This window comes from Pseudomonas tumuqii (assembly GCF_013184545.1).
Taxonomy (GTDB): domain Bacteria; phylum Pseudomonadota; class Gammaproteobacteria; order Pseudomonadales; family Pseudomonadaceae; genus Aquipseudomonas; species Aquipseudomonas tumuqii.
In genome coordinates this window covers 1-41630 of sequence record NZ_JAAOJA010000024.1, presented here as the reverse complement: position 1 = coordinate 41630, position 41630 = coordinate 1, and the positions used below count along the sequence as shown (strand labels likewise).

The 41630-nt window shown below is 64.2% G+C and carries 37 protein-coding genes; 6 read left to right on the top strand and 31 right to left on the bottom strand.

Features of this window, described 5'->3' with window-relative positions:
* Positions 1–163: 163 nt before the first annotated feature.
* From cobA to G9C89_RS23835, 6 genes are all read right to left on the bottom strand, one after another.
* On the bottom strand, positions 164–901 hold the full coding sequence (cobA, locus tag G9C89_RS23860) for a uroporphyrinogen-III C-methyltransferase (protein WP_172153006.1): 738 nt from the start codon (positions 899–901) through the stop codon (positions 164–166).
* Between the two features lie 86 nt (positions 902–987).
* The gene (locus G9C89_RS23855) at positions 988–3705 is read right to left on the bottom strand and encodes a nitrate reductase (RefSeq protein WP_172153004.1); all 2718 of its coding nucleotides are present in this window, start codon (positions 3703–3705) and stop codon (positions 988–990) included.
* Between the two features lie 62 nt (positions 3706–3767).
* Positions 3768–4097 (bottom strand): nitrite reductase small subunit NirD, encoded by a 330-nt coding sequence (gene nirD / locus G9C89_RS23850; protein WP_172153002.1) that lies wholly within the window; start codon positions 4095–4097, stop codon positions 3768–3770.
* Positions 4094–6547: a nitrite reductase large subunit NirB gene (gene nirB / locus G9C89_RS23845; protein WP_172153000.1), complete on the bottom strand. Its 2454-nt coding sequence runs from the start codon at positions 6545–6547 to the stop codon at positions 4094–4096. The genes nirD and nirB overlap by 4 nt, the downstream gene beginning before the upstream one ends.
* Before the next feature lie 273 nt (positions 6548–6820).
* Positions 6821–8488: a bifunctional protein-serine/threonine kinase/phosphatase gene (locus tag G9C89_RS23840; RefSeq protein WP_172152998.1), complete on the bottom strand. Its 1668-nt coding sequence runs from the start codon at positions 8486–8488 to the stop codon at positions 6821–6823.
* A 221-nt stretch (positions 8489–8709) separates the two neighbouring features.
* A complete protein-coding gene (locus tag G9C89_RS23835) occupies positions 8710–9921 on the bottom strand; it encodes a nitrate/nitrite transporter (protein WP_172152996.1) in 1212 nt (403 codons plus the stop codon).
* A 728-nt stretch (positions 9922–10649) separates the two neighbouring features.
* Between G9C89_RS23835 and G9C89_RS23830 the strand changes: the two genes are divergently transcribed.
* Positions 10650–11204 carry a magnesium transporter gene (locus tag G9C89_RS23830; protein WP_172152994.1) on the top strand — a complete coding sequence of 185 codons (555 nt, stop codon included), beginning with the start codon at positions 10650–10652 and terminating at the stop codon, positions 11202–11204.
* 32 nt (positions 11205–11236) lie between these two features.
* On the opposite strand, the gene G9C89_RS23825 is transcribed toward G9C89_RS23830, so the two are convergent.
* The 5 genes from G9C89_RS23825 to G9C89_RS23805 are packed head-to-tail and all read right to left on the bottom strand — an operon-like array spanning position 11237 to position 16288.
* The gene (locus tag G9C89_RS23825) at positions 11237–11572 is read right to left on the bottom strand and encodes a cytochrome C oxidase subunit IV family protein (protein ID WP_172152992.1); all 336 of its coding nucleotides are present in this window, start codon (positions 11570–11572) and stop codon (positions 11237–11239) included.
* 37 nt (positions 11573–11609) lie between these two features.
* Entirely contained in the window at positions 11610–12317 is a 708-nt protein-coding gene (locus tag G9C89_RS23820; protein ID WP_172152990.1) for a heme-copper oxidase subunit III family protein, read from the bottom strand.
* Positions 12318–12321: 4 nt separating this feature from the next.
* Positions 12322–13011, bottom strand: a complete 690-nt coding sequence (locus G9C89_RS23815; protein ID WP_172152988.1) for a cytochrome c oxidase subunit 3 — start codon at positions 13009–13011, stop codon at positions 12322–12324.
* A complete protein-coding gene (gene ctaD / locus G9C89_RS23810) occupies positions 13008–14783 on the bottom strand; it encodes a cytochrome c oxidase subunit I (RefSeq protein WP_172152986.1) in 1776 nt (591 codons plus the stop codon). The genes G9C89_RS23815 and ctaD overlap by 4 nt, the downstream gene beginning before the upstream one ends.
* Positions 14784–14824: 41 nt before the next feature.
* Positions 14825–16288, bottom strand: coding sequence for a c-type cytochrome (locus G9C89_RS23805; RefSeq protein ID WP_172152984.1), 1464 nt, complete (start codon positions 16286–16288; stop codon positions 14825–14827).
* A 306-nt stretch (positions 16289–16594) separates the two neighbouring features.
* On the opposite strand from G9C89_RS23805, the gene G9C89_RS23800 reads away from it, so the two are divergent.
* From G9C89_RS23800 to G9C89_RS23790, 3 genes are all read left to right on the top strand, one after another.
* Positions 16595–17959: a pyridoxal-phosphate dependent enzyme gene (locus tag G9C89_RS23800; RefSeq protein ID WP_218575970.1), complete on the top strand. Its 1365-nt coding sequence runs from the start codon at positions 16595–16597 to the stop codon at positions 17957–17959.
* A 232-nt stretch (positions 17960–18191) separates the two neighbouring features.
* Positions 18192–19349, top strand: a complete 1158-nt coding sequence (locus G9C89_RS23795) for a trans-sulfuration enzyme family protein (RefSeq protein WP_172152982.1) — start codon at positions 18192–18194, stop codon at positions 19347–19349.
* A gap of 126 nt (positions 19350–19475) precedes the next feature.
* Complete coding sequence (locus tag G9C89_RS23790) at positions 19476–19961, top strand: YbhB/YbcL family Raf kinase inhibitor-like protein (RefSeq protein ID WP_218575969.1); 486 nt, start codon at positions 19476–19478, stop codon at positions 19959–19961.
* Positions 19962–20119: 158 nt separating this feature from the next.
* Here the strand turns inward: G9C89_RS23790 and G9C89_RS23785 are convergent, their stop codons facing one another.
* The 8 genes from G9C89_RS23785 to G9C89_RS23750 form a co-directional block, all read right to left on the bottom strand.
* Entirely contained in the window at positions 20120–22123 is a 2004-nt protein-coding gene (locus tag G9C89_RS23785; protein WP_172152980.1) for a thioredoxin domain-containing protein, read from the bottom strand.
* A 38-nt stretch (positions 22124–22161) separates the two neighbouring features.
* The gene (sufT, locus tag G9C89_RS23780) at positions 22162–22992 is read right to left on the bottom strand and encodes a putative Fe-S cluster assembly protein SufT (RefSeq protein ID WP_172152978.1); all 831 of its coding nucleotides are present in this window, start codon (positions 22990–22992) and stop codon (positions 22162–22164) included.
* 3 nt (positions 22993–22995) lie between these two features.
* On the bottom strand, positions 22996–23451 hold the full coding sequence (gene sufU / locus G9C89_RS23775) for a Fe-S cluster assembly sulfur transfer protein SufU (RefSeq protein WP_172152976.1): 456 nt from the start codon (positions 23449–23451) through the stop codon (positions 22996–22998).
* Positions 23448–24713 carry a cysteine desulfurase gene (locus tag G9C89_RS23770; RefSeq protein ID WP_172152974.1) on the bottom strand — a complete coding sequence of 422 codons (1266 nt, stop codon included), beginning with the start codon at positions 24711–24713 and terminating at the stop codon, positions 23448–23450. The genes sufU and G9C89_RS23770 overlap by 4 nt, the downstream gene beginning before the upstream one ends.
* Positions 24710–26029 (bottom strand): Fe-S cluster assembly protein SufD, encoded by a 1320-nt coding sequence (sufD, locus tag G9C89_RS23765; protein ID WP_172152972.1) that lies wholly within the window; start codon positions 26027–26029, stop codon positions 24710–24712. Before sufD ends, G9C89_RS23770 begins: the two co-directional genes overlap by 4 nt.
* On the bottom strand, positions 26026–26787 hold the full coding sequence (gene sufC, locus G9C89_RS23760) for a Fe-S cluster assembly ATPase SufC (RefSeq protein WP_172152970.1): 762 nt from the start codon (positions 26785–26787) through the stop codon (positions 26026–26028). The genes sufD and sufC overlap by 4 nt, the downstream gene beginning before the upstream one ends.
* Positions 26788–26802: 15 nt before the next feature.
* Positions 26803–28251, bottom strand: a complete 1449-nt coding sequence (gene sufB / locus G9C89_RS23755; RefSeq protein WP_172152968.1) for a Fe-S cluster assembly protein SufB — start codon at positions 28249–28251, stop codon at positions 26803–26805.
* A gap of 134 nt (positions 28252–28385) precedes the next feature.
* The gene (locus G9C89_RS23750) at positions 28386–28700 is read right to left on the bottom strand and encodes a Rieske (2Fe-2S) protein (protein ID WP_172152966.1); all 315 of its coding nucleotides are present in this window, start codon (positions 28698–28700) and stop codon (positions 28386–28388) included.
* 126 nt (positions 28701–28826) lie between these two features.
* On the opposite strand from G9C89_RS23750, the gene G9C89_RS23745 reads away from it, so the two are divergent.
* The gene (locus G9C89_RS23745; RefSeq protein WP_172152955.1) at positions 28827–29498 is read left to right on the top strand and encodes a helix-turn-helix transcriptional regulator; all 672 of its coding nucleotides are present in this window, start codon (positions 28827–28829) and stop codon (positions 29496–29498) included.
* Between the two features lie 281 nt (positions 29499–29779).
* Here G9C89_RS23745 and G9C89_RS23740 read toward each other — a convergent pair whose 3' ends face one another.
* The 6 genes from G9C89_RS23740 to G9C89_RS23715 form a co-directional block, all read right to left on the bottom strand.
* A complete protein-coding gene (locus tag G9C89_RS23740; RefSeq protein WP_172152953.1) occupies positions 29780–30235 on the bottom strand; it encodes a thioesterase family protein in 456 nt (151 codons plus the stop codon).
* Positions 30236–30349: 114 nt separating this feature from the next.
* On the bottom strand, positions 30350–31039 hold the full coding sequence (locus G9C89_RS23735) for a polysaccharide lyase family 7 protein (RefSeq protein ID WP_172152951.1): 690 nt from the start codon (positions 31037–31039) through the stop codon (positions 30350–30352).
* A 230-nt stretch (positions 31040–31269) separates the two neighbouring features.
* Entirely contained in the window at positions 31270–32064 is a 795-nt protein-coding gene (locus G9C89_RS23730; RefSeq protein WP_172152949.1) for an ABC transporter ATP-binding protein, read from the bottom strand.
* A 22-nt stretch (positions 32065–32086) separates the two neighbouring features.
* Positions 32087–33076, bottom strand: a complete 990-nt coding sequence (locus G9C89_RS23725; RefSeq protein WP_172152947.1) for an ABC transporter permease — start codon at positions 33074–33076, stop codon at positions 32087–32089.
* A 60-nt stretch (positions 33077–33136) separates the two neighbouring features.
* On the bottom strand, positions 33137–34525 hold the full coding sequence (locus G9C89_RS23720; RefSeq protein WP_172152945.1) for a CmpA/NrtA family ABC transporter substrate-binding protein: 1389 nt from the start codon (positions 34523–34525) through the stop codon (positions 33137–33139).
* 692 nt (positions 34526–35217) lie between these two features.
* On the bottom strand, positions 35218–35583 hold the full coding sequence (locus tag G9C89_RS23715; RefSeq protein WP_172152943.1) for a transcriptional regulator: 366 nt from the start codon (positions 35581–35583) through the stop codon (positions 35218–35220).
* Between the two features lie 213 nt (positions 35584–35796).
* On the opposite strand from G9C89_RS23715, the gene G9C89_RS23710 reads away from it, so the two are divergent.
* Positions 35797–36189: a hypothetical protein gene (locus tag G9C89_RS23710; protein WP_172152941.1), complete on the top strand. Its 393-nt coding sequence runs from the start codon at positions 35797–35799 to the stop codon at positions 36187–36189.
* Positions 36190–36263: 74 nt separating this feature from the next.
* Here the strand turns inward: G9C89_RS23710 and alaC are convergent, their stop codons facing one another.
* The 6 genes from alaC to G9C89_RS23680 form a co-directional block, all read right to left on the bottom strand.
* Positions 36264–37505 carry an alanine transaminase gene (gene alaC, locus G9C89_RS23705; protein ID WP_172152939.1) on the bottom strand — a complete coding sequence of 414 codons (1242 nt, stop codon included), beginning with the start codon at positions 37503–37505 and terminating at the stop codon, positions 36264–36266.
* Positions 37506–37642: 137 nt separating this feature from the next.
* Positions 37643–38743 carry a polysaccharide lyase family 7 protein gene (locus G9C89_RS23700; protein ID WP_172152937.1) on the bottom strand — a complete coding sequence of 367 codons (1101 nt, stop codon included), beginning with the start codon at positions 38741–38743 and terminating at the stop codon, positions 37643–37645.
* Positions 38744–38997: 254 nt separating this feature from the next.
* Positions 38998–39576 (bottom strand): ANTAR domain-containing response regulator, encoded by a 579-nt coding sequence (locus G9C89_RS23695; protein WP_172152935.1) that lies wholly within the window; start codon positions 39574–39576, stop codon positions 38998–39000.
* A 20-nt stretch (positions 39577–39596) separates the two neighbouring features.
* Positions 39597–40808 (bottom strand): CmpA/NrtA family ABC transporter substrate-binding protein, encoded by a 1212-nt coding sequence (locus tag G9C89_RS23690; protein WP_172152934.1) that lies wholly within the window; start codon positions 40806–40808, stop codon positions 39597–39599.
* A gap of 297 nt (positions 40809–41105) precedes the next feature.
* Positions 41106–41315: a YgdI/YgdR family lipoprotein gene (locus G9C89_RS23685; RefSeq protein WP_172152932.1), complete on the bottom strand. Its 210-nt coding sequence runs from the start codon at positions 41313–41315 to the stop codon at positions 41106–41108.
* Positions 41316–41450: 135 nt separating this feature from the next.
* On the bottom strand, positions 41451–41630 hold a 180-nt coding region (locus tag G9C89_RS23680; protein WP_172151224.1), incomplete at its 5' end, for a hypothetical protein.

Here is a 41630-nt window from a genome sequence, read left to right as displayed (position 1 = left end):
GTCTCGATACTGGATACGATAAACCGGCTTAGCTGCATAACCTGAACCGCCGTATACGGAACCGTACGTACGGTGGTGTGAGAGGACGGCGGCTGTGAAGCCGTCTCCTACTCGATTCCAGAAAAAAGCCCGGCGCAGGCCGGGCAAGAAAAACTCGCAGGGCTCAGGCAATCGCGGCGATGGCTTGTGCTTGGTGTCCGCCGGCGACTTCACCAATCACCAGGATGGCCGGGCTTTTCAGCTGAAAGGCCAGGGCATCGTGTTGCATCGCCGCCAGTGAACTGCGGCATTCGCGCTGGTGCGGCAGCGAGGCGTTCTCGATCATCGCCACCGGCATGTCGGCGCACATGCCGCCGGCCAGCAGGCTATCGCGGATGTCCGCCAGCTTGGCCACTCCCATATACACCACAAGGGTGGTGCCCCCCTGAGCCAGGGCTTGCCAGTTGAGCGTGCTGTCGTCCTGGGTGTGGGCGGTGACCAGGGTCACGCCACGGGCAACGCCGCGCAGGGTCAGGGGGATGCCGCAGTTGGTGGCGCCGGCCAGGCCCGCGGTGATGCCATTGACCATCTCCACTTCGATACCGTGCTGCTGCAGCCAGTCGACCTCTTCGCTGCCACGGCCGAAAATGCACGGATCGCCGCCCTTCAGGCGTACCACGCACTTGCCCTGGCGCGCATAGCGCAACATCAGGCGATGGATAAAGGCCTGCGGTGTCGAGCGGCAGCCACCGCGCTTGCCCACCGGGACTATGCGTGCGGTTGGGCAGTGTTCCAGCACCGCCGGGTTGACCAGGTCGTCGATCATCACGATCTCCGCCTGACGCAACGCTTTTACCGCCTTGAGCGTCAACAGCTCCGGGTCACCCGGGCCGGCGCCTACCAGCCAGACTTTTGCGCTCATATCAGATTCCTCGTCGTAGGGTGCGTCGTGCGCACCGGTGTTTCAGGTTGGTGCGCATGGCCTGGACGGCCCCACGCACCCTACGCTTATGCGTTTAGCACTACGGGCGGGTTGGCCAGCAGTCGTCTGATTTCCGGTACGCAAGAACCACAGCTGGTGCCGCATTTCAGCTCCTGCTTCAGTCCATCGAGGTCGAGGCCCCGGCTAATGCCGCTGCACACGGCTTCTTCGCTGACGTTCAGGCAGTTGCACAGGGTCTTGCCGGGCTTCTTGCCCGCGGCAGCACCCGGTGGGGTGGACAGTGGCGCCAGGAGCCAGCGGCGCAGGTCGGCATCGGCCTGGCCTTCGCTCCACAGACTCTTCAGCCAGTCGCGGGCCGCGGTCTCGCCGGCCAGGCGGATGGCGGTGATGCGGCCGTCCTCGATGCGTACCCGTTTGCCAACCGCCCGGCGTGGGTCGTCGTAGGCCAGTACTGGCCCTTCGTGCAGGCCCAGCAATTGATCGATCTGTGCCAGCAGTTCGGCCTCGGGCGCTACCGCGCTTGCCGCACGGATGACCAGGGCCGGGCGCTCACGGCCAGTGAGGCTGAGGTTGGCGTAGGCGAAGGACTCGAACAGCGGGCGCAATGCCTCGAAACGCTTCTGCACGTCGCCTTCGACCAGGGCGAACAACTGCCAGGGCAGATCGACCTTTTCCACCTGGATGCCGGCGTGCTTGAGCTCGGGCTGCTTGGACAGCGGGTCGAAGGCCGGCAGGGTCAGCACGTTGGTGCCCAGGCCCTTGAGAAAGCGGTTGCCCCAGTGCATGGGCAGATAGGCCTGACCGGAGCGAATCGCCTCGTCGGCCTGTACCTGCACAATCAGGCTACCGCGGCGGCTGCGCACCTTGACCAGGTCGCCGGCTTGCAGGCGCAGGCGCCGCAGTTCGTCCGGGTGCAGGCTGAGCGCTGCCTCTTCGACATGGCCGAACAGGCGAGCGGCGGTGCCGGTGCGGCTCATGCCGTGCCACTGATCGCGCAGGCGGCCGGTATTGAGGGTCAGGGTAAAGCGGGCGTCGCGTTTTTCCTTGGGTGCCCGATAGGGGTCGGCATGAAACCGCGCGCGGCCGTTCTCGGTGGGGAACCGGCTGTCGCCATACAGGCGTTCGGTGCCCTGGGTAGCGCCGGCCGGGAACGGCCATTGCTGGGGACCTTGGTTGTCCAGAATCGCGTAGCTGAGCCCCGAGAGATCGAGGTCGCGCTTGGCGGTCAGGTGTTTGTACTCTTCGAACAGTGCTTGCGGGTTGTCGAAGTCGAACAGGCTGGGCAGGCCGGGGCGCAGCAGTTTTTCCAGGCGACGGGCGAAATCACTGGTGATCGCCCAATCCGGCCGCGCCTCTGCGGGTGCTGGCACGGCGCGGCGCACATGGCTGACGCGACGCTCGGAGTTGGTCACCGTACCTTCCTTCTCGCCCCAGCTGGCGGCGGGCAGCAGCAGGTCGGCGTAGTGGCAGGTCTCGGTGGTGAAGAAGGCTTCCTGCACCACCACGAACGGGCAGGTGGCCAGCGCTTCATGCACCTTGTTCTGGTCGGGCAGCGATTGCGCCGGGTTGGTGCAGGCGATCCACAGGGCCTTGATCTTGCCGACCCGCACCGCTTCGAACAGCTCGATGGCGGTCAGGCCGGTGCTGTCCGGCAGGGCGTCGACGCCCCAGTGCCGGGCGACTTCGGCACGGTGCTGCGGGTTGGCGGCATCGCGATGGCCCGGCAGCAGGTTGGATAGACTGCCGGTTTCGCGACCGCCCATGGCATTCGGTTGGCCGGTCAGGGAGAAGGGGCCTGCGCCCGGCTTGCCGATCTGCCCGGTGGCCAGGTGCAGGTTGATCAGCGCGCTGTTCTTGGCGCTGCCGCTGCTCGACTGGTTGAGGCCCATGCACCAGAGCGAGAGGAAGCTCGGCGCGCTGCCGATCATTCGCGCGCACTGCTGCAGGCTGTCCTGGCTGATGCCGCACAACTCGCTGACCATCTGCGGGCTGTAGTCGCGCACCAGGGTTTTCAAGGCATCGAAGCCCTGGGTGTGGGCGTCGATATAGGCGCGGTCGATCCAGCCTTCCCACATCAGGATATGCAGGATGCCATGGAACAGCGCGACATCGCTGCCCGGAATTATCGGCAGGTGCAGGTCGGCCAGGTCGCAGGTGTCGGTGCGTCGCGGGTCGATGACGATGATCTGCATGTCCGGGCGCTTGGCCTTGGCTTCTTCCAGGCGGCGGAACAGCACCGGGTGGGCGAAGGCCATGTTGCTGCCGGCGATCAGTACGCAGTCACTCTGCTCGATGTCCTCGTAGTTGCACGGCGGCGCATCAGCGCCGAGGCTGCGCTTGTAGCCGACCACGGCCGACGACATGCACAGGCGCGAGTTGCTGTCGATATTGTTGGTGCCGACCAGGGCGCGGGCCAGCTTGTTGAAGGCGTAGTAGTCCTCGGTCAGCAGCTGGCCGGAGATGTAGAAGGCGACGCTGTCCGGGCCATGTTCGCGGATGGTCTCGGCGAAGACGTTGGCGGCGTGATCCAGGGCGCTGTCCCAGTCCGTGCGCGAACGCGCCAGGCCTTTGCCCAGGCGCAGCTCGGGGTAGAGCGCGCGGGCGTCGAGATCGCCGGTCAGGTGCAGGGTCGAACCCTTGCTGCACAGCTTGCCGAAATTGGCCGGGTGCTCGGGATCGCCCTGGACGCCGAGGATCTTCTCGTCATCGTGTTCGATCAGCACGCCACAGCCCACGCCGCAATAGCAGCAGGTGGAGGCGGTGATCTGATGGGATTGGGTCATGGCGTCATCTCTCTGCGGTAATCCTGTAGGCCGCACCGTGCGGGGCGCGGCCTACCAATGACCTATCGGGCACATTCGGTGGCGGTATTCAGGGTCAGCAGCACGCGGCCGTTCTCGACCTTGGCTTCATGCCGGTGCGCGCAACCGACGTCCGGCGCCACCGCTTGGCCGGAATCGAGCTCGATCTGCCAGTTATGCAGCGGGCAGGCCACGCGCTTGCCATAGACCAGGCCTTGGGATAGCGGCCCACCCTTGTGCGGGCAGCGGTCGTCGAGGGCGAACACCTCATCGGTCGAGGTGCGGAAGATCGCGATGTCGCCCTTGGGCCCGGCGACTATGCGCGAACCCAGCGGGTTGATTTCTTCCAGGGCGCAGATATCCAGCCAGCTCATGCTTGCACCTCCAGATCGCGCAGGGCGATGCGGTCGAATTCTTTCTTCAGTTGCGGTTTGGCCAGCTGTTCTTTCCACGGGTCCTGCTCGAAGGACAGCGAGAACAACAGGCGAGCGTGCAGTGCCTTGCGCTTCTCGGCATTTTCCAGCACGGCTTTCTTGATGTGCTCCATGCCCACGCGCTGCATGTAGTGCACGGTGCGTTCGAGGTAGAAGGCTTCCTCGCGGTAGAGCTGGAGGAAGGCCAGGCTGTATTCCATGACCTCTTCGGCGCTCTTGAGCTTGACGAAGAACTCGCCGGCCTCGGTCTTGATCCCGCCGTTGCCGCCGATATAGAGCTCCCAGCCGGAGTCGACGCCGATGATGCCGACGTCCTTGATCCCGGATTCGGCACAGTTGCGCGGGCACCCGGAGACCGCCAGCTTGACCTTGTGCGGCGACCACATGTTGAACAGCGCGTGTTCCAGGTCGATGCCCATCTGCGTCGAGTTCTGCGTGCCGAAGCGGCAGAACTCGCTGCCGACGCAGGTCTTCACGGTACGGATGGATTTGCCGTAGGCATGGCCGGACGGCATGTCGAGGTCCTTCCACACGCCCGGCAGGTCGTCCTTCTTGATCCCCAGCAGGTCGATGCGCTGGCCGCCGGTGACCTTGACCATCGGCACCTTGTACTTGTCGGCGACATCGGCGATGCGACGCAGCTCGGCGGCGTTGGTCACGCCGCCCCACATCCGCGGAATAACGGAGTAGGTGCCGTCCTTCTGGATGTTGGCGTGGGCGCGCTCGTTGATGAAGCGCGACTGCGGGTCGTCCTTGGCTTCACCCGGCCAGGTGGAAATCAGGTAGTAATTCAGGGCCGGACGGCAGGTGGCGCAGCCGTTCGGTGTGCTCCAGTTGAGGAAGGTCATGGTCGCCGGGATGCTGGTCAGGTGCTCTTCGCGGATGGCCTTGCGGATCTGCCCATGGTTGAGGTCGCTGCATCCGCAGATGGCTTTCTCGCTCTTCGGCTTCACATCTGCCGCGCCGCCCACGGTGTTGATCAGAATCTGCTCGACCAGGCCGGCGCAGGAGCCGCAGGAGCTGGCGGCTTTGGTGTGTTTCTTCACGTCGTCGACGCTGAACAGGCCGTTCTCCTGGATGGCTTTGACGATGGTGCCCTTGCACACGCCGTTGCAGCCGCACACTTCCATGTCGTCGGGCATGCTGGCGGCGCTGCTCTGGCCCTGGTGGCCGGCGTCGCCAATGGCATTTTCGCCGAACATCAGGTGATCGCGGATCTCGCTGACGTTGTGGTTCTCGCGGATCTGCCGGAAGTACCAGCCGCCGTCGGCGGTGTCGCCATACAGGCAGGCGCCGACCAGCACGTCATCCTTGATCACCAGCTTCTTGTACACGCCGCCGATGGGGTCGGACAGGGTGATGGTCTCGGTGCCTTCGGCGCCCATGAATTCGCCGGCGGAGAACAGGTCGATGCCGGTGACCTTCAGTTTGGTCGAGGTCACCGAGCCCTGGTAGCGGGCGAAGCCGAGCTGGGCCAGGTGGTTGGCACAGACCTTGGCCTGTTCGAACAGCGGCGCCACCAGGCCGTAGGCGATACCGCGGTGGCTGGCGCATTCGCCGATCGCGTAGACCCGCGGGTCGAAGGTCTGCATGGTGTCGTTGACCAGGATGCCGCGGTTGCAGGCGATCCCGGACTGTTCCGCCAGGTCGCTGTTGGGGCGGATGCCGGCGGCCATCACCACCAGGTCGGCGGGAATCACCTCGCCGTCCTTGAACTTCACCGCGCAGACCCGGCCTTCGCCGTTGTCCAGCAGCTCGGCGGTGTGCTTGGGCAGGAGGAACTTCAGGCCGCGGTCTTCCAGGGACTTCTGCAGCAGGCGGCCGGCGGTGACATCGAGCTGACGCTCGAGCAACCAGTCGCCGATGTGCACCACGGTCACGTCCATGCCGCGCAGCTTGAGGCCGTTGGCCGCCTCCAGGCCGAGCAGGCCGCCACCGATGACCACCGCATGCTTATGGGTCTTGGCGGTGTCCATCATCATCTGGGTGTCGGCGATATCGCGGTAGCCGATCACGCCCTGCAGGTCCTTTCCCGGAATCGGCAGGATAAAGGGGTTGGAGCCGGTGGCGATGAGCAGGCGATCATATTCGGCCTCGCTGCCGTCATCGGCCACGACTACGCGGGCCTTGCGGTCGATCTTGACCACTTTGCGGCCGAGCAGCAGCTTGATGCCGTTGTCGACGTACCAGTTGAGGTCGTTGAGCACGATCTCTTCGAAGGTCTGCTCGCCGGCCAATACCGGGGAAAGCAGGATGCGGTTGTAGTTCGGGTGCGGTTCGGCGCCGAATACCGTGATGTCGTAGAGATCGGGAGCGAGCTTGATCAGCTCTTCGAGGGTACGCACTCCGGCCATGCCATTACCGATCATTACCAGCTTGAGTTTTTTCATGGTTCCTCACCGTCACGCATAACCGGAAAACAAAAAAGGCGTCCCGCTAGTCACCTAGCGAGGACGCCTTTGTCCAAGTCCCGTTCTCTCGGGAAGTGCCGCCTTCAACGTTGAAGGCCGCACTTTATTTAAATGTGCAAATATCAATGCAGGGCTTATGCCAACTTGGAAAATGCCTGAATATTCGCGGGTTAGAGTCATTTCTCGCTGCCGTGCCGGTGTTGCATTGCACCTGTATAAGGCGTGTTGCGCTGTTCTGGTGCGCTGGCACGGTCACTTCAGCAGTAGTACCAGCAGAGCCAGGTTCACGAGCAGGGACACCAGGGCCACGGTGCGCCAGACTTTCACCGGCTCGCGCTCGAGCAATGGACGCGGCCTGCTGCTCAGTGACTGGCGTTCGCCCTGTTCCAGGGCCAGCAACCACTCCTCGGTGGTCTCGTAGCGATGCTTGGGGTCGGCGCTGACGGCGCGACTGAGGCTCTCGTCGATCCAGTTCGGCAAGTCGGGGCGATAGCGGCTGGCCGGCGTCGGGTTACCGAAACGTGGATGCTGGAAGGCCTCGATCTCGCCATAGGGATAGTGGCCGGTGAGCAGGTGATAGAGCGTCACGCCCGCGGCATAGAGATCTTGTTGGGCGCTGGGCGCGACGCCGGCAAACGCCTCCGGGGCAATGTAGCTGGGGGTGCCAGGCAGGTCATTGGCTTCATCGCGGGACAGGCCGGGGCAGTAGGCCAGACCGAAATCCAGCACGCGCAGTTCGCCGTCGTCACCCCACAACAGGTTTTCCGGCTTGATATCGCGGTGCAGGATGTTGCGTCGGTGCAGCATGCCCAGGGCTCTGACCAGGCGCGGGGCGAGATCCAGCCACTCGGGCAGGCCAAGGGGGCCGGACAGGCGAAACTGTTCGGCCAGGGTCTGCCCGGCGTATTCGCGCTGCACGTAGTACAGGTGCTGGCGTTGCGGCAGGGGATGGACTTCGGCGAAGTAGCGCCCGGCCACTCGGCGCAGGAACCATTCCTCGAGCAGCAGGGCAGGGCCGGCTTGCGGTTCGTCGGCGCGGTTGGCGGGCAGGGTCTTCAATAGCCAGCGGCGCGCCTGGCCATCACGTACGCGGTAGATCAGCGACTGGCGCGACTCGGCCAGCAAGCGCTCGACCTGCCAGCCTTCGAAGTCCTGATCTTCGCGCAGCTTGGGCGGCAAGGGCCAATGCGCAAGTTGCGCCAGGGTATCGGCCAGGGCACTTTTCGGCAGGCCTTCGATCTGCACCAGCAAGGCGCTGGCATTGTCCTGACTGCCGGCCAGGTGGGCGGCACTGACCAGTGCGCGGGCGGCGGCAGCGGGGTCGGGCTCATCGTGCAGGATGCGCTGGATGCCCGGGTCGCCGAGTGTAGCCCAGACGCCATCGCTGACCATCAGGAAACTCTCGCCCTCGCGCAACTCACCGTCCTGGTAGTCGACTACCAGGTGCTGATCCAGGCCCATGGCGCGTTTGAGCACATGCTGCATGCCCTGTTGTTCCCACACGTGGTCTTCGCTGATGCGCTCGAGTTGGCCGCCGTGCCAGCGGTAGGCGCGGCAGTCGCCGACATGCGCCAGGGTGAAGCGTCGGCCGCGCAGGACCAGGGCGGTGAGGGTGGTCAGCAGCGGCTGGCCGCCCCCATTGGCTTGCAGCCAGCGGTTGTGTGCGACCAGCAGGCGATCCAGCGATTGCGCCACCGCCCAGGTTTCCGGGGTGGAGTAGTAGTCCAGGGCCAGCGCTTGCAGGGTCGCCCGAGCGGCCAGGCCGCCGTCGGCACATTGGCTGACACCGTCGGCCAGGGCGAACAGATAGCCTTTGCTCGCTGCCAGGGACGGGGTCGGGGTCACCACGCGAATGGCGTCCTGGTTCTCTGGGCGCGGGCCGATGGCGCTGGCTTCGCCGAAGGTGAGTTGCAGGGCCATGGCGGCATTTCCTGAAAGGATGGGTTGAGGCAAAGGCGGGGCCGGGGCATGGCTGCAGGGTTGGCCGTTGCCGGTTTCACCCATCGTTCCTGACCAGTGCGATTCAACTCTGCCAGTCAGCCCCGCCTTTGCCTCAACCCTCCGTTGATTGGTGGTGCGCGGATAAGCGACAGCTGGCTGGCGATCAGGTCGCCAGCCAGCTGTCGCTTATGCAGTCTCCATCAAACGCGGGCGGCGGTCACTGCGGCCGAGCCCCAGGTGGTGCGCCAGCGACGTTTGACGCTATACAGGCCGAACCAGGCCAGTACGCCGAGGCTGGCAAAAAACCACAGTGCCAACTGGTAGTCGCCGGTCTGTTGCTTGATCGCCCCCAGGCCTGCGGCCAGGAGGAAGCCGCCGATACCGCCGGCCATGCCGATCAAGCCGGTCATCACGCCAATCTCCCGACGAAAGCGCTGCGGCACCAACTGGAACACCGCGCCATTGCCCGCACCCAGGCCGAGCATGGCGGTGACGAACAGGGCCAGTGCAGCGGTGGAGCTGGACAGGTTGAAGCCGACGGCGGCGATGCTCAGCGAGGCGAGGGTGTACATCACCAGCAACGAGCGGATGCCGCCGATGCGGTCGGCCAGGGCGCCACCCAGTGGGCGCATCAGGCTGCCGGCGCAGACGCAGGCGGCCGTGTAGTAGCCGGCGGTCACCGGGTTGAGGCCGTACTGATCGCTGAAATAGCCGGGCAGCGCACTGGCCAGGCCGATAAAACCGCCGAAGGTGACACTGTAGAAGAACATGAACCACCAGCTGTCGCGGTCACCCAGCGCTCGCAGGTAGTCGGCCGCGGCTTTCGGCTTGGGACGCTCGGGGGAGTTCTTGGCCATGAAGGCGAAGATCAGCAGGGTGAGCAGCAGCGGGATCAGGGCCCAGCCGAACACGTTCTGCCAGCCGAACAAGGCTGCCAGGCCGGGGGCGAACAGGGCGGCCAATACGGTGCCGGAGTTGCCCGCACCGGCAATGCCCATGGCCTTGCCCTGGTGCTGCGGCGGGTACCACTGCGAGGCCAGCGGCAGGGCCACGGCAAAGGCGGCGCCGGCAAAGCCGAGGAACAGGCCGAACAACAAGGCTTGTTCGTAGCTTTGAATGCCGATCTGCCAGGCGCAGAACAGCGCCACTATGACTATCACCTGGCCAATCAGGCCGGCGGCTTTGGGTGACAGCCGGTCGGCCAGAAAGCCCATCAGCAGGCGCAGTACGGCGCCTGCCAGAATCGGCGTGGCGACCATCAGGCCGCGCTGTTGGGCGGTCAGGTCGAGATCGGTGGCGATCTGCACGGCCAAGGGGCCGAGGAGGTACCAGACCATGAAACTCAAGTCGAAATAGAGGAAGGCGGCAAACAACGTCGGTGTATGGCCGGCTTTCCAGAAACTGTTATTCATCGAACACCTCGTCAGCAAAAAAGGGTCCCGGTCAGTTGCGATTCGTCGTGGTCGTGGACACGGCGAGCGCAACCGACCGGGGAGGCGATGCACTTGTGGTGCAAGGCCCTGCGGCCGAGGCCACAGCTGGGTTGAGAGAGTGACAAGCAGAACCTCTGGATCGCAGAGGAGCCACCATCCCCAGGCGTTGGGGGCAGAAACTAAAAAACGCCGCGTCACCGTTCGCTTTTGGGCGAGGGTGAGGCGACGTCTTTGTCGTTCATGAGGGCAGCCGCCATTGGCTGCCTATGGCAATGCCAAAGCAAGAGCTGAGCCAACACCGTGGTTTGGCGGTTTTCGGCGGATGTACAGCGATTGCATCGACCTTTTTGTGATGCAAAACGGGGCGCAGTACCTGTTTGTGCGCCGAGATGGGGCGAGTTGGTGGGGCGCAGCGGGGCGGCGGAATGCGCGCTCAGTTCTTGGGAAACGCCAGCGTGGGACCATCGGTCAGGAAGTCCGTTCGCCGCGGTAATGGCCTGAATCGCTGGCGCGGGCTCTACACAGAGTGTTGGTGACTTATTTTTGAATTTCAGGCTTGACTTTTGCTGATTCGCTGAATTTTCACGGTGCTATACTTCAATTTGATCGAAAAACAGGGGCCGTTCACAGAGGCAGGGTTCCTCCTGTAACTGTCGGCTAATAGCAGCAGGTGGTGGACTGCAGCTAAGTGAGATGGGAGGTACGTCATGAATCGGCACTACTACACCAGTGACAATCTCGACGATCTTGAAACCGTTGAGCAGGAGTTGGAGGCGAAGGGCATCAGCACCGAGCAGATTCATGTGCTCAGCGAAAAGGATGCCGATGTTGAGCGACATCATCTGCATGACGTGCCCTCGTTCATGAAGCAGGATGTCGTCCACTCTGGGGAGATTGGTGCCGCCGTCGGTGTGGTACTTGCCATACTGGTGCTCGGTGGCGCCTATCTGCTGGGCTGGACCGCAACCGCTGCGGGATGGGTGCCCTTTATCTTCCTGGCGATAGTGCTGCTGGGTTTCTGTACCTGGGAAGGTGGCTTTTTCGGTATCCAGGTGCCGAATGCCCACTTCCGCCGCTTCAGGAAGAATCTACAAGAAGGCAAGCACGTCTTTTTCGTCGATGTCGAGCCGGAGCAGGAAGTCGTGCTGGAGCAGGTGGTCAACCATCATCCGACACTGAAGGTTGCCGGAACGGGAGAGGCCGCCCCGCACTGGATCGTGGCCTGGCTGCACAGATGGCATCAGTTCAAACGAACGATCTAGCAACGAGTGCACAGATCGCTACTGCGGGATCATCAAGGTGATTCCGCGGTTATGCCCTGGCCAAAGAAGATCACCCGGCTGAGGAAAATGTAGTCCGCCTCGCTGACCATGAGCCCCACCAGCACCAGCAGGCACAAGGGTGGCACCAGAATGGCGTAGACCATGGCCAGGCGCTCCCAGGCCATGTGCATGAAGATGGCAACGATCAAGCCGGCTTTCAGCAGCATGAAGGTGATGATCAGCGACCACCTGAGATAACCGGCGAAGTGGAAGTAGTCGACCAGGTAGGACAGGGTGCTGAGGACGAATAGCAGCCCCCAGATCTTCAGGTACAGGCTGATCGGATGCTGTTGTCCGGTGTGCGTCATGGCCAGTGCTCCTCTGCAGCGCTAACAGGGTCAAGCGTTACCACAGATAGAAGAAAGCGAAGATAAACACCCACACCAGGTCGACGAAGTGCCAGTACAGCCCGGCTATCTCGACGTTCTGGTAGTTGCCGGAGCGCTCGAAGTCCCCGCGCAAGACTTTCCACGCGACGATGCACAGGTAGAGCACGCCGATCGACACGTGCAGGCCGTGGAACCCGGTGATCATGAAAAAGCTCGCGCCAAATTGCGCGGCGCCCATGGGGTTGCCCCAGGGGCGCACGCCTTCGGCGATCAGCTTGCTCCATTCGAACGCCTGCATGCTGACGAAGGCCGCGCCGCAAAAGGCGGTGGCCAGCATCAGGGCGGCAGTCCTGCCGCGGTTGCGGCGGTAGGCGTAGTTGACCGCCATGGCCATGGTGCCGCTGCTGCTGATCAGCACGAAGGTCATGATGGCGATCAGGATCAGCGGGATGTGGTTGCCGGCGATGGTCAGGGCGAAGACTTCGCTGGTGTTCGGCCAGGGCTCGGTGGCGCTGATGCGCACCGCCATATAGCCGGTCAGGAAGCAGGTGAAGATAAAGGTGTCGCTGAGCAGGAATATCCACATCATCGCCTTGCCCCATGGCACCTGCTTGAACGCATCCTTGTCCGACGACCAGTCGCGGGCGATGCCCTGCCAGCCTGCGGCCGACGCATCGGGTGCAAGCGCCGGGCGATCTGCGGGTGTTGCTGAGTGCGCTGCCATGGCTTCACCTCAGGCCGCAGAATGCGGCGATGGCCTCATAGGTTTGCGGTGTACTGGTCAGCAGGGCGAAGAGCAGCAGCCAAAGTCCCAGCAGGTAATGCCAGTAGATGGCGCAGAGTTCGACGCTGCTGGCGAGCCGTGCCAGGGGCGCGTGCCGCAGGAACTTGCCCAGGGTTCTGCCCCAGGCCAGCAGGCCGCCCAGCAGATGCAGGCCGTGCAGGCCGGTGAGCAGGTAGAAGAAGCTGTTGGCCGGGTTGCTGGAGACGAAATAGCCCCAAGCGGCGAACCGCTGCCAGACCCAGAGTTGGCCGAGCAGGAAGACGATCGCCAGCACCCCTCCCAGGGCGAAGCCGGCCAGCGTCGCCTGCGCGTTACCTCGGCGGGCGGCCATGCGGGCCCACTGCAGGGCGATGCTGGCGCCTATCAGCGCGGTGGTATTCAGCCAGAGCGCGCCGGTGTGGGCCAGGGGCGCCAGCGGCTCGGTCAGCGGCTGCCAGTCGGGCACCTGGGCGCGGATGATGAAGGCGATCAGGAACAGCAGGAAGAGCGAACTGACCACCACGAGAAACAGGCGCAGGCCGACTTTCGCGGTGTGCGCCCTGTCCATTCCGGCGGGGCTGGGGATACCCGCGGCGGGATGCCAGCTGCCACTGGGGTCGATGCTGTCGGTGTTTCTCAAGAGCAGCCGGTTCATGGTTGTTCACCCATCGGTGCGGTCTCGGCGCCGCCTCGCCTCATCCGCTCAAGGTCCTCGGCGGACACTGTCTGCGGGACAAAATCCTGCTCGATCCCCGGCACGCTGTAGTCATAGGCCCAGCGGTGCACCACCGGCAGCTTGGCGCCCCAGTTGCCATGTACCGGCGGGGTCTGCGGCGTCTGCCATTCCAGGCTGGTGGCTTTCCAGGGATTGCCGCCGGCGGGTTTGCCGTTGAAGGCGCTCCAGAACAGGTTGAACAGGAACAGCAACTGGGCCACGCCGACCGTCAGGGCGGCCACGGTGATGAAGGCGTTGAGGTCCTGCGCCGACTGCGGAATGAAGGCGTAGTCCTCGTAGGCGTAGTAGCGCCGCGGCATGCCGAGGAAGCCCAGGTAGTGCATGGGGAAGTAGATGGCGTAGGTGCCGAGGAAGGTGATCCAGAAGTGCAGCTTGCCCAGGCGTTCATTCATCATCCGCCCGGTTATTTTCGGGTACCAATGGTAGATGGCGCCGAACACCACCAGGATCGGCGCGACGCCCATGACCATGTGGAAGTGGGCGACGACGAAATAGGTGTCCGACAGCGGGATGTCGACGATCACGTTGCCGAGGAACAGTCCGGTCAGGCCGCCGACCAGGAAGGTGAGGATAAAGGCCAGGGCGAACAGCATGGGCACGGTCAGGTGGATGTCGCCCTGCCACAGGGTCAGCACCCAGTTGTAGACCTTCAGCGCGGTCGGCACCGCGATGATCAGGGTGGTGGTGGCGAAGAAGAAGCCGAAGTAGGGGTTCATGCCGCTGACGTACATGTGGTGCGCCCAGACCACGAAACTGAGCACGCCGATGGCGACGATCGCCCAGACCATCATGCGGTAGCCGAAGATATTCTTCCGTGCATGGGTGCTGATCAGGTCGGAGACCAGGCCGAAGGCGGGCAGGGCGACGATATAGACCTCCGGGTGGCCGAAGAACCAGAACAGGTGCTGGAACAGGATCGGGCTGCCGCCCTGGTGCTCCAGCGACTGGCCCATCGAGATGATCGCCGGCATGAAGAAGCTGGTGCCCAGCAGCTTGTCGAACAGCATCATCACCGCGCTGACGAACAACGCCGGGAAGGCCAGCAGGGCCAGGATCGAGGCCATGAAGATGCCCCAGACCGACAGCGGCATGCGCATCAGGGTCATGCCGTGGGTGCGTGCCTGCAGCACCGTGGTCACGTAGTTCAAGCCGCCCATGGTGGCGGCGACGATGAACACCGCCAGGGACACCAGCATCAGCACGATGCCCCATTCGGTGCCCGGGGTGCCCTGGGTGATCGACTGCGGTGGGTAGAGCGTCCAGCCCGCGCCTGTGGGACCGCCGGGGGCGAAGAAGCTGGCGAGCAGGATCACCACCGAGAGCAGGTAGAACCAGTAGCTGAGCATGTTGACGTAGGGGAAGACCATATCGCGCGACCCCACCATCAGCGGGATCAGGTAGTTGCCGAAGCCGCCGAGGAACAGGGCGGTCAGCAGGTAGATGACCATGATCATGCCGTGCATGGTCATCGCCTGATAATAGGCGCCGGCGTCCATGAACTCGATGCTGCCGGGGAAACCCAGCTGCATGCGCATCAGGCCGGACAAGACCAGGGCGATCAGGCCGACGAAGATAGCCGTCAAGGAATACTGAATGGCTATGACCTTGTGGTCCTGGCTCCAGATATAACGGGTCAGGAAGCTCTTGGGTTCATGTAGAGCCTCTGTTTCGACCTGTTCCGCGTAGGCCATCACGTCATCCTCCGGGTGAGGGTTGAGTGCATATTGACGGCTTAGGGTGCTGCTCCCGGTGTGCTGTCGCCTTCGCCGGCGGTCGACCTGATCAACGCGACCAAGGCGTCGAGTTCGTCATCCGTCAGCTCGAAGGCCGGCATGACCGGGGTAAACCCCTGGGCGATCACCGCGCCGGGATCGCGAATGGACTCCTTGAGATAGGCCTCATCGACCTCCCGCGGGGTGCCGTCGGCCCCGCTTTGGGTCTTGCCATACAGGCCCAGCCAAGTCGGCCCGACGCCCGGCTTGCCATCGAGGCTGTGGCAGGTCAGGCAACCGAGGGAGCTGGCCAGTTGCCGGCCCTGCGCCGCCAGGTCACCGGAGGTTGCCGCCGCGCCGGCCGGAGCCTGTTCGTCTGGCGGCGCGCCACTGAGCGACTTGATCAGGGTGAGCAGCGCATCCAGCTCTTCCTGATTGAAAGTGTAGGGCACCATGACCGGCGGGTAGCCTTGCACCAGCTTGGCCTTGGGCTCGCGGATCGATTCGATCAGGTAGGCCTCGTCGACCTGTACGCTGCTGCCGTCGGCAAGCTGCTCGGTGCGGCCATATAGATCCTTCCAGCTCGGGCCGAGGCTGGCACTGCCATCCAGGCTGTGGCAGGCCAGGCAGCCGGAGTTCTGTGCCAACTGGCGGCCGTGCTCCAGCACGCTTTCACGGCTGGGTTTGGCGGCGCTATGCAGGGTCTGGGCAAAGGTCGGCTGGCTGTTCAGCCACTGCTCGAAGGCCGCGGGTTCCTCGACGATCATGTTGCCGCGCATATTGTAATGGGCCAGGCCGCAGTACTCGGCGCACAGCACGTCATAGCTGCCGAGCTTGGTCGGGGTGAACCAGAAGTAGGAGACCATGCCGGGCACCATGTCCATCTTGCTGCGGATCTGCGGGACATAGAAATTGTGCAGCACGTCCTTGGAGCGCAGCAGCACCTTCACCGGTTGATCGAGCGGCAGATGCACTTGATTGTTGCGGATCAGCACATCGTCCTGCCCAGATGGGTCGTTGGGGTCGAGGCCGAGGGGGTTGGCGTTGCTGATCCATTTCACATCCGACTTGCCCAGCTTGCGATCCTGGCCGGGAAAGCGAAAGGCCCACTGCCACTGCTGGGCGACCACTTCCAGTTCGTGGGCGTCTGCCGGCACCCGGACGAAGTCGTGGTAAACCACCAGGCCTGGGGCCAGCAGGCCGATGATGCCGACACTGGTGATACCGATCAGCCACCATTCCAGCTTCTTGTTTTCGGGCTGATAGGCCGCCCGGCGTCCTTCTTTATGGCGGTAACGAATGATCGCCAGCACCATGAACAGGCTGACGGCGACGAAGAAGATGCCGGTGATGAGCAGGGTGATAAACAGTGCGGCGTCTATCGAACCCCAGTTGGAGGCTGCCGCCGTTGCCTGCCAAGGGCTCAGTACATGGAACAGTACCGATGCCACAACGATTAGCACCAAGACAATTGCAAATACCATGTGTTTTGCATCCTGTTCCTGTCGCGCACTGGCCACACAAACATCCTGCCAAACAGCAAGGTCGAATAGATCGTCAATTCGGCCAGCAATTCATCCCGCATCGCGCCTGGCCCTGTTAGCAGGCCGGCGCGAAACGCTGGAGGAAGTATAGGGGAGGAAAACTGTCGCTGCCCGAGTCGACAGCAGCTGGGCCAGGCGAAGGCTCGTCGGTCGGGCGGATTGGCCCTCTGCCAGTGCAGCGCCTATAAGTTAAGGCGTAATCCTGACTCGGCAATGCAATCGACTGTGTCACGGAGGGCCAAGACGATGTCCGCCAATCCCTTGCTCGAGATGATCGGCAACACGCCGATCCTGCCACTGACCCACCTCGACACTGGGCCGTGCCAGCTGTTCGTCAAGCTGGAAAACCAGAACCCCGGCGGCTCGATCAAGGACCGCATCGCCCTGACCATGATCGAGGCCGCCGAAGCCAGCGGCCAGCTGCAGCCCGGCGGCACCATCATCGAGGCCACCGCCGGTAACACCGGCCTGGGCCTGGCCCTGGTGGCCGCGCAGAAGGGCTACCACATGCTGCTGGTGGTGCCGGACAAGATGAGCCGCGAGAAGATCTTCCACCTCAAGGCCCTCGGCGCCGAGGTGCGCCTGACCCGCTCCGATGTCGGCAAGGGCCACCCCGATTACTACCAGGACCTGGCGCGCAGCATCGCCGCGCAGATGCCGGGCGCCTTCTACATCGACCAGTTCAACAACCCGGCCAATGCCTGGGCCCACGAGAGCGGCACCGGCCCGGAAATCTGGCGGCAGATGGAGCAGCGCGTGGATGCGGTGGTGGTCGGCGTCGGCTCGGGCGGCACCCTCGGCGGCCTGACCCATTTCTTCCAGAAGGTGGCGCCCCAGGTCGAGATGGTCCTGGCCGACCCGGCAGGTTCGGTGCTGGCCGACTACGTGGAGACCGGCCAGTTCGGCGAGGCCGGCAGCTGGCTGGTGGAGGGCATCGGCGAGGACTTCGTGCCGGCCATCGCCGACTTCGCCCTGGTCAAGCGCGCCTACCGCATCGACGACGCCGAGAGCCTGCACACCGCGCGCCTGCTGCTCAAGGAGGAGGGCGTGCTGGCCGGCTCCTCGTCCGGCACCCTGCTGGCCGCGGCCTTGCGCTACTGCCGCGAGCAGACCACGCCCAAGCGGGTGCTGACCTTCGTCTGCGACAGCGGCAACAAGTACCTGTCGAAAATGTTCAACGACTACTGGATGATCGACCAGGGCCTGATTGAACGGCCCAAGCAAGGCAACCTGCGCGACCTGATTGCCCGGCGCTACGAGGAAGGCACCACCGTCACCTGCAAGCCCGACGAGACCCTGGCGGCGGTGTACGGGCGCATGCGCTTCCACGACATCGACCAAGTGCCGGTGATGGAGGGCGACCATGTGGTCGGCTTGATCGACGAGTGGGATCTGCTGCGCGCGGTGAAGGATGCGCCGGCGCATTTCCAGCTGCCGGTGCGCGAGGCGATGGTCAGCAAGTTGCAGACCCTCGACCCGGACGTGCCGCTGGAGCGCCTGCTGCAGACCTTCGACGAGGGCCATGTGGCGTTGATCGTCGAACAGGGCCGTTTCCTCGGCCTGATCACCAAGAGCGATGTGCTCAACCTCTGGCGTCGCACCCTGCGCTAGGAGGGCTTGGCGAGCCCTCTGTAGGAGCCAGGGGGACGTCCCAGTCCTTGCTGGCGATTAGCTCGTAGGATGGGTCGGGCCGCGTAGGTTGAGCGCAGAGATACCCATGCTGTTGGTGGGGCCGACACGGATGCCAAGGCAATTGACGCGCCGCTGCGTGGCGAACCGCTCTATGAGCAAGCTGGCCGAAGCACCGCCAGTGAACAGGCAGAACCTCTACGGGAGTCGCAACATGAGCGAATTCGAAACCCTCACCGTGCACGCCGGTTACGAGCCGGACTGGACCGGTGCGGTGATGCCGCCGATCTACGCCACCTCGACCTTCCGTCAGCAGTCGCCGGGGGTGCATGCCGGCTACGAGTACGGGCGCAGCCAGAACCCCACGCGCCAGGCGCTGGAACGGGCCATTGCCGAGCTGGAGGGTGGCGCCCACGGCTATGCCTTTTCATCCGGCCTGGCGGCCTGCGCCACGGTGCTGGAACTGCTACCGGCGAACAGCCACATAGTCGCGGTGGACGACCTCTACGGCGGTACCTACCGCCTGTTCGAGCGGGTGCGCAAGCCCAGCGCCGGCCTGCAGGTCAGCTATGTGCCGGCGGACGCCGATGCCGCCAGCCTGGCCGCCGCACTCAGGCCCGAGACGCGGATGATCTGGGTCGAGACCCCGACCAATCCCACCCTGAAACTCTGCGACCTGGCTCAGGTCGGCCAGCTCGGTCGCGCCCGCGGCATCCTCACCGTGGCCGACAACACCTTCGCCTCGCCGTACCTGCAGCGGCCGCTGGAACACGGCTTCGACATCGTCGTGCATTCGGCGACCAAGTACCTCAACGGCCATTCCGACGTGATCGCCGGGCTGGTGGCCATTGCCGACCGCGCGGAACTGGCCGAGCAGTTGAGCTTCCTGCAGAACTCGGTGGGCAGCATCCTCGATCCGTTCTCCAGCTTCCTCTGCCTGCGTGGCATGCGCACCCTGGCCCTGCGCCTGCAACGTCACGTCGTCAACGCCGGCGAGCTGGCCGCCTGGCTGGAGCAGCAACCACAGGTGGCGTCGGTGCTCTACCCTGGCCTGGGCAGCCATCCCCAGCACGAGCTGGCGGTACGGCAGATGCGCGGCTTTGGCGGCCTGATCAGCCTGTACCTGGCCAGCGACGCTGAAGGCACCCGGCGCTTCCTCGAAGCCACCCAGCTGTTCACCCTGGCCGAGAGCCTGGGCGGGGTGGAAAGCCTGATCAGCCAACCGGCCAAGATGACCCACGCCTCGATTCCCGCCGAACGCCGGGCACAGCTCGGCATCAGCGACAATCTGGTGCGGCTGTCGGTGGGCATCGAGCATGTTGAGGATCTGCGCCGCGATCTGCAGCAGGGGTTGGCGGCCATCGCGCCTTGACCACGACCGCATGGCGCCTCACGGCGCTGTCTGGTGCGCGGCTGGCTATAGTTTTCATATGGTTTTCCTTAGCGGGGCAGCGGCGCCAAGCGGGTGCCAATGCCCGTTCGACAAGGAGTAACGGCCATGACCGTAACGGCCATGATGACGCTCAGTTCCGCCGCTTTTCCTGACCAGGGCGCGATCCCATCGCGCTATACCTGCGAGGGTCAGGATATTTCCCCGCCGCTGGCGTGGAGCGGTGTGCCACCGGGCAGCGAGAGCCTGGTGCTGATCGTCGACGACCCGGACGCGCCGGACCCGGACGCGCCCAAGATCACCTGGGTGCACTGGCTACTGTACAACCTGCCGCCGGCCACCCGCGAGCTGGCGGAAGACCTGCACACGCTGCCGCCCGGCACCCTGCAGGGCCGCAACGACTGGCGCAGGACCGGCTACGGCGGGCCCTGTCCGCCGATCGGCAGCCACCGCTATTTTCACAAGCTCTATGCGCTGGACTGCGTTCTGCCGGATCTCGGCCGGCCGACCAAGGCCCAGCTCGAAGGCGCCATGCAGGGCCATGTCCTGGCTAAGGCCGAGTTGATCGGGACCTACCGCAAGAAGCGCGGCTGAGTGCTTGTGCAAATACTCCTGCCTACTGCGACCGCCTGCAGACGCCCGCTGCTGAGGTAGCGCGCCTTGCCGCGAACGCCTGGAGACGTTCTCGCTACGGTGCTCGATATTTTCACAACCGCTGAGCACACGCCTGGCAGGCCGGTTTGCCGGGTGAGTCAGCCCGCATCCTGCATTCGCAGGCAGCGCGCCAGTAGCGCGGCCGGGTCGCTCAGCGGGGCGCTGCAGGTTTGCCGGTGGCAGACATGGGCGCTGGCCTGGCCAGCGCTGGCGGGGCGGTCCGCAGCGCGGGGTACGTCTGCGGCCAGGGCCAGGACGCGGGCCGGCAGGTAGTGGCGCCGCAGATCCTCGAGCAGGGCGTTGGCGGCGTCGCGTCCGCCGTCGACCATGACGCTCAGCGGGCCGCGTTGGGCGAACTCCTGCGCCGCCAACAGGTGGGCGAAGGCGAAGGGGTCCGCGGCGGCCGCGCCGCGGTACATCGCCAGCACCTGTTCGGCGTGCTCGCGGTAGGCCGCGCGGCCATTCAGTTCGAACAGCCGCAGCAAGGCGAACACGCTGCTCGAGGTGCCCGAGGGCCAGGCGTTGTCGCGCGCGGCGCGCGGCCGCCGGATCAGCCGTTCGCCGCTGGCCGGGGTGAAGTAGAAGCCGTCGTCCCAGAACTGCGTGAGGATCAGCTCGACCAGTTGGTTGGCGCGCTCGAGATAGCGCGGCTCGAGACAGCTCTCGTAGAGGTCGAGCAGGGCGTTGGCGAGACCGGCGTAGTCGTCGAGAAAGCCCGCCACCTTGGCCGTGCTGTCGCGCCAGGCGCGGTACAGGCCGCCCTCGGCGCTGCTGAGGTGCTGCTGGAGGAAGTCGGCGGCGCGCCGCGCGGCGTCCAGGTGCTCGGCGTTGCCGCTGGCCTGGTAGGCTGCGCAGAGGCCCTGGATCATCAGCGCGTTCCAGCTGGTGAGGATGTTCTCGTCGCGCGCCGGCCGCACGCGCCGCGCCCGCGCCGCCAGCAACCTGGCCCGCAGCGGCGCCAGGCGCGCCTGCTCCTCGGCAGCGAGGTGGGCGGCACGCTGCAGCACCGTGCGGCCCTGCTCGAAGTTGCCGGCCGCGCTGACGCCGTAGGCGCGGCAGGCCAGGGCGGCGTCCGCCGGGCCGAGCTCGGCCTCGACCTGCGCCGGGGTCCACAGGTAGAACTTGCCTTCCTCGCCCTCGCTGTCGGCGTCCTCGCCGGCGTAGAAACCGCCCTCGGGATGGCTCAGGTCGCGACGGACGTAGTCGATGGTCTCCTCGAACACCTGGCGCCAGGCGGGCTTGCCGCTGGCGCGATAGGCGTCGGCATAGAGTTTCACCAGCAGGCCGTTGTCATAGAGCATCTTCTCGAAGTGCGGCACGCTCCAGCGCCGATCCACGCAGTAGCGGGCGAAGCCGCCGCCCAGTTGGTCATAGAGCCCGCCGGCCGCCATCTGCTCGAGGGTCAGGTCGAGGGCCTGTGTCAGGGCCGGCTCGTCCAGGCGCCGGGACAGGCGCAGGACCAGGTCGTAGCACAGCGGGTTGGGGAACTTCGGTGCCTGGTCCAGGCCGCCGTACAGCGGGTCGCTGTGCGCGGCGAACTGCCGCGCGGCCAGTGCCGGCAGGTCCTCCTGCGCCGGTGCCTGCCCCGCCAGCAGGCGCGCCTCGAGGGTTCGGTAACCCTGGAGAAACTGTCCGGCCTGGTGCCGTAACGCCGCGGGCTGCTGTTGCCAGGCCTCACCCAACTCGCGCACGACCCGGGCCAGGCCGGGGCGGCCGTAGCCGTCCTCGGGCGGGAAATAGGTGCCGGCGAAGAAGGGTTCGCCCTGCGGGGTGAGGAACACTGTCAACGGCCAGCCACCGCCCTGGCCGAGCATCTGCAGCGCGCCTTGATAGAGTTCGTCGAGGTCGGGGCGCTCCTGGCGGTCGACCTTGATGTTGATGAAGTACTGGTTCATCAGGCGGGCGATGTCCGGATTGGCGAACGACTCGTGGGCCATCACATGGCACCAGTGGCAGGCGGCATAGCCCACCGACAGCAGGATCGGCTTGTCCTCCTTGCGCGCCCGGCGCAAGGCCGCCTCGCCCCAGGGGTACCAGTCGACCGGGTTCTCCGCGTGCTGGCGCAGATAGGGCGAGTTTTCCTCGGCCAGTCGATTGCTCATGACGGCTTCCTCACTCTTGGTTCTTCACAGTAGGCCCCTCATAACAGGCCGAGCTGCAGGCGCGCCGCCTCGGACATGCGGCTCTGGTCCCAGGGTGGCTCCCAGACCAGCTCGACCTCGACCTGGCTGACCCCGGAGAGCGTCTGCACCTTGGCCCGCGCCTCCTCCTTGAGCACGTCGCCCATGCCGCAGCCGGGCGCAGTCATCGACATCTTGATGCTCACCCGCTGGCTGCCGTCCTCGAGCGGCTGGGCCTGGCACTGGTAGATCAGCCCGAGGTCGACCACGTTGATCGGGATTTCCGGGTCGTAGACGCTGCGCAGCAGGGCGAACACCTGGTCGAGGTCGAAGGCGCCGGCCGCCACCGGCTCGGTCGTCGGCAGCGGTTGCAGGCCGAGGGCGTCGGCATCCTCGGCGGCGATCCGTGCCAGCTGGCCATTGGCGGTTCTCACCGTGAAGCTGCCGCCGAGCGCCTGGGTCACCGTCACGGCCTCGCCCTGGGCCAGGCGCAGCGGCTCGCCGCGCGGAATCAGGGTGGCCGCGCAGTCGCGCCTGAGCGCGATCTGCTGGGCGCGCCCCGGCTGGTTGGGATTGTCGAAGCGCAAGCCGGCGCCGTGCAGATCCTGGACGAAGTCGATGCGCAGGCCATCGGCGCGCCGCGCGCTCGACGGATCGAGGAGCAGGGTGATGCCGTCCAGCTCGACGACGATATCGTCCTCGGCGCCGGGCTCGAACAGCAGTTCATGGGCGAAGTGCGGGTCGATCTTCAGCCGCAGCCAACTCCCGCCACCCTGGGCCAGGGCGTCGGCCAAGGTGTGCCGGGCCGCCTCGCTGAGGCGAATCTGCGGGTTCGGGCGTTCGCTGGTCATGGCTTACTCCGTGGAGACAGGCGCAGCGTCGCCGGCGAGGGCGCTGCGCAGGGTGTGCCAGGCCAGGGCGGCGCACTTGACCCGCAGCGGAAACTCCCAGACCCCGGCCAGCACCGCCAGCTTGCCGAGCGTCTCCGGGGCCACCTGACTGCCCGGGCCCTCGGTGAGCAGCGCATGCACGCGGACGAACAGTTCCAGCGCCTGCTCCTGGCGCATGCCCTTGACCGCCAGGGTCAGCAGGGAGGCCGAGGCCTGGGAAATGGCGCAGCCTTGCCCCTGGAAGGCGATGTCCTCGATCACCCCGTCGGCGAGCTTCAGCTCGAGCCTGAGCTGGTCGCCGCACAGCGGGTTGAAGCCCTCCGCCGAACGGCTGGGGGCCTCGAGCCGGCGGAAATTGCGCGGCCGCTTGCCGTGATCGACGATCACCTCCTGGTACAGCTCGCGCAGTGGGTCGCTCATCGGAACACCTCCTGCACCTTGGCCAGGCCGGCCAGCAGCGCATCGATGTCCTGCTCGTTGCTGTAGCAGCCGAGCGAGGCGCGGGCGGTGGCGGCCAGGCCGTAGCGTTGCATCAGCGGCTGGGCGCAATGATGGCCGGTGCGGATGGCGATGCCCTCGCGGTCGAGGATGGTGCCGATATCGTGCGGGTGGATGCCGTCGAGGACGAACGAGAGCACGCCGATCTTGTCCGCCGCGGTGCCGATCAGGCGCAGCCCGGGCACCGCCGCCAGCGCCTGCTGGGCGTAGGCCAGCACGGCCTGCTCGTGCCCGGCCAGGGCGTCTGCGTCGAGTCCGCCGAGGAAGTCGATCGCCGCGCCCAGGCCGATCGCGCCGACCATGTTCGGCGTGCCGGCCTCGAAGCGGTACGGCGGCTTGTTGTACAGGGTCTTGTCGAAGCTGACCGAGAGGATCATGTCGCCGCCGCCCTGGTAGGGCGGCATCGCCTCGAGCAGCTCGCGGCGGCCGTAGAGCGCACCGATGCCGGTGGGGCCATACATCTTGTGCCCCGACAGGGCGTAGAAGTCGCAGCCCAGGGCGCGCACGTCGACCTTCAGGTGCGGGGCCGCCTGGGCGCCGTCGACCAGTACCGGCGTACCCCGGGCGTGGGCGAGCTGGACGATGCGGCGGATCGGGTTGACGGTGCCGAGCACGTTCGAGACATGGGTGATGGCCACCAGCTTGGTCCTCGGCCCGATCAACCGTTCCAGCTCGTCGAGCAGCAGCTCGCCGGCGTCGTCGATCGGCGCCACCAGCAGCCGGGCGCCGCTCTGCTCGCAGAGCATCTGCCAGGGCACGATGTTGGAGTGGTGCTCCATGGCGCTGATCAGCACCTCGTCGCCCGCGCGGACATGCACCTTGCCATAGGTTTGCGCCACCAGATTGACCGCCTCGGTGGTGCCGCGGACGAAGACGATCTCCTCGACATGTTCGGCGTTGAGGAAACGCTGGACCTTGGCCCGCGCCTGCTCGTAGGCCTCGGTGGCGCGCAGCGAGAGGTAGTGCACGCCACGGTGGACATTGGCGTTCTCCTCGAGGAAGAAGCGCGACATGGCGTCGATCACCGCCTGCGGCTTCTGGCTGGTGGCGGCGCTATCGAGGTAGACCAGCGGCTTGCCGTAGATGCGTTGGGCGAGGATCGGGAAGGCTTGGCGCAAGCGTTCGACCTGGTACGGCTCGAAGCGCTTCGCCAGGGGCTGCAGGCGGCTCGCGCGGGGGTTCATGGCGTCCCCTCCAGGCTGTGCAACTGCGCGGCGACCAGGCGTTCCACCTGGCTGCGCAGCGGCGCCAGGCGGATCGCTTCGAGCATCTCGCCGACGAAGGCGTAGGTCAGCAGCGCGCGCGCGGCCGGTTCGTCCAGCCCGCGCGCGCGCAGGTAGAAGATCGTCTGTCGATCCAGTTGGCCGACGGCGGCGCCATGGGCGCACTTGACGTCATCGGCGAAGATCTCCAGGCGCGGCTGGGCGTTGGCCTGGGCCGTCGCCGACAGCAGCAGGTTCTTGATGGTCTGGCTGGCATCGGTCTTGATCGCGCCCGGGCGCACGATGATCCGGCCGTCGAAGACCCCGTGCCCGCGGCCGCCGATCACCCCCTTGTAGCGCTCGCGGCTGGTGCAGTACGGCGCCAGGTGCTCGATGCAGGTCTGGTTGTCCAGGTGCTGCTCGCCGCCGGGCAGGTACAGGCCGTCCAGGGCCACCTGGGCGCCGGGGCCCTCGAGCGCGACCCGCACCTCGTGGCGAGCGATGGCCCCGCCACAGGCCGTCAGGTGCGCGCTGAAGCGGCTGTCCCGGGCCTGGCGCACGTCCAGGCGGGTAAGATGGAAAGCGCTGCGGCTGGCGTCCTGCAGGCTGTAGTGCTCGAGCGCTGCGCCGGCCTCGAGCACGACCTGGCTCAGCGCGTTGCTCAGGTAGACCCCGGCGTCGCTGGCCACATGGCTTTCCACCAGGCTTGCACGGCTGCCGGCGCCGAGCTGGATCAGGCTGCGCGGATGCGCCGCCAGCGGCGTGGCGCCCGGATCGGCGAGGAACACCAGGTGGATCGGTCGCTCGAGCGTGCAGTGGGCGGGGATCTGCAGCACGGCGCCGTCCTCGCCGAGGGCGGCGTTGAGCGCGCCGAAGGCATGCGGTGCGACCTGCAGGGCGCGCGCCAACAGGGGCTCGAGGGCCGCGCGCTGTGCCTCCGGCAAGGCCGCCAGGTTGCTCAGGCGCACGCCCGCGGGCAGCCCCGCCAGCGACGAGAGCCGCGCGCTGAAATGGCCATTGACGAACACCAGCCGCGGGCCGCCGTAGTCGCCGACCCATTGCGCCAGGCGGGCGGCGGACAGACGCTGGCTCGGCGGCGGCGCGGCCGCCTGGAACGGCACCGCCAGGATGGGCGCGACCCGAGTGTACTTCCAGGCTTCGTCCTTGGCCGTGGGAAAGCCGTGGTCGGCCAGCCATTGCCAGGCCGCATCGCGCACCTGTCGGCGCCAGGCGGGTTGGCGAGCCGGCTCAGCGGCCTGCAGGCCTGTCAGCAGGGGCACCTGGGCGGCACTGTTCATGACCCTTCCCCGGGCGCCGGCGGCGCTTCGAAGTGGGCATAGCCGTGCCGCTCCAGTTCGACGGCCAGGGCCTTGTCGCCGGACTGCACGATCCGCCCGTTGGCCATGACGTGGACGTAGTCGGGCACTATGTAGTCGAGCAGGCGCTGGTAGTGGGTGATCAGCAGCAGCGCCCGATCCGCGCCGCGCAAGGCGTTGACCCCGGCGGCGACGCTGCGCAGGGCATCGATGTCGAGACCCGAGTCGGTCTCGTCGAGGATCGCCAGGCTGGGTTGCAGAATTGCCATCTGGAAGATTTCGTTGCGCTTCTTCTCGCCACCGGAGAAGCCCTCGTTGACCGCGCGGTTCATCAGCTCCGGGTCCATCTCGAGCAGTTGCATGCGTTCCTTGGCCAGGGCAAGGAAGTCCATCGCGTCCAGTTCCTCGAGCCCGCGCTGCTTGCGCACGGCGTTCAGGGCCGTGCGCAGGAAGTACAGGTTGCCGACCCCCGGGATCTCCACCGGGTACTGGAAGGCGAGGAAGATGCCGGCGACCGCGCGCGCTTCCGCCGGCATGGCAAGCAGGTCCTCGCCCCGGTAGCGCACCACGCCGCTGACCTGATAGCTCGGGTTACCGGCGAGCACCTGGGCCAGGGTGCTCTTGCCCGAGCCGTTCGGCCCCATGATCGCGTGCACCTCGCCAGCCCCGATGCGCAGGCTGATGCCGCGCAGGATCTCGTGCCCCTCGACGCTGGCATGCAGGTCTTCGATCTCCAGCATGCGCCACCTCCGGTCTCAACCGACGCAGCCTTCCAGGCTGACGCCGAGCAGTTTCTGCGCCTCCACCGCGAACTCCATCGGCAGTTCCTTGAACACCTCGCGGCAGAAGCCGTTGACGATCATCGGCACCGCGTCCTCCTCGCGGATGCCGCGCTGGCGGCAGTAGAACAGCTGCTCGTCGCCGATCTTCGAGGTCGAGGCTTCGTGTTCGACCCGGGCGCTGGGGTTCTTCACCTCGACATAGGGGAAGGTGTGCGCGCCGCACTGGTTGCCCAGCAGCAGCGAGTCGCACTGGCTATGGTTGCGCGCGCCGCTCGCCGCCTTCTGCACCTTGACCAGGCCGCGGTAGGTGTTCTGCCCGTGGCCGGCGGAAATGCCCTTGGACAGGATGGTGCTGCGGGTGTTGCGGCCGATGTGGATCATCTTGGTGCCGGTGTCGGCCTGCTGGTAGTTGGCGGTCAGGGCGACCGAGTAGAACTCGCCGACCGAGTCGTCACCCTGCAGGATCACCCCCGGGTACTTCCAGGTGATGGCCGAGCCGGTCTCGACCTGGGTCCAGGAGATCTTCGAGCGCGCGCCGGCACACTTGCCGCGCTTGGTGACGAAGTTGTAGATGCCGCCGCGCCCTTCGGCGTCGCCCGGGTACCAGTTCTGCACGGTGGCGTACTTGATCTGCGCGTCATCCAGGGCGATCAGCTCGACCACCGCCGCGTGCAGCTGGTTGTTGTCGCGCATCGGCGCGGTGCAACCCTCAAGGTAGCTGACGTAGGCGCCTTCCTCGGCGACGATCAGGGTGCGCTCGAACTGGCCGGTATCGGCGGCGTTGATGCGGAAGTAGGTCGACAGCTCCATCGGGCAGCGCACGCCCTTGGGCACATAGCAGAAGGAGCCGTCGGAAAACACCGCCGAGTTCAGGGTGGCGAAGAAGTTGTCGCTGTAGGGCACCACCGACCCCAGGTATCGGCGCACCAGCTCGGGATGCTGCTGCACCGCCTCGGCGAAGGAACAGAAGATCACCCCGACCTCGGCCAGCTTGCGCTTGAAGGTGGTCGCCACCGAGACGGAATCGACCACCGCATCCACCGCAACGCCAGTCAGGCGCTCCTGCTCGGCCAGCGAGATACCGAGCTTGGCGAACATCGTGCGCAGCTCGGGGTCGACCTCGTCAAGGCTCTTGGGTCCCGGGGTTTTTGGCTTGGGTGCCGAGTAGTAGACGATGTCCTGGTAGTCGATGGGCGCGTAGTGGACGTTCTGCCAGGTCGGCTCGCGCATCGTCAGCCAGTGGCGGAAGGCCTTCAGGCGCCAGTCGAGCAGCCACTGGGGCTCGTGCTTCTTCGCCGAGATCAGGCGGATGACCTGCTCGTCGAGGCCGCGCGGCAGAGCGTCGCTCGGCAGGTCGCTGACGAAGCCGTACTTGTACGCCCGGCGGCTGAGTTCGCGGATCTTGGCATTATCGGTGCTCATCGTTGCCTCCTCATGCTGCTGGCAACTGCCTTCAACTATACCCCTTCGGCCCATACCCCCTTAGACCGGTTTGGCAAGAATGTTCTTTACAAAGTATAGATACTCAGAAGTTGTGAAAATATCGAGTGAGGACATCAAGGATCGGGCCGGCGCAACAGGATGTCGTCACCGTCCACGCGCACCTCGAAGCGCTCGACGCAATAGGCCGAATCGGTGAGGCACTCGCCGCTGCTGACGTCGAACTCGTAGGCGTGCACGGGGCAGGTCACCACGCTGCCGCACAGGCTGCCTTCGCCCAGCGGACCGTCCTCGTGCGGGCAGTCGTTGTGGATGGCATAGTACTGGCCGTCGACGTTGAACAGGGCGACCGGCGTCGCCCCTAGGTACAGGGTGGTACCGGTGCCGAGGGCGATGTCGCCCACCCGGGCGACCTTGACGAATTCACTCATGGCGTTCCTCCGCATCGTGACCGCTCGGCGCATACCGGCCCGGCGCGACCCTTGGCTGGACGAGCAAGTCTGGATTGCCAATAATTTACTGTACAAAGTTTACAAACTTGCAGGAAGGACGGCGCGATGGACGTTGCCAGCAGCAAGACCGAGCTGCCCGCTTCCGCACGGGAACGCGTTCTGTTCCTGCTCAAGCGGGACGGCCCGCAAGCCGTGGCACGGCTCGCCCTGCAGTTGGGCGTGAGTAGCATGGCGGTGCGCCAGCAGTTGGCCCTGCTGAGTGGCGAGGGCCTGGTCGCGTTCAGCGACGAGCCGCGCCGGATTGGCCGGCCGGCGCGGGTCTGGCGGCTGACGGCCAAGGCTGATGCGCGTTTCCCCGATCGGCACGGTGCCCTCGCGGTCGACCTGCTGCAGGGCGTACAGAGCGCCTTCGGCGAGGCCGGTTTGCAGCGCCTGACCGATGGCTGGACGCGCAAGCAGCTGGCGGCCTACCGCGCACAGATGCCCGCGGCGGACCTGCCGCTGGCACAGCGGGTCGCCGCGCTGGTACGCATCCGCAGCGCGGAAGGCTTCATGGCTGAGTGCCGGCCGGCCGAGGATGGCGTGCTGGAGTTGGTGGAAAACCACTGCGCGATCGCCCAGGCGGCGACCTTGTGCCAGCGGCTCTGCGGCGGCGAGCTGGCGCTGTTTCGCGAGTTGCTCGGCGAGGGGGTCAGGGTCGAGCGCGGCGAACACCTGCTGGCGGGGGACCGGCGCTGCACCTACCGCATCTTCACCCGCAGCGACACGCTCCCGTAGGCGCGGTTCCCCCGTCTTCGACGCAGCGCTGTCGCGCAGCAAACTGGGTGCTCAAGGGTCGAGACCGTAGGATGGGTCGGGCCGCGTAGGTTAGGCGCTCACAAATTGACCTGCTGCCAGCAGAATAAAGGCGCCGTAACCCATCATCGATATTCGCCCTGCCAACGGGTACAGGCATAAACCGCCCGATGGGTATCGCTGCGCTCAACCCATCCTACGGATGAGTTGCGCCGGCATTTGCAGTCCGACTTAATTAATTTTTACATGTAAAAAACAATGAGTTATTTATTGTTTGATGAGAGCCAGTTGACCTTGGGGAACTTGCTGCTGAACACCGTCGGCATCGCCACTACCTTGCCGAGCTTGTAGTCGAAGAACACGAAGCCCGACTTGGCCATCGCCACCAGGCTGCCATCGGCCGGACGGGTGATGCGGAAGGTGATGTCGCCACCGTATTTGTTGAAGTCCATCACGCCGACCTCGAACAGCAATTGATCGCGCGCATGCGCTTCCGTGCGGTAGGTGGTGGCGAGGTCGGTGACGATGATGCCGGTGCCATCTCCGCGGGTTTCGTAAATGCCGAATTCGAACAGGAAGCGCGCCCGTGCCTCGGAGATCATCGAGATCATCGAGTCGTTACCCAGGTGGTTGGACGCATTGATGTCGGTCACGCGCACAGTCAGGTGGGTGCTGTAGCAGTATTGGTCTTCGGGGAACTCGAGTTTTAGGCGGGCCATGGGCAGGTCTCGTGCAGGCGGGATAGGGCGGTGCAATTGTACGTGGGCTTTTGTCGATTTTGCGCTATCGGCCCGGTGAATGATGCCCCGCCCACCCTGGCTATCCGCTCGCCCTCAGCGGTGCTGGGTGTTCACATGATAGAAGGTCACCCGCCCGCCTTCATTGGATGGGCCGTAATTGTCCTGGATATAGGCGCCGGCCTTGAAGTACAGCTGTTCCTTGCTCCAGTACGCGCTCAATTGCTGATAAAGCGAGCCGTTGTCACCCTCGCTGCTCTGGACGCTGACACCCAGCTTGCCGCTCGGCGTGATGCGCAGTTTATAGCTGAAGCGCTCGTTCAGCTGGATGTCCTCGGCCAGCAGAATGTTCTGTACGTAATCATCGCCCGGGCGTTTGCGCAGCAACAGTTCCAAGCGGCCGACGCCGCTGCGGTAGTGGTATTGCAGTTTGGCCAGCGGATCATTGTTGCTGCCGGGTTCGTCCTTGCTGTGGATCTGGCCGATGACGATCTTGTTCTGGCTCGGTACCTGGTTGATCGTCAGCACCGCGTTCAGGTAGTTGTCGGCGCTGTAGTAGTACCAGTTGTTCAGCGTGCCGTCGGCCTGGGTTTCGCGCAGCTCGCTGCGCGGGTAGATGGCATCAGCGGTATGCGAACCGTCGACCGGCACCCAGAAGGTGACACTGCCGTCGCCATTGCGGCGGAAGTACTGGCTGTCATATCCGTTGTTCAGGCGTGGGGTTTCGATGGTGGTGGGAGATGGGTCGGTGGGAACCGAGAGGTTCCAAGTGGTGAGATCAAGCACGACTGATCCTTAATAGTCTTGAAAATCTGTGAATGGCTTGGCTTCGGCGGCCGCCAGCGCAGTAAGTTCAATCGGATCGGGAATTTCTCAACCGGGCTGCCGGGATTGCTCGCGCCTGTGCGGCTGATTTATCAGGATTTATCGGCCTTCGGCGCAGCCTGGAGCAGGGGCAAGCCCGCTGCAATCCGCACCCTGGTGTGCGGGTTGCAACGGGCTCATGGCGGCACCGCTCAAGCCGCCGGGCGCTGCTGCTTCTGGTAGAGGAATTCCAGTACGGCGGCGCGGTATTCGTGATAGCGCGCGTCATGCGCCAAGGCGATGCGCTCGCGCGGGCGTTGCAGGTCCACGCGCAGAATCTCGCCGACGCTGGCCGCCGGGCCGTTGCTCATCATGACGATGCGATCGGACAGCAGCACGGCTTCGTCGACATCGTGGGTGATCATGATCACCGTATTGCCGAGGTCGGCATGGATCTCCATCAGCGAGTCCTGCAGGTGGGCACGGGTCAAGGCGTCGAGGGCGCCGAAGGGCTCATCCATCAACAGCACCTTGGGTTGCATGGCCAGCGCGCGGGCGATGCCGATGCGCTGTTTCATGCCGCCGGAAATCTCACTGGGGCGCTTGTCGCGCGCGTGGCTCATGTGCACCAGTTCCAGGTTGTAGTCGATCCATTCGCGCATTTCCCCGCGCGATTTCTTGCCCTGGAATACCTGGCGCACGGCCAGCTCAATGTTCTGGTAGCAGCTCAGCCAGGGCAGCAGGCTGTGGTTCTGGAACACCACCGCACGTTCCGGGCCTGGCGAATTGACCTCGCGGCTGTCGAGGATCACGCCGCCGGTGCTGGCCTGGTAGAGGCCGGCGACGATATTCAGCACGGTCGATTTGCCGCAGCCGGAATGGCCGATCAAGGACACGAACTCGCCCTTGTCGATTTTCAGGTTGACGTTCTGTAGGGCGCAGTACAGGCCCTTGTCGGTGGGAAAGCTGATGCCGACGCCGGTCAGTTCAAGGTGTGGATGGTTCATGGCGAGCTCCTGAAATTGGCGATTAACGCAGGTCGGCATTCTTGTCCCAGCTGACGTAGCGCTGGAGCATGAGCATGAGACGGTCGAGGACGAAGCCGAGCAGGCCGATGGCGATTACCGCGACCATGATCCGTCCCAGCGAGTTGGAGCTGCCGTTCTGGAACTCGTCCCAGATGAATTTGCCCAGGCCGGGGTTCTGCGCCAGCATTTCCGCGGCGATCAGGACCATCCAGCCGGTGGCCAGGGACAGGCGCAGGCCGGTGAAGATCATCGGAATGGCCGCCGGCAGGACGATTCGGCGTACATGGCTGAGCGGTGACAGGCTAAGCACGCGACTGACGTTCTGCAGGTCCTTGTCCAGGTTGGCCACCCCCACGGTGGTGTTGATCACGGTAGGCCACAGGCAGCACAGCGCCACGGTTACCGCCGAAGTGACGAAAGATTTGGCGAACAGTGGATCGCTGCTGGTATAGACGGCGCTGACCACCATGGTCACCAGCGGCAGCCAGGCCAGCGGTGAAACCGGCTTGAAGATCTGGATCAGCGGGTTGACCGCGTTGTAGATCGGCTTGCTCAGGCCGCACACGATGCCCAGCGGGATGGCCAGTAGCGAAGCGATGAAAAAGCCGGTCATGACCGTGTACAGGCTGGTGAAGATCTGTTTGAAGAACGTCGGCTTGCCGGTGTATGGGCGAACGCTGATTTTGGCTGCAGGGTCCTTGGCCAGTTTCTCGGCATTGCGTATTTCCTGGCGCTCGAAGAAGGCATCGGCGCGTTTCTGCTCGCGCAGGTGCTCATCGACCAGGGCGCCGAACTGGCTGGCCACCTGGGTCGGGCCAGGGAATTTACCGAGACTGGTGTCAATGCTGCCGGCAATCATCTGCCAGAACAGCAGGAAGGCGAGGATGCCGAACATGGGCATCAGCACGCGGGGTAACCAGCGTTTGAGGGCCAGGCTACGAGCGGATTTCAGCGTGTCTTGAATGGGCTGGGCGACGGCGGGGTTGCTCATCGTCTTGTCCTCGAAGCAGAGGGGGGCCGGAGTGTCCGGCCCCCAGGGCATATAGATGCGTTACAGAACGGAGTCGGCTTTCAGACCAATCTTGAATTGGTTGATGTACTCGTTCGGCTTGCGCCCGTCATAGGTCACGCCATCGATGAACTCGTTGGAGGGGGCACGGAAACCCTCTTCGTTGGCCGGAGGGAAGTCTTCGGCCTTGGCCTTGCCTTCCGCGACCAGTTCGCTGGCAGCACTCTGGTACACCGCCGGCAAGTAGACCTGCTTGGCGGTATCCAGGTACCAGCTGTCCGGCTTGGCTTCGCCGATCTGGCCCCAGCGACGCATCTGGGTCAGGTACCAGATGGCGTCGGAGTAGTAGGGGTAGGTCGCGTTATAGCGGAAGAACACGTTGAAATCCGGTACTTCGCGCTTGTCCCCCTTCTCGTACTCGAAGGTGCCGGTCATCGAGTTGGCGAGTACCTTGGCATCGGCGCCAACGTATTCGGGGCGCGAGAGGATCTCCACGGCTTCCTGGCGGTTGGCGTTGTCGTTTTCATCCAGCCACATGCCGGCGCGGATCAGCGCCTTGACCAGGCGCTTGTGGGTTTCCGGGTTGGCGTCGGCCCAGGCTTTCGATACGCCAAGGACCTTCTCGGGATTGTTCTTCCAGATTTCGTAGTCGGTGATCACCGGCACGCCGATGCCCTTGAACACGGCAGCCTGGTTCCAGGGCTCGCCTACGCTGTAACCGTCAATGGTGCCGGCCTCGAGCGTGGCCGGCATTTGCGGTGGCGGGGTTACCGAGAGCAGGGCATCGGCGTTGAGGGTGCCAGTAATGTCGCCCCTGGCCGGTGCGTAGTAGCCGGGGTTGATGCCGCCGGCGGCCAGCCAGTAGCGCAATTCATAGTTGTGGGTGGACACCGGGAAGACCATGCCCAGGTTGAAGGGCTTGCCCTTGGCCTTGTACTGCTCGATCACCGGCTTGAGTGCATCGGCCTTGATCGGGTGCACCGGCTTGCCGTTTTCCATCGGCACGTGCTTCTTCATTTCCTCCCAGACGGCATTGGACATGGTGATGCCATTACCGTTGAGGTCCATGGAGAAGGCAGTGACTACCTCGGCCTTGGTGCCGAAGCCGATGGTGGCCCCCAGGGGTTGGCCGGCGAGCATGTGCGCGCCGTCCAGCTCGCCGGTGATCACCCGGTCCAGCAGGACTTTCCAGTTGGCCTGGGCTTCCAGGGTGACGTACAGGCCCTCATCCTCGAAGAAGCCTTTCTCGTAGGCAATCGCCAGTGGCGCCATGTCGGTCAGCTTGATGAAACCCAGCTTGAGTTCTTCCTTTTCTGGATCGGCGGCGATGGCGATCTGCATGCTCAACGGCGTGAGCAGCATGACGGCGGCGCAGCCGAGGCCGGTCAGGGTCTTTTTCATCAAGGAGCGGCGGGCGGTGGAGTTACACATGGTGGTTCCTCAGTTCTCGGAAACGAAAAAAAAGACGTCAATGGACAACTCTGCCAGCTAGGGCAGGGTGCCTTTGACGTCTTTGTCTATTCGTCTCGATCACCGCCGTTGGCGATCCGAAGACGGGTGTTAGGTCTTGACGGGATATAAGCAAAGGGCTTGCCAGGTTTGCTGAAGCGACGGGCGTGGTGGCTCGCCCGTCGCTGTTGCGGCGCCTCGACTGGTTCTAGAATGCTGATTATTAATATTTATATATTAGATAGTTAAAGCTAATAGTTAACTCATAATATAGTTTATAAATTCAGCGCTCGCTGAAGACCAAACGGTAAGGGTGTCTGCCTGTTTGCAGGATTTTGATCCAATGGCGGGCGCACTGAAGGAGCAATGAGCGCTTTTGGTTCGTTTTTCACGCGCCCTGGTCAGCAGCGTTAAAGGCGTGGTGGAGGCTTGTCCGTTATCTACGGTTGTCGGGAACGGGCGCCTTGTGGGAGGGGGCTAGTCCGCGAATGGATATTGGCTCGGCCGCCGGTTCGCGGCCAAGGCCCCGGGTGGCGGTGTTTGCTGCTCTTGAAGGGCCGAGCTTGGCGCTGGATCGAGAGCTTGTGAAAATCGCCCACCTACAGCGCCCTCCAAGCGCCCGCTGCGGCGTTGCACTCGATAGTTTCACCGCCCGAGCATTACGGCACTGCGCACTACACCGCAGCCTGTGTGCTCGCGCCTGTGCTGTCATGACGCTGCGGTTTACGAACGGCAGGCTTCATCTGCGCCTCCTCGACAAACTCCTTGAGCCACTTCAGTACATCGACCGCATCCCAGCGCGCCGGGTCGAACATGGCGTAGGCAAGGCCCTGATAGCCCACCACGTCGAGCTGCTTGTGATAGCCGGCGCGTTGCAGCAGTGCCTCGATTTCGGCGAAGCAGGTGTTGAAGTGCACGCGGGTGAAAGGGGTTCGGCCCTCGGTGACGATGCCCTCCAGGTGCAGTTCGGCGACGGTGGCGCGAACTTTGTCCAGGTGCATCCGGTTCACGCTGTGTTTCAGTTGCAAGACGTCCAGCATCGTTGTGCTCCCGATTAACGCGGTGGATTGGCCAGGTGTCCGTGTCCAGCAGACCTGGCGAGATAGCTACAACAAGGATAGTCGAAAAATACTGTACAAATAAACAGTATTCGACAATAGTAAAGCCAGACCCTTCTGGGTATTCACTCGATCACCCCTCGCCAGTCGCTTGCACAGCCACTGACCGTCGGGACTGCAGAGGAGCAACTAGTAATGCAACAGATGCTGATGACAATTGTGCTGTTGGGGCTGCTGGCAGGCTGTGCCCAGCCGCAGGTCGAGCAACCCAAGGCCAACGGCTCTTATCTGGTGATTGAAAACAGCCAGGCATGGGCGGTGCTGGTCTCGGATGGCAAGCGGGTGGAGGAGCGTGGCACCGTGGTGGATGTGATCAAGCTGCCGAGTCAGCATTCTGCAGTTGCCGCCAGCTATGTGATCGAAACGGCCAACTGCGGCCGGGTGCAATGGCTGACCGAGCGCGCCGATGATGCGGACGGCGGCACCACCCTGATGGCGCTGCACGACAACCAGCAACTGGGCGATGCCGGCTGTGTGATTGGCAATGAGCTGACACGGGTGTGGACGGTGCTGGATTATTCGGGGTGATGCGCAGGCGGGTTTGCCAGGTGCGTGCTCGCGGAAAAGCGTTTTGCGAGCACGCGCCCAAGGTGACAGCGTGCTTAGCTAGGTGGGGCCTTGCGCGGTTTGCTCGGCACTGGCGCTTGAATCAAGCCGTCGGCCCGGAACATCGCCTTGATCCCGCGTACGGCCTGGCGAATGCGATCCTGGTTCTCGATCAGGGCAAAGCGCACATGGTCATCGCCATAATCGCCAAAGCCGACGCCGGGTGACACGCACACCTTGGCATCCAGCAGCAGTTTCTTGGCGAACTCCAACGAGCCAAGTCCCGCGTAGGCTTCGGGAATCTTGGCCCAGACGTACATCGAGGCTTTCGGGTTCACCACCATCCAGCCGATCTCGTGCAGCCCTTTGACCAGCACATTGCGGCGCTGGCGATATTGTTCGGCAATATCGCGCACGCACTGCTGGTCGCCCTCCAGCGCCGCGATGGCGGCGACTTGCAGCGGCGTGAAGGTGCCGTAGTCGTGGTAGCTCTTGATCCGCGCCAGGGCGTTGACCAGCTCCTTGTTGCCAACCATGAAGCCGATGCGCCAGCCGGCCATGTTGTAGCTCTTCGACAGGGTGAAGAACTCCACGGCAATGTCCTTGGCTCCCGGTACCTGCATGATCGACGGAGCCTTCCAGCCGTCATAGACGATATCGGCATAGGCCAGGTCATGAATCACCAGCACGTCATACTGCTTGGCCAGGGCCACCACGCGCTCGAAGAAGTCCAGCTCCACGCACTGGGCAGTGGGGTTGGAAGGGAAGCCGAGGATCATCATCTTCGGCTTGGGGATCGACTCGCGAATAGCCCGTTCCAGTTCGGCAAAGAAGTCCACGCCGGGTACCAACGGCACCGAGCGCACCTGGGCGCCGGCAATCACTGCGCCATAGATGTGGATCGGGTAGCTGGGGTTGGGCACCAGCACGGTGTCGCCGTGGTCCAGGGTGGCGAGCATCAGGTGCGCCAGGCCTTCTTTGGAGCCGATGGTGACGATGGCTTCGCTTTCCGGGTCGATCTCGACCTGGTAGCGATCCTGGTACCAGCGCGAGATGGCGCGGCGCAGACGCGGGATGCCACGCGACGTGGAGTAGCCATGGGTATCTTCGCGCTGGGCGACCTGCACCAGCTTCTCGACGATATGCGGCGGTGTTGGTCCGTCGGGGTTACCCATGCTGAAGTCGATGATGTCCTCGCCACGGCGGCGGGCGGCCATCTTCAGTTCGGCCGTGATGTTGAATACGTAAGGCGGGAGTCGATCGATGCGCGCAAAGCGGCGCGAAGCTTGGTCAGCCATGCTTTCCTCGGAAACGTAAGCGCCCGGAACCGTCCGAGCGACGTTGGCCACTGCGGTGGCCAGGTGGCAACATACGCCGCCCGCATGAGCTTGTCGAGGCTGGCTCCGCAGGCGGTGCATGGGTGCAGGCATGCCGCTCAGGGCTGTACCAGGATGGCAAAGCTCTTGGCCAGGTTGTTGCCGTTGGCATCGCGTACTCGGGCCATGAAGCTATGCAGCGTCGATGCTTGATCGGCGTCGGCAATGCCCGCGAGTTCGCCGTTCGGGCTGAGGCTCAGGCCACCGGGTGGATGACCGCTGACCAGGCTCCAGGTGCTTCCACCTAGACCGCCTTCGGCTTGCAGAGTGTTCAGATAGGGCTGTCCGACCCGAGCATTTGGCAGCGCGGCCTTGCTGGTGATGGCGAGGCCGGCGGCTGGGTGGCTGGTCGCCAGGCGGTAGAACTTGACCCGAGCGCCTTCGTCGGGATCGTCGCTGGCGCTGTGCAAGTACGCGCCGGCCTTGAAGTAGAAGGTATCCTCATCCCAGGCGGGGTCGATTGCCATCTCGGCGATTGGGCCGCTGTTGACCTGAACGGAGGCCACGCCCGCGTCGATCTGGATCTGGTAGACGAAGGCCTGGCCCAGCTTGATGCCACTGGCCAGCACCTGTTTGTTGAACGGTGTTCCCTGGGTCGGCAGGGTCTGCAGTTTGGCGATGACCTGGCCGCTCTGGCTGGCGAAGTCATAGTGGTAATAGACCAGTACCAGAGGTGGAAACACCAGGCCGTGCACTTGGCCGATGATCACCACGCCGTCGCCTGGAACCTGGGCAACGCGCAGCTGAGCCTCGAGGATAGACGTTGCACCGATCTGCCAGTTCACCCGCGAATTGCCGGGCTCGATCATCTCGCGCAATTCACTGCGTGGTTTTGGCGAGCCGCCACCGGCCAGGCCGTTGACGGGGGTCCAGAACGTCATGGCACCATCTGTATCGGTATAGAACCATGCCGAGGAATAGCCGGATGGACCGCTGAGAACGCTCGGGGAAACTGTCAGGGGAATGTCGGCGGGGCCCTGTTCGGCGGCGGCCGGCACGGTGATATTCCAGTTTTCCAGGGCGAAGTTCCCGCCGGGCGGCAGGGTCGGGTCGAGCGCGGCGGCGACCGGTTGAATGCTCAGGCTGGCGAGCAGCGCCGCCATCTGGCACCGGCCGGGCGGCAGGCTCAACCGTTGCAGGCATTTCGTGGTGTTGCACATGGTTTGAGTCCTCTTGCCGATAATGGTCGAGGAGATTCATACCTCGCAGTCGAAAGACTGCCGCGTGGCAACTGCTGAAGCTCGTTCCTGAGTTGCGGTAGCCTGCCAATCAAGCCAGTTTCATACCAGTTTCATGACGGCTGGCTGATCGAGATCTGCTTGCCGATGGGCGGCATGGTGCATGGATTTTTTGAGGGGGCGTAGAGCGAGGCACCCGGGGGGCGGGTGCCGCAAGATGGATGCTCGTGCTCGGCTTACTCGCCGAGCATGTCGTGCATGGCGATGATCTGTTCGGCGACCTGCAGCAGTTTTTGCTGCCGGCTCATGGCTTGGCGGCGCATCAGGGTGTAGGCCTCTTCTTCGTTGCAGTTTTTCATCTTCATCAGCAGGCCTTTGGCCAGTTCGATGCGTTTGCGCTCGGCCAGCTGGGCGTCGCGGGCCTGCAACTGTGCGCGTAGCGCCTGATCACTCTCGAAACGGGCCATGGCTACATCGAGTATCGGTTGCAGGCGTTGGGCGTGGATGCCTTCGACGATATAGGCACTGACGCCGGACTGAATGGCCTGGCGCATTACCCCCGGGTCGTGTTCGTCGGTGAACATGACGATCGGACGCGGTTGGTCGCGGCTGACCAGGACCACTTGCTCCATCACGTCGCGGCTGGGGGATTCGGTGTCGATCAGGATCACGTCGGGGCGTACGGCCTCGACGCGTTCGGGCAGGTCGATGGTCAGCCCGGATTCGTCTATCACCTCGAAGCCGGCTTCGATCAGCGCGGCTTTCAGGCGACCGACCTTCTTCGGGGTGTCGTTGATCAATAGGATGCGCAGCATGGGTGTGGCTCTCTGGGCAATTACAGGGCGACAGCGTCGCTGTCGGCCAAGGCGTGGAGGGTAAAGCTGCGGGCATAGCCCACCGGATCTGAGCCATCCCAGGTCTTGCCATCGAGCAGCGTGGCGCTGCGCTGTTCGGCCGGTACCCTGATATTCAAAGCCTCCGCCGCTTGGCGGTAGAGGTCAAGCTGTTGCACTTGGCGGGCGATACCCTGGTAATCGGGATCGTCACGCAGCAGGCCCCAGCGGCGGAACTGGGTCATGAACCACATACCATCGGAGATGTAGGGCATGTTGACTGCGCCGTCAGCGTGAAAGCGCAGCGGGTGCGGGTCCAGCCAGGCATGGCCAAGACCATCCTGATACTGACCGAGAAAACGCGGCTGGATGGCGCTCAGTGGTGCATCGACATAATCGCTGCCGCTGAGAAATTTCGCAGTGCTGCGCTTGTTTTCTTCATTTTCGTCGATGAAACGGCTGGCTTCCAATACGGCCATCACCAGGGCGCGGGCGGTATTGGGATGTTGCTCGACAAAGGCGCGGGTGCAGCCGAGCACCTTTTCCGGGTGATCCGGCCAGATCGACTGGGTCGTGGCCAGGGTAAACCCGAGATTTTCATCGACCGCCTGGGCGCACCAAGGCTCGCCCGCGCAGAAACCGTCGATGCGCCGGGCTTTGAGGTGAGCGACCATTTGTGGCGGTGGCACCACCACGCTGTCGACATCTTCAAGGGGGTGAATGCCCTGACTGGCCAGCCAGTAATAAAGCCACATGGCGTGGGTGCCGGTGGGCAGGGTCTGAGCGAAGGTCAGTCTTGCGCCCTTTTGGTGCGCGCGCAGATTTAGTGCGTCGCTTGTGGTCACGCCAGCGAATTGCAGGGCATGCGACAGGTTGATGCTCTGGCCGTTTTGGTTCAGGCCCATCAACACCGCCATGTCGGTGGCCGGCGCGCCGCCAAGGCCGAGTTGTACGCCATAGATCAGGCCATAGAGGCTGTGTGCAGCATCGAGTTCACCGCTGAGCAGTTTGTCGCGCAGGCTAGCCCAAGATGCTTGGCGTTGCAGGTTGATGGTTAACCCATATTTCTCGGCGAAGCCCTGAGTGGCGGCGACAATCACCGATGCGGCATCGGTCAGGGCCATAAAACCCAGGTTCAGCACACGCTTTTCCGGTATATCGCTACCGGCAGCCCATGCCTGTGTATCGATACGGCTGTTTTTATGCTCGCTCATGGCGCTTTTCCCAGATCAACACAAAAAGGTGCCGCACCAATGGCTGCATGACTCAGCGATTGGAGCGACACCATTGTCTATTAAGCCGATTCCGCCGTTGGAAGGGCTCTGCTGCTTGGGATTAAGCAAGTGGTATGCCAGTGCGCAACCTGTGTCGGCGGAATCATGAGTGGCGCACGGTAATGGTGTGGAAGAGCTGAACGGTGGTGAAAAAACGTTCGCCTACAACGACCACCCTCAAGCGCACGCTGCTGGGGCTGCGCTCGATATTTTCACAAGCGTTGAGCAAGCCTCGCTTCAGCGCTCGAGCATCTGTTTGACGTTGCTTTGTGGGATCTGCTGCTTGCGGCCCTCGCTGTCGGTGAACTCGATCATGCCGGTGTCTTTATCCAGCTGGGGCTTGCCATCGCTGGTCAACATCTGGCCATCGGTGGTGGTGATGATGTATTCGCTGCTGCAGCCTGCCAGGGTGAAGGCGCACAGAGCCGCGATTAGCCAGTTTTTCATGAATTTCTCCTGATGCTGTAAATGCGTCCGCTGATATTCCTATTGAAAAGGTAGCTGCTGGACATTCACCTGCAAGCGCTTCAGAAAAGAAAAAGCCCCGCACTGGGCGGGGCTCTTCTTCACGCGGGGTTACGTTTAGGCTTGCACGACCGGGATGTTGGCGTTCGCTGCCGCTTCACGGAACTCGGCGATCTGATCGAAACTCAGGTAGCGGTATACGTCCGCTGCCATGGTGTCGATTTCCTTCGCGTAGACCATGTATTCCTCAACGGTCGGCAGGCGACCGAGGATCGAGGCAACAGCGGCCAGCTCGGC

What these genes read in the sequence shown, in the direction of transcription:
- cobA (WP_172153006.1), bottom strand. Translation starts at nt 901, where the DNA reads ATGAGCGCAAAAGTCTGGCTGGTAGGCGCCGGCCCGGGTGACCCGGAG.
- G9C89_RS23855 (WP_172153004.1), bottom strand. Translation starts at nt 3,705, where the DNA reads ATGACCCAATCCCATCAGATCACCGCCTCCACCTGCTGCTATTGCGGC.
- nirD (WP_172153002.1), bottom strand. Translation starts at nt 4,097, where the DNA reads ATGAGCTGGCTGGATATCTGCGCCCTGGAAGAAATCAACCCGCTGGGT.
- nirB (WP_172153000.1), bottom strand. Translation starts at nt 6,547, where the DNA reads ATGAAAAAACTCAAGCTGGTAATGATCGGTAATGGCATGGCCGGAGTG.
- G9C89_RS23840 (WP_172152998.1), bottom strand. Translation starts at nt 8,488, where the DNA reads ATGGCCCTGCAACTCACCTTCGGCGAAGCCAGCGCCATCGGCCCGCGC.
- G9C89_RS23835 (WP_172152996.1), bottom strand. Translation starts at nt 9,921, where the DNA reads ATGAATAACAGTTTCTGGAAAGCCGGCCATACACCGACGTTGTTTGCC.
- G9C89_RS23830 (WP_172152994.1), top strand. Translation starts at nt 10,650, where the DNA reads ATGAATCGGCACTACTACACCAGTGACAATCTCGACGATCTTGAAACC.
- G9C89_RS23825 (WP_172152992.1), bottom strand. Translation starts at nt 11,572, where the DNA reads ATGACGCACACCGGACAACAGCATCCGATCAGCCTGTACCTGAAGATC.
- G9C89_RS23820 (WP_172152990.1), bottom strand. Translation starts at nt 12,317, where the DNA reads ATGGCAGCGCACTCAGCAACACCCGCAGATCGCCCGGCGCTTGCACCC.
- G9C89_RS23815 (WP_172152988.1), bottom strand. Translation starts at nt 13,011, where the DNA reads ATGAACCGGCTGCTCTTGAGAAACACCGACAGCATCGACCCCAGTGGC.
- ctaD (WP_172152986.1), bottom strand. Translation starts at nt 14,783, where the DNA reads ATGGCCTACGCGGAACAGGTCGAAACAGAGGCTCTACATGAACCCAAG.
- G9C89_RS23805 (WP_172152984.1), bottom strand. Translation starts at nt 16,288, where the DNA reads ATGGTATTTGCAATTGTCTTGGTGCTAATCGTTGTGGCATCGGTACTG.
- G9C89_RS23800 (WP_218575970.1), top strand. Translation starts at nt 16,595, where the DNA reads ATGTCCGCCAATCCCTTGCTCGAGATGATCGGCAACACGCCGATCCTG.
- G9C89_RS23795 (WP_172152982.1), top strand. Translation starts at nt 18,192, where the DNA reads ATGAGCGAATTCGAAACCCTCACCGTGCACGCCGGTTACGAGCCGGAC.
- G9C89_RS23790 (WP_218575969.1), top strand. Translation starts at nt 19,476, where the DNA reads ATGACCGTAACGGCCATGATGACGCTCAGTTCCGCCGCTTTTCCTGAC.
- G9C89_RS23785 (WP_172152980.1), bottom strand. Translation starts at nt 22,123, where the DNA reads ATGAGCAATCGACTGGCCGAGGAAAACTCGCCCTATCTGCGCCAGCAC.
- sufT (WP_172152978.1), bottom strand. Translation starts at nt 22,992, where the DNA reads ATGACCAGCGAACGCCCGAACCCGCAGATTCGCCTCAGCGAGGCGGCC.
- sufU (WP_172152976.1), bottom strand. Translation starts at nt 23,451, where the DNA reads ATGAGCGACCCACTGCGCGAGCTGTACCAGGAGGTGATCGTCGATCAC.
- G9C89_RS23770 (WP_172152974.1), bottom strand. Translation starts at nt 24,713, where the DNA reads ATGAACCCCCGCGCGAGCCGCCTGCAGCCCCTGGCGAAGCGCTTCGAG.
- sufD (WP_172152972.1), bottom strand. Translation starts at nt 26,029, where the DNA reads ATGAACAGTGCCGCCCAGGTGCCCCTGCTGACAGGCCTGCAGGCCGCT.
- sufC (WP_172152970.1), bottom strand. Translation starts at nt 26,787, where the DNA reads ATGCTGGAGATCGAAGACCTGCATGCCAGCGTCGAGGGGCACGAGATC.
- sufB (WP_172152968.1), bottom strand. Translation starts at nt 28,251, where the DNA reads ATGAGCACCGATAATGCCAAGATCCGCGAACTCAGCCGCCGGGCGTAC.
- G9C89_RS23750 (WP_172152966.1), bottom strand. Translation starts at nt 28,700, where the DNA reads ATGAGTGAATTCGTCAAGGTCGCCCGGGTGGGCGACATCGCCCTCGGC.
- G9C89_RS23745 (WP_172152955.1), top strand. Translation starts at nt 28,827, where the DNA reads ATGGACGTTGCCAGCAGCAAGACCGAGCTGCCCGCTTCCGCACGGGAA.
- G9C89_RS23740 (WP_172152953.1), bottom strand. Translation starts at nt 30,235, where the DNA reads ATGGCCCGCCTAAAACTCGAGTTCCCCGAAGACCAATACTGCTACAGC.
- G9C89_RS23730 (WP_172152949.1), bottom strand. Translation starts at nt 32,064, where the DNA reads ATGAACCATCCACACCTTGAACTGACCGGCGTCGGCATCAGCTTTCCC.
- G9C89_RS23725 (WP_172152947.1), bottom strand. Translation starts at nt 33,076, where the DNA reads ATGAGCAACCCCGCCGTCGCCCAGCCCATTCAAGACACGCTGAAATCC.
- G9C89_RS23720 (WP_172152945.1), bottom strand. Translation starts at nt 34,525, where the DNA reads ATGTGTAACTCCACCGCCCGCCGCTCCTTGATGAAAAAGACCCTGACC.
- G9C89_RS23715 (WP_172152943.1), bottom strand. Translation starts at nt 35,583, where the DNA reads ATGCTGGACGTCTTGCAACTGAAACACAGCGTGAACCGGATGCACCTG.
- G9C89_RS23710 (WP_172152941.1), top strand. Translation starts at nt 35,797, where the DNA reads ATGCAACAGATGCTGATGACAATTGTGCTGTTGGGGCTGCTGGCAGGC.
- alaC (WP_172152939.1), bottom strand. Translation starts at nt 37,505, where the DNA reads ATGGCTGACCAAGCTTCGCGCCGCTTTGCGCGCATCGATCGACTCCCG.
- G9C89_RS23700 (WP_172152937.1), bottom strand. Translation starts at nt 38,743, where the DNA reads ATGTGCAACACCACGAAATGCCTGCAACGGTTGAGCCTGCCGCCCGGC.
- G9C89_RS23695 (WP_172152935.1), bottom strand. Translation starts at nt 39,576, where the DNA reads ATGCTGCGCATCCTATTGATCAACGACACCCCGAAGAAGGTCGGTCGC.
- G9C89_RS23690 (WP_172152934.1), bottom strand. Translation starts at nt 40,808, where the DNA reads ATGAGCGAGCATAAAAACAGCCGTATCGATACACAGGCATGGGCTGCC.
- G9C89_RS23685 (WP_172152932.1), bottom strand. Translation starts at nt 41,315, where the DNA reads ATGAAAAACTGGCTAATCGCGGCTCTGTGCGCCTTCACCCTGGCAGGC.